We start from the raw sequence: 57,671 nt of genomic DNA on the forward strand, positions 1-57,671 counted from the left end.
TTGGTGCTTCCGGAGTCTCGACGCGCGGACGCTCGCGCGCCGCGGCTTCGCTCTGCCACGGCGGCGGACCTGCTGCAGGAGGCGGCGGCGCCGGTTCGATCTTGGCAGGCGCCGGCTCGGGCGCACCGGGCATCGCAAGACCCGGCAGCACAGGCCTGACACGAACCTCAGACGGCGAACCGGCAGCCAGCCGGCGCGCGATGCCCTTCAGCTCGAGCAACAGGACATGCAGGCCGACCAGTAACAGTCCGGTGCAGACGCCGAGGGTTCCAGAGATTATGAGGGTGCTGCCGAGACTGAATTCCCTGACGGTGTAGCCAAACAGGATCGCAAGGAGGCCCGCCAAAACGGCGAAAATCCCCGCGATCAACAATGCCAAGGTCATCGAACTCACCCCCGGCCGCGCACCCACACGCGACACTCGTCACGCCACGATACCGTCATACGGTGTTCCACGCCAACGACCAATTGGGGGCGCTGTTCCTAAAGAGAAGGAAATCAGGGACTTATTCACATTCCCTTCAGCTACAGCTCACTACAGCTACAACTCTCCAAGTTTCTGAATTTGCTGCGTTGCATCAGGAATTTAGCCATAATGCCCAATTACTTGGTAATGGAACTGCGCTATAGGGAATCCGGGGAGCAGGCCCGCGCGCACCAGTCGGGCCAAGAGGGGATTCCGGGGCGCCAATAGCCATGACATCCATCACGACTTCGGCGATCGACACGCCTCTGCGGCGCTCGGTCGAGCGGACTTGCGACGATCTCGCCATGGTGGTGCTCGCCGCGGTCGCGGTCATCGCAGGCCTGACCTTCCGCGACTATGGCCTCGGCTGGGATGATTACACCCACGCCGAATATGCCGATCTGTTGCTGCGTATGTTCGGTTCCGGCTTCAAGGACACCGCGGCGCTCTCCTTTGCGAACCTCTACATGTATGGCGGCGGCTTCGACATGGTCGCCGCGCTCCTGCACAAGGTCATTCCGCTCGAGCTGTTCGAGACGCGACGACTGGTCGGCGCGATCGTCGGCGTGATCGGGCTCGCGGTGACGTGGCGGCTCGGCCGCCGCGTTGGCGGCCCCCTTGCCGGTCTTGCCTCGCTCCTGCTGCTCGCGCTGTGCCCGATCTTCTACGGCCACATGTTCATGAACCCGAAGGATGCGCCCTTCGCGGTGGCGATGATCGTCCTGATGCTCGGCCTCGTCCGGCTCGCCGAGGAATATCCGCAGCCCTCGCCGCGCACGATCCTGATCGTCGGCTTGGGCGCAGGCCTGTCGCTCGGCTGCCGCGTTCTCGGCGGGCTCGCGCTGGTCTACGCCATGGTCGGCTTCATCCCGCTGTTCCTGGAGGAGCTGCGCAACGAGGGCGCGCGCGAGTCGGTCCGCCGCTTCGCCCATGTCGTCTACGTGCTGCTGCCCGGCCTCGTGGTCGGCTATCTCGTGATGGGGCTGATCTGGCCGTGGTCGATCATGGAGCCCGGCAATCCCTTCGAGGCGCTGACCTACTTCTCGCATTTCTTCGAGAAGCCCTGGAAGGAGATGTTCGACGGCGCGATCGTGTCCGTGCCTGATATGCCCTGGTCCTATCTGCCGACGCTGTTCGCGCTCCAGCTGCCCGAGGTGATGCTGGTGCTGATGGCCGGCGCCATTGTCGGCACCTTCGCACTGCTGCCGCGCCGCGAGGTTCCCGCGCGCCGCAAGACCATCCTGCTGATGCTGACGCTTGCCGCGACCCTGCCGCTCGCAATCGCGATGGTGAAGCGGCCGGCGCTGTACAACGGCATCCGCCATTTCGTCTTCGTGATCCCGCCGATGGCGGTGCTCGGCGGCGTCGCCTTTGCCTGGACCATGGAGCGCCTGCGCGCCAATCACCGCACCTGGCAGCCGGTCGTGCTCGCGACCTTCTGCTTCGGCCTCGCGCTCTCGCTGGCCGAGATGATCCGGCTGCACCCCTATCAGTACACCCACTTCAACCACATCGCTGGCACCGTGCGCGGCGCCGACGACCGCTTCATGCTGGACTATTGGGGCCTGGCGCTGAAGCAGGCCTCCGACGAATTGCGCGAGCAGCTCGTCGAGCGCCAGGAGGTGCCGCCTGCGAACCGCAAATGGAAGGTCGCGGTGTGCGGTCCGCAGCGCCCGGCGCAGGTCGCGCTCGGCCCCGACTTCACCATCGGCTGGGATTCCAACGCGGCCGATTTCGCGATGACGCTCGGCGAGTTCTACTGCAAGGGCCTCACCGCGCCCGTGATGGTCGAGATCAAGCGCGACGACGTGGTGTTCGCCCGCGTCTACGACATCCGCGGCCGCGGCATTTCCAGCCTGCTGTCGATCCCGGCGCCGTAATATCCTTCTCCCGTAGCCTGGATGGAGCGAAGCGCAATCCGCGACCGCTGCTGAGGCGCCCCGCATTGCGCGTTGCTCCATGCGAGCTACGCCGAACTGCCGCGCGCTTTGCCCGCCTTGCCGCCGCACCAGACCGGGACTAGGCTCCCTCCCCGCAACAACGATGTTCGGAGAGATCAGCCATGTCGCCAGCGGAAGCTCGCCTGAAGGAAGTGCCGTCGAACATGACGGAGGCGGAGTGGCAGCAACGGGTCAATCTCGCCGCCTGCTATCGCCTCGTCGCGCTGTACGGCTGGGACGATTTGGTCGACACCCATATCTCCGCACGTGTCCCCGGCCCCGACCATCACTTCCTCATCAATCCCTATGGGCTGATGTTCGACGAGATCACGGCCTCCAGCCTCGTCAAGGTCGATTTGCACGGCAACCAGCTCACTGAGAGCGAATACAGCATCAACCCGGCCGGCTTCACCATCCATTCGGCGATCCACGAGGTGCGCGAGGACGCGATCTGCGTGCTGCATCTCCACACCCTCGACGGCACCGCGGTATCAAGCAGCGCGGAAGGGCTGCTCCCGCTCAACCAGACCGCCCAGCTCGTCACCCACGATCTCGCCTATCACGACTATGAGGGCATCGCGCTGGACCACGACGAACGGCCGCGGCTCCAGAAGGACCTCGGCGACCATAACCACATGCTCCTGCGCAACCACGGCACCCTGACCGTCGGCCGCTCAGTCGCCTCCGCCTTCGAGCGCATGTATCACCTGGAGCGCGCCTGCTCGATGCAGGTGCGCACGCGCGCGCTGGGCACGCCGGTCTATCCGGTCGAGGAGATCGCGATCGAGAAGAACACCGAGCTGCTCGCCAATCGCGACCGCGCCGAGCTGCGCGCCACCACGCTGGTGTGGCCGCCGCTGCTGCGCAAGCTCGACCGCGAGCTACCGGGCTACAGGACTTGAGATTTTCGGGATTTGGTGTAGGGTAACGCCCAACGAACCTCTACGCCTTTTGGAATGAAACGCCGCCCAATCCCGGGCGGCGTTTTTGTTGCGCGGGCTCATCCGTCATTGCGAGGAGCTCTTGCGACGAAGCAATCCAGCTGGTTCCGCGGATGGATTCTGATTGCTTCGCTGCGCGCGCAATGACGGGGATGGAATCTTCGTAAGCCCAAGGTCTCGTAGGGTGGGCGAAGGCGCTCAGCGCCGTGCCCACCATCTTGCGGCTTGCGCGGGAAATGGTGGGCACGCTGCGCTTTGCCCACGCTACGGCACCGTGCCTACTTCACCTCCGCCAACGCGGCGAGGATTCTCGCCCAGGAGCGAATGCCCTTCTGGAAGCTGCGTAGGTCGTATTTCTCGTTCGGCGAGTGGATGTTGTCGTCGTCCAGTCCAAAACCGACCAGCAGCGAGTCGAGGCCGAGCGTGCGCTTGAAATCGGAGACGATCGGGATCGAAGCGCCCGAGCCCATCAGCACGGTCTCCTTGCCCCATTCCTCCGTCAGCGCCTTGCTGGCGGCGGCAAGCGGCTTCATGTTCCAGTCGAGCGCGATCGCGGACCCGGCCGAGTGGTCGCCGAACTCGACCTTGCAATCTGCCGGAATGCGCGCGGACACATAGTCGCGGAAGGCCTTGCGGATCTTTTGGGGATCCTGGCCCTGCACGAGGCGGAAGGAGACCTTCGCCGAGGCATGCGACGGGATCACGGTCTTGGAGCCTTCGCCGATATAGCCGCCCCAGATGCCGTTGACGTCGCAGGTCGGACGCGTCGAGGCCTGCTCGACCAGCAGCCTGCCCTTCTCGCCAGCCGGGAGCGACAGCCCGACCGGCTTGAGGAACGTCTCGGGCGTGAAGGCGAGCTTCTTCCACTGCTCCAGGACGTCGGGCGGCGTATCCTTCACGCCGTCATAGAAGCCGGGAATGGTGATCCGGTTGTCGTCGTCGAACAGGCCGCCCAGAATCTTCGTCAGCAGGCGGATCGGATTCATCGCCGTGCCGCCGAACACGCCGGAATGCAGATCGCGATTGGCGGCGGTGATCTTCAGCTCCTCATAGAGCAGGCCGCGCAGCGAGGTGGTGATCGCCGGCGTGTCGCGATCCCACATGCCGGTGTCGCAGACCAGCACGTAGTCCGCCTTGAACTCGTCCTTGTTGGCCTCGATGAACGGCACGAAATTCTTCGAGCCGACCTCCTCCTCGCCTTCGATCAGGAAGGTGACGTCGATCGGCAGCGAGCCCGTCACCTTCTTCCAGGCGCGGCAGGCCTCGACGAAGGTCATGACCTGGCCCTTGTCGTCCTCGGCGCCGCGCGCGACGATGATCTTGCGGCCATCGGCATGATCCGTGACGACAGGCTCGAACGGCGGACGGTGCCAGAGATCGAGCGGATCGACCGGCTGCACGTCGTAATGGCCGTAGAACAGCACATGCGGCCGTCCGCCTGCAGCGGTCTTGCCGACCACGGCGGGGTGGCCGGCGGTCGGCCTCACCTCGGCGGCGACACCGAGGCTTGCAATGTCCCTGGCGAGATGCTCGGCCGCCGCCTTGCAATCGGCGGCGAAGGCCGGATCGGCCGAGATCGACTTGATCCGCAGCAACGAGAACAGGCGCTCGAGGCTATTGTCGAAATCCTTGTCGATGTGGTCGAGCACGGATTGAAGCTGCGCATTGGCCATGGTCGAATTCCCGATTGTGAGGTCTCAAGACGTCTGCGCTTTTAGCGCCGCCGCCGGCTCGGAGCTAGCCGCAACCGGCGGATGCCGGATGTGCCATGCGAGGCTGGCTGCGAGGATGGCAGTGGCCATGAGGTTATTGCCCCAGGCCTGGATGACATTGGGAAACCACGGCAGCGACAACAGCATGAGGATGCCGGCCGCGGCCAAAGCGAGCCAGGTTCCCAGCCGCACATGCGCCCGCGCGTCGAAGGCTGCCCGGTGCGTCAGCACCGCGATCGGAAAGAACAGCCAAATGAAATAGTATTGCCGCGCCAGAGGCGAGGCGATCGTCATCAGGCAGAACAGGATGCCGAGTTCCTCGGCATCGGAACGCGCCGTTCGTCGCGATTGCCGCGGCATAATCGCGACGAAGCCGAGCCCGATCATCGCCGACAGAGCCAGCACGATCCAGTTCGCCGTCCTGTAGTCGACATCGATGACGTTCATCGTACGCGGCGGCTTGTTGGGATCTTCCTGATTGTAATTGATCGGCCGGACCAGGCGATGCGTGACGGCAATGAGAGACTGGTTGACCCACGACCAATTCTGCTCGTCACGCTGGCCGAAGCCTTTTTCCGAGCTCGAGCCGACCATGGCCTGGTACCAGGTCGCAAGCTCGGCCGCGTTGCGCTCGAAGCCGCGGATCGGCGCCGGCACGACGTAGAGCAGGATGCCGGTGAAGGCGACCGTCGCGAGGGCGGCCGCCCATTTCCGCCGCCAGACCAGATAAGGCAGCACCGCGATCGGAAACACCTTGATGGCCGTGGCGAGCGCGAACATGAAGCCAGCGAGCCACGGCCGCTGCTGCCGCAAGCTCCAGAAGCCGAAGAGCATCATCGCCAGCAGAACGAGGTTCGGCTGGCCGAGGTCGAACATGTCGAACACGAAGGTCACGGTGACGAAGGCAGGCAGCGCCTCCAGCCAGGGACCGGGCTTGTGGTCCGATCCGGCCAGGACCTGGGAGAACGTCCCGGTGTACCACCACGCCACGGCATTCAGGATCGACAGGACGACATAGAGCGGGATCTTGCCGAACCAGCTCGGGATCGCCAGCAGGATCGCGGACAGCGGCGGATAGATGAAGTCGAAATGCGCCTCGGCGCTGCCCGGATAAAGCGGCTGCCCCTGCAAGACCTGTTGCCCGGCCCAGTACCACAGCCCGTAATCCTTGGTCTTGCCGTGGCCGAAGATCTCGGGGACGAGCACGTCGGCGGTGAGGAGGACGCAGCAGAACAGGAAGAGCAGGTCCAGCGGCGCGCGCAGCGACAGGCGTCTCGGCGCATCGGGCTTGGCAAACGGGGCGGTGGAGGTCACGGGTGCGGTCCAGTCGGCGACGGACTAGCACGTAGCAGACGGAGGGGCGCTTGGAGAGCCCCTCACCGGAATTTGTGGGCGCTCCCCCTCCCGCGTCATGGCCGGCTGGATTGCCTATCGCCGCAGCAACCCGCCGAGCGCGCCGCGCACCAGGGTGCGGCCGATCGAGCCGCCGAGCTGGCCGCCGAGCGACTTGCCGATATTGGCGGCCATCCCCCCGATCACCTGGTTGGTCACCGATCGCGTCACGTCGCGCGCAATGACCTGGCCGGTCGACAGACGTCCCCGCTTGACATTGGTGCCGAAGATCGTGCCGACGACCGAGCCGATCTGGCCGAGAATGCCGCCACCGTTTCCATCCGCCGGACCGTCGGCCGTCACCGCCGTGCCGGCGATGCGCTTCTGAAGCATCTCGTAGGCGGACTCGGAATCGACGGCGGTGTCGTATTTGCCCTTGACCGGGCTCGCGGCCATGATCGCCTTGCGCTCCTCCGGCGTGATCGATCCGATCCGTGCCGATGGCGGCCGGATCATCACGCGCTCGACCATCGACGGCGTGCCGTTGCCTTCGAGGAAAGAGACCAGCGCCTCGCCCTTGCCGAGCTCCGTGATCACCTTGGTGGTGTCGAGCTTCGGATTGGGCCGGAAAGTCTGGGCCGCGGCAGCCACGGCCTTCTGGTCGCGCGGCGTGAAGGCGCGCAGCGCATGCTGTACGCGGTTGCCCAACTGCCCGAGCACGCGATCGGGCACGTCGATCGGGTTCTGCGTCACGAAGTAGACGCCGACGCCCTTGGAGCGGATCAGGCGGACCACTTGCTCGATCTTGTCCATCAGCGCCTTGGGCGCGTCGTTGAACAACAGGTGCGCCTCGTCGAAGAAGAACACGAGCTTGGGCTTGGGCAGGTCGCCCGCCTCGGGTAATTCCTCGAACAGCTCCGACAGCATCCACAACAGGAATGTCGCGTAAAGCCGCGGGCTCTGAAGCAGCTTGTCGGCGACGAGGATGTTGACCATGCCGCGGCCGTCGCGGTCGGTCTTCATGAAATCCTGCAACGTCAGCGCCGGTTCGCCGAAGAAGCTGGTACCGCCCTGGTTTTCCAGCACCAGAAGCTGGCGCTGGATGGTGCCGACGGTCGCCTTGGTGACGTTGCCGAAGCCCTGGGCGGCCTTGCGGATGGCGGCGAACTGATCTTCCTCCGCGTCCGCTCCCTTCTTCGCAGTGTTGGGCACGATGGCATCGAGCAGCGCGCGCAGGTCCTTCATGTCGATCAAGGTGAGACCGTTGTCGTCGGCGACACGGAAGGCGACGTTGAGCACGCCTTCCTGCACCTCGTTCAGATCGAGCATGCGCGCGAGCAGAAGCGGCCCCATCTCGGTGACGGTCGCCCGCACCGGGTGGCCCTGCTCGCCGAACACGTCCCAGAACACCGTCGAGAACTGGTCCGGCTGGAAATTCAGGCCCATCTCGGTGGCGCGCTTGACGATGAAATCCTTGGGCTCGCCGACCTCGGAGATGCCGGAGAGGTCGCCCTTGATGTCGGCTGCGAAGACCGGAACGCCCGCGCGTGCAAATCCTTCCGCCATCACCTGCAGCGTCACCGTCTTGCCGGTTCCGGTTGCACCCGTGACGAGGCCATGGCGATTGGCGAGCGCCAGCGTCAGCCAGGCCTGCTCGTCTCCCTTGCCGACGAAGATCTTGTCGTCGGTGTCACCGAGCTTGCTGTCCTGTGCGGTCATTGTTCTCTCTGATCTCTCTGTGGTATTTCGCGTATCGAGACTCGAACGCACCAGTTCCGTAGTTTAACGCATGTCGCGCGCCGATTAAAACCATTCAACGTGTCTGCCGCGTGCGACATTGTCGGAAACTTCAGCCGAAAGTCGGAACGACGTGCTCGCAACGCGGCAATTTATCGCCGTTTCCATCTCTGCTCTTGCGCCGCTGCAACACTTTCTAGGCGTTCGAGGATGAATCGCGACCACCCATGCGTTCATCGCTTGTATTTCACATCGCACCGGCTCAAGATCATTTTCGAAAACAATATTCCGGCATGTGAACCGGCTGAGGGGCAGGCCATATGGACGAGCTGATCGGAAGGCTGGCGGCGAACGCCAGCATAGATAGTGCTGTCGCGGAAAAGACTGTCGGCATTATCCTGGGCTTCCTCCGCAGCGAGGGTCCTCCCGACAGCGTGCAGGCTCTGATCGACCATATCCCAGGTGCGGAAGCCGCGATCGAGGCGTCCAGGAGCGGCGGCGGACTGTCGCGGCTGATGGGCGGCGGCCTGATGGCCGTCGGCACGCGCCTGATGGGCCTTGGGCTCGGCATGTCGGAGATTCAAAACATCGCCCGTGAACTTTTCCGCTTCGGCCGAGACAAAATCGGAGCGGATCAGATGGGCAAGATCATTGCGGGGACGCCGGGCCTCAGCCAATTCGCCTGAAGCCACGCATTTCATATCGAGTATCATGACATATCCGATCTCCGAGATTGAGGGCCTGTCGACCTTTGCCGCCAACAAATTGAAGGCGCAGGGAATCCGCACCACCGACGCGTTGCTCGAGGCGGCTTCGACCGTGAAGGGCCGCAAGGCGCTGTCCGCCAAGACCGGCATCAGCGAGCAGCAGCTCCTGGAATGGGCCAACGTCTCCGACTACATGCGCATCCCCGGCATGGGCCGGGCCAAGGTCAACCTCGTTCGCGCTGCCGGCGTCACCACCGTGCGCGAGCTCGCCTATCGGAATCCGGCAAGGCTCGCCCAGAGCATGCGGGACGCCAACGAGAAGAAGAAGCTCCTCCGCATCCTGCCTTCCGAGAAGTCGGTCAGCGACATCATCGCCAAGGCGAAGAAGCTTCAGCCGAAGATCACGTATTGATACGAGCTCCGTCATCCTGAGGTGCGAGGCATGGGACGCAAAGCGTCCCATGGGAAGCCTCGAAGGATGCACGGCCACGCTGCATCCGCATGGAGAGGGCCGGGCCGTCGCCCTTCGAGGCTCGCCGAAGAGGCGAGCGCCTCAGGGTGACGGCGATAGAGCAGCGCGTGTTGCCGCCAATCCCTCCTTGACTCCCCCTCCCCGACCGCGCAAAGCCACGCGCATGAATGCCTCGCCCTCCCCATCCGTCCCACCGGCCGGCTCGGCCGGGGCTGACGTGCTGCGGACGCTGTTGGAACGGCCTGTTCCGGCGGTGATGGGCGTCCTCAATGTCACTCCGGACTCTTTCTCCGACGGAGGCCGGTTCATCGCGCCCGAGCGGGCGCTCGCGCGGGCCCGGGCGATGGTCGCTGATGGCGTCGACATCATCGATATCGGCGCCGAGTCCACCCGCCCCTACACGGGCGCCCAGCCGGTCACAGCGGCTGACGAACTCGCCCGGCTGAAGCCGGTGCTGGCAGGCGTCGTGGCCCTCAGCGTGCCCGTCTCGATCGACAGCATGAAGGCGGAAGTGGCAGCGTTCGCGCTCGACCAGGGCGTGGCTGTCGTCAACGACGTCTGGGGCCTGCAACGCGACGCCGCCATGGCGCCGCTGGTGGCGGCACGAGGTGTTCCGGTCATCGTCATGCACAACCGCGACACTGCCGATCCCAGCATCGACATCGTCACTGACATGAAGACTTTCTTCCTGCGCTCGCTGGATATCGCCGCCAAGGCCGGCATCGCGCGCGAGAAGATCGTGCTCGATCCCGGCATCGGCTTCGGCAAGACGGCGGAGCAGAGCATGATCGCGCTGGCGCGGCTGCGCGAGCTCGACATGTTCGGCCTGCCGATCCTGGTCGGCGCCTCGCGCAAGCGCTTCATCGCCTCGGTGTCGCCGTCGGAGCCGAAAGAGCGGCTCGCCGGCTCGCTCGCGGCGCATCTGATCGCCGCGCAGCGCGGCGCCAGGATCATCCGGACCCATGACGTCGCCGAGACCTTGCAGGCCCTGCGGGTCGCGCATGCAATCGAGAGCAAGCAATGACTGATACGATCTTCGTGACCGGCCTGTCGATCCATGCCCGCCACGGCGTGATGGATCACGAAACCGAGGTCGGCCAGCGTTTCGTCATCGACCTCGAACTCTATACCGACCTGTCCGAGCCGTCGCGCAGCGACCGGCTCGCCGACACTGTGTCCTACGCCGAGGTGGTGGCGACCACGACGGCAGCATTCAAGAACACCAATTACAAGCTGCTGGAGCGCGCCGCCGGCGCGGTCGCCGACGCCATCCTGTCGCACTTCCCGCGCATCCGTGCCGTGAAGATCACCGTGCACAAACCGCATGCGCCGATCGCCGCGATCTTCGACGATGTCGGCATCATGCTGACACGCTCGCGGCATCCCTGATGGCGAGCGTCCTGATCGCTCTCGGCGGCAATGTCGGCGATGTCCGCGCGACATTCAGAAAAGCGATCGCGCATATCTGCGGCAGGGCGCAAGCCGCGCTGATCGCGCGCTCGTCGGACTACACGACGCCGCCCTGGGGCGACGAGGACCAGGCGCCCTTCATCAATGCCTGCATCGAAATCGAGACCGACCTCGATCCGCACGCGCTGCTGTTCGTGCTTCAGAAGGTCGAGCAGAAGTTCGGCCGCACGCGGGAGAAGGCGCGACGCTGGGGTCCGCGCACCCTCGATCTCGACATGATCGCCTATGACGATGTGTCCTTGCAGAAGCCCGATCTGACGCTGCCGCATCCGCGCCTGTTCGAACGCGCCTTCGTGCTGGTACCGCTGGCCGAAATCGCGGCCGAGCGCGTGATAGCAGGCATTCGTGTGCGTGACGGGCTCGCCAGCGTCTCGACGCAAGGCATTGAGCGGCTTCCGGATACCGGTTAACCAAAAACAACCGTTTGCAGGGACGGTCCGCCGTGGCAATTTCGCCTGCGAATAACGATACGCTTGGGAGCCCCTCGCCGCATGACCTCCGTGACTGACGACCTGCCGCTGGCGGCGGATTTCCCCAAAGCGACCGTCGAAGAGTGGCGCAAGCTGGTCGACGGCGTGCTAAAGGGCGCGCCGTTCGAGAAGCTGGTCGGCAAGACCTATGACGGATTGAAGATCGAACCGCTCTATCCGCGCGCCAAGGGCGTTGCGCCGGTGGTAGGGCGGCCACAAGCCGCACCGTGGCAGATCATCCAGCGGGTCGACCATCCCGATGCGGCCGCCGCGAATGCGCAGGCGCTGACCGATCTCGAGAACGGCGCGACTGGGCTGGCACTGGTGTTCGCCGGCGGCAGCGGCGCGCATGGCTTCGGCCTGGAACCTTCCGCCGACGCGGTCGCAAAGGTCTTAAAGGACATCCATCTCGATGCTGGCATCGGTCTCGAGCTCGAGATCGGTCCGCAATCGCGGATGGCCGCGATCCATGTCGCGGAATATGTGAAGAGCGCGGGCCTTGATCCCGCCGCCTGCGACATCCGCTTCGGCCTCGATCCGCTGGCGGCTCTCGCGGCATGGGGTCACAGCCCCTACAGCTGGGAGGAAATCGTTCCCGCCGTGAGCGGCGCCATCAAGGGTCTCGCCGGGCTCGGCTTCAGGGGCCCGTTCGTGTCCGCCGACGGCCGCGTGATTCACGATGCCGGCGGCTCCGAGGTGCAGGAGCTCGCGTTCGTGCTCGCCTGCGGCGTCGCTTACTTGCGCGCGATCGAAGACGCCGGCATTCCGCTGGAAGCGGCGCAAGGCATGGTCTATGCGCGGCTTTCCGCCGATGCCGACCAGTTCCTGACCATGGCGAAATTCCGCGCGTTGCGGCTATTGTGGGCGCGCATCGAGACGGCCTGCGGCCTGACGCCGAAACCGCTGTTCATCGCCGCTGACACCGCCTGGCGTATGCTGACGCAGCGCGATCCTTACGTGAACATGCTGCGTGCGACGGTTGCGACCTTCGCGGCGGGGCTGGCCGGCGCCAACGCCATCACGGTGCTGCCGCACACGCTCGCGCTCGGATTGCCTGATCCCTTCGCGCGCCGCGTTGCGCGCAACACACAGCTTCTGCTGCTGGAGGAAAGCAACCTCGCCAAGGTCAGCGATCCCGCGGCCGGCGCCGGCGGCATCGAGACGCTGACGGCGCAGCTTTGCGACGGCGCCTGGGCCCTCTTCCAGGAGAGCGAGAAAGCCGGCGGCGCCTTTGCCACGCTTCAGCGGGGCGTGTTCCAGAGCAAGGTGGCGGCGGCGCGAAAGGCGCGCGAGGCCAACATCGCCAAACGCCGCGACGTGCTGACCGGCGCCAGCGAGTTTCCGAACCTGCAAGAGAACGAAGCCACCGTGCTGAGGGCAACGCCGGTCGCGCTCCCGCCCTACGGCGAGCAGAAATACAAGTTCGATCCGCTGCCGCCGATCCGGCTGGCGGAACCGTTCGAGGCGCTGCGCGACAAGTCGGAAACCGCGTTGAAGACACGCGGCGCGCGGCCGAAGGTGTTCCTGGCCAATCTCGGCACGCCTGCCGATTTCACCGCGCGTGCGACCTTTGCAAAAAGCTTCTTCGAGGCCGGCGGTATCGAGGCCGTCGACAGCGAGGGCTTTGCCGATCTGGCCAAGCTCGCCGCGGCCTTCAAGGCCTCCGGCGCCGAGCTCGCCTGCCTTTGTTCCAGCGACAAGGTCTATGCGGAACACGCTGAAGCCGCGGCCAAGGCCCTGCAACCGGCCGGCGGCCGGCATATCTATCTGGCAGGCCGCCCGGCCGAGGCTGAGGCGGCACTCCGTGCGGCCGGCGTCACGGGCTTCATCTTCGCCGGAGGCGATGCTCTTGCAACATTGCAGGACGCCTACCATCGGATGGAGCAGCCATGACCGACACCAACAAACCCGTCCTCACCGGCGGCTGCCAATGCGGCGCCGTGCGCTTTGGCGTCAAGACGGCACCGACCAGGGTCTCGATCTGCCATTGCCGGATGTGCCAGAAGGCGTCCGGCGCACCGTTCGCCTCTTTTGCCGATATCACCAAGACGGACCTCACCTGGACCAAGGGACGACCGTCGTTCTTCCGCTCCTCCTCGATCGCCGAGCGCGGCTTTTGCGCCGCCTGCGGCACGCCGCTGAGCTTCGGCCGCATCGACGGCGACCGGATCGAGATCATGACCGGCACCTTCGACCGGCCCGACCACATCGTGCCGACGCGGCAGTTCGGCACGGAGTCTCGCCTCGGCTGGGTGGTCGGCATCTCCAATCTGCCGAGCCAGACCACGCAGCAGAACTACGGACCGGAGAAGATGGCGACCATCGTCAGCCATCAGCATCCGGATCATGATTGAGGCGATATGCAGGTAAACTTGCGAACGTTATGACCGTTCAATTTAGGGACACCATGCGCGCGACAGAGACTTACGGAATGATGGGCTTAGGCGCGACGGCGACTATAGTCGCCGCGCTGACTGGAACGATTTTCGGCGTGATCGTGAGCTTTCCATTTTCGCTGATCGCTATCATCATCTTTCCGATCCTGCTGATCGGCTTCGTGCTGGCGGCGGTGCTGGCCACACCTGTCACGCTGGGGCTTTTCCTCTTGATTTATCCGGTCCTGCGGGGCCGGCCAATGCTGGCTACGGTGGCATTTCCGTTGGTTGGCTTGATCGGCGGTGGCCTCATCATATGCGCCTGGATTGCGCTGGGCGTATTGCCCAATACCCAGCATTCCCTGCAGCTTTATTCTGCTATCGGCATGATATCTGGACTGGTCGCCGGAGCGTTCTTCGGTCGAGGATTGCACGCATGAGCCGTATACCGAATTTTGCAGACGTCGCCTTCGGGAGAGCAACCACCGCAGCGCCGGCCGGCACCGCCGAGCCGTGGCTGACGCCCGAGGGTATTCTGGTGAAGCCCGGTTATGGCGAGGCGGATCTGGCCGGGCTCGATTTCCTCGAGACCTATCCGGGCATCGCGCCTTACCTGCGCGGCCCCTATCCGACCATGTATGTCAACCAGCCCTGGACCGTCAGGCAATATGCCGGCTTCTCCACGGCGGAGGATTCCAACGCGTTTTATCGCCGCAATCTGGCGGCGGGACAAAAGGGCCTGTCGGTCGCCTTCGATCTTGCCACCCACCGCGGCTATGACTCAGATCATCCGCGTGTCGGCGGCGATGTCGGCATGGCCGGAGTCGCCATCGATTCCATCTACGACATGCGCACGCTGTTCGCAGGGATTCCGCTCGACCAGATGAGCGTCTCCATGACCATGAACGGCGCGGTGCTGCCGATCCTCGCGCTGTATGTCGCCGCCGCGGGCGAACAAGGCGTGCCGCCGGAAAAACTCTCGGGCACCATTCAGAACGACATTCTGAAAGAGTTCATGGTGCGCAACACCTATATCTATCCGCCGGCGCCCTCGATGCGGATCATCTCGGATATCTTTGCCTACACCTCGCAAAAGATGCCGAAATACAATTCGATCTCGATCTCCGGCTACCACATGCAGGAAGCCGGCGCGACGCAGGACCTCGAGCTCGCCTATACGCTTGCCGACGGCGTCGAATACTTACGCGCCGGCCTTGCCGCCGGCCTCGACGTCGATCGCTTCGCGCCGCGCCTGTCGTTCTTCTGGGCGATCGGGATGAACTTCTTCATGGAAGTCGCCAAGCTGCGCGCCGCGCGCCTGCTCTGGGCCAAACTGCTCAAGCCATTCAATCCCAAAGACCCGCGCTCGCTGTCGCTGCGCACGCATAGCCAGACCTCGGGCTGGTCGCTGACCGCGCAGGACGTCTTCAACAACGTGATGCGTACCACAGTGGAGGCGATGGCGGCGACGCAAGGCCACACCCAGTCGCTGCACACCAACGCGCTCGACGAAGCCTTAGCGCTGCCGACGGACTTCTCGGCCCGCATCGCCCGCAACACCCAGCTGTTCCTGCAGCAGGAGAGCGGTACCACCCGCATCATCGATCCCTGGGGCGGCTCCTATTACGTCGAGCGTCTCACGCGCGATCTCGCCGCAAAGGCATGGGGCCACATCCAGGAGGTCGAGGAGCTCGGCGGCATGGCCAAAGCCATCGAGGCCGGCGTGCCGAAGCTGCGCATCGAGGAAGCCTCGGCCAAGACCCAAGCGCGCATCGATGCCGGCAAGCAGGCAGTGATCGGCGTCAACAAGTACAAGCCAACCGACGAGGACAGGATCGAGATCCTGAAGGTCGACAACAGCAATGTCCGGCGCCTGCAGATCGACAAGCTGACGCGGCTGAAATCCGAGCGCAACCAGAAGGACGTCGAGGCCGCGCTCGCCGCGATCACGCGCTCGGCCGGCGAAGGCAACGGCAATCTGCTCGCGCTCGCCATCGACGCCGCGCGTGCCAAGGCGACCGTCGGCGAGATCTCGGAGGCGATGGAGAAGGTGTTCGGCCGGCACCGCGCCGAGATCAAATCCATCACCGGCGTCTACAAGCGGGAGGCGTCCAGCATGGGCAACCAGGTCGAGAAGGTTCAGGCGCTGATCGACGCCTTCGAGGAGGCGGAAGGTCGCCGCCCCCGCATTCTGGTCGCCAAGATCGGCCAGGACGGCCACGACCGCGGCCAGAAGGTGATTGCCTCGGCGTTTGCCGATATCGGCTTCGACGTCGACATCGGGCCGCTGTTCGCGACCGCCGACGAGGCGGCGCGGCAGGCGGTCGAGAACGACGTCCACATCCTCGGCGTCTCCTCGCTCGCGGCCGCCCATCTCACCGCCGTGCCGGAGCTGAAGGCCGCGCTGAAGAAGCAGGGCCGCGACGACATCATGATCATCGTCGGCGGCGTGGTGCCGCCGCAGGATTACGACGCGCTCTATGCCGCCGGCGCGGAGGCTATCTTCCCGCCGGGCACGGTGATCGCGGACGCCGCTGAGGAGCTAATCCGCAAGCTGAATGCGCGGCTCGGGCATAGCGAGGCGGCGGAGTAGCTTCGCCGTCGGCATCCCGACAAGAAGGATTATTGCGTGATGTTGTTCGCGCCAACGTTCATCCGCGCCCTGGCTGCGGCCGCAATTTTCTGCACGCTGTCCGCCCCCGTACTCGGCGCCGACCCCAAGCCCGACGCTGTCGTCAAGTCGAAGAGCATCGAGGCGCGCGTCTTTCTCGACGACAAGATCAAAGCCGACACGCGCCTCGCAGCGGATTGCCTCGCCGAAGGCAAAGAGTGGCTCGACAAGAATGCGACGGAAGCTGCCGCGTCGCGCAAAGCCGACCCGCAATTCTTCAGGGACGGCGGTTGGGATTTCGAGCGCAAATACGAGATCCGCTCCATTGTTGCCGACCGCTACGTCAGCATCCTCTGCAACGATTACATGAACACCCGTGGCGCCCACCCCAATTCGGACGTGAACACGATCCTGTGGGACAAGGCTAACAATAAGCGCATCTCGATCCGCCCGTTCTTCACTGAGACGGCCGACAACGCCCCGACCATGAATGCGATGCTGAAGGCCGTGATTGCCTCGCTCAGGATCGAAAAGACGAAGCGCGGCGCCGGCGAGACTGCGACCGACGAATGGTTCAAGGAGCTGAGGCCGAGCCTGCTCAAGATCGGCGCAGTGACGCTCGCGCCCTCGACCGAAGCCGGCAAGAGCTCCGGCCTCACCTTCCACTATCCGCCCTATGCGGTCGGCCCCTACGCAGAGGGCGAATATGTCGCCTTCGTGCCGTGGGCGACGCTGAAGCCCTACCTGACTGCGGAGGGCACGCGCATCTTCGGTGGCGCGCGGCCGAAGGGTGACGCCGAGAAGCCGTGAACGATCGCTACCGGGTCCGATCCAGCGTCCGCGCCAGTGAATCCGCCCAGTCGGGAATCCATGAGTCAAACAGCGCTCGCCAGCGATCGGCATCCGCGGGTTCGGTCTCGAGGTCGACGAACCATTCGATGAGGGTGCGGTCTCCTTCCGTGATCGGCCGCAGGTGCATGGTGCCTTGGTAGCGCGTCGGCGCCGGCGCCTGGCTTTCGCCTGGGCTCCCATCTGCTTGCGGATATGGCAGCGGTTCGAGACCGGCATAGGTCAAGATGTGCTGCCGGTCGGAGTGATCGACCAGGCGCTGGCGGATCCAGTTTCCGAGATAGCAGAAGCGCCTGATGGCGCCGACTTCGTCGCCGCGCTTGTCGTCTTCGATCAGGCTCTCACTCACCCCATCGATATAGGCGGGGTAGTTGTTGAAATCGCGGATCAGCGACCAGACGTCGTCCAGCGGGTGGTTCAGCACGGCGCTGTAGTAGGCTTGGGTCATCGGAGGTGTGCCTTTGGCTTTCTTTGCGCGCTAAGGTTGGCGATTGGCGCGGGCAAAACCCACCCGATTTCCGACTGCCTCTTCGATGGGCTTCCAGCTTTCGCACAAGTTGGCGCACTGGTTGGTAGCGCTACCTTGCAGCGGCACCGCAAAGCCGACTACAATGCCGCCATTGACAAGAGCGCCCGACGTCACGGGCGCCGCTGGGAGGCCATTCAATGTCCAAGATTTCGCGCCGCACCTTTGCGGCCTCATCCGCCGCCGTCGCGGCATCCGCCGCATTCGGCTTCAAGCCCGCACACGCACAAGCCTATCCGGCGCGGCCGGTCACGGTGATCGTACCCTGGGGCGCGGGCGGCGGTACCGACGCGACCGCGCGCATCGTCGCGGCGCTGCTGGAAAAGGATCTCGGCCAGCCCTTCAACGTCGTCAACCGGACCGGCGGCTCCGGCGTCGTCGGCCACAGTGCGATCGCGACCGCGCAGCCCGACGGCTACACCATCGGCATGCTCACGGTCGAAATCTCGATGATGCATTGGCAGGGTCTGACCGATCTGACGCCGAAGAGCTACACGCCGCTGGCGCTGATGAACGAGGATCCGCCCGGCATCCAGGTCTCCTCCTCATCGCCCTACAAGACGGTCAAGGAGCTCGCCGAGGCGATCAAGGCCGCGCCTCCCGGCAAGTTCAAGGCCTCCGGCACAGGCCAGGGCGGCATCTGGCATCTGGCGCTGGTCGGCTGGATGCAGGCGATGGGCCTGCCCGCCAACCAGGTCGCCTGGGTGCCCTCGAACGGCGCAGCACCGGCGATGCAGGATCTCGCCGCGGGCGGCCTCGACCTCACCACCTGCTCGGTGCCGGAGGCGCGCGCTATCATCGAGGCGGGCAAGGCCAGGAGCCTCGCCATCATGGCGCCCGCGCGCAACCCGATCTTCAAGGACGTTCCGACGCTGAAGGAGGCCATGGGCATCGACTACGCGACGGGCGCCTGGCGCGGCATTGCCGGACCGAAGAACCTGCCGCCGGAGATCGCCACGAAACTCACCGCGGCCCTGAAGAAGGTCTACGATTCCGCCGAGTTCAAGGACTTCATGAGCAATCGCGGCTTCGGCACCGTCTGGGGCGATGCCGCCCATTTCGCCGGCTTCATGGACAAGGGCGACGCCCAGATGGGCGAGGCGATGAAGGCGGCGGGCCTGAGCAAGGCGTGATCTGCGCCTGCGATGCTCTGATTGCCTCTCCCCGCCTGCGGGGAGAGGGAGTGCACTTCTGACAGGACTTCCCCGATGCGTCTTCCCGACTCCGTCACGGGATCGTTTCTCGTTGTGCTCGGCGCGGCCGCCGCCTATGGCGGCTGGATCTTGCCGCCGGTGCCGGGGCAGCCGGTCGGCCCCAACGTGTTTCCGCTGGTGATCGGCTGCGGCCTTGCGCTATGCGGCCTCGCGATCGTGTTCGGCGTCGGGCGTTCGTTCGAGGAGGAGGAAGAGCTGGTCCCGTTCGAGAACGGCCAGGCCGCCGCGCCGCCCCCGCAAAGCAAGCTCTACGGCCTGCGCGCGCTGCTGCCGCCGGCACTGCTGCTGTTCTACGTTTTTGCGGCGGACCGGCTCGGCTTCATCATCACCGCGGCGATCATGGTCTACGTCACTTCCACCGCGCTGGGGGCGAAGTGGAAGCTGGCGCTGCCGCTCGCGGCGCTCTCGCCCTTCGCCATCCACCTCATCTTCGGCAAGCTGCTGCGCGTGCCGCTGCCGGTCGGCCTGCTGCCGACGCCCTGGTGATTCATGCTCAAAACCCTGATTGATGCGTTCGCGCTGATCTCCACCTGGGAGGTCATCATCTCGATGTTCGCGGCTTCCGTGTACGGGCTGGTGATCGGCTCGCTGCCAGGCCTGTCAGCGACGATGGCAACCGCCCTGCTCGTCCCTGTCACCTTCTACCTGTCCCCGATCGCGGCGATCGCGACCATCGTCGCGGCGTCGTCGATGGCGATCTTCTCCGGCGACATTCCCGGCGCGCTGCTGCGCATTCCCGGCACGCCCGCGTCCGCCGCCTATGCCGACGAAGCCTATGCCATGACGCGTAAGGGCCAGGCCGAGCTGGCGCTCGGCGCCGGCGTGTGGTTCTCGGCGGTCGGCGGCATCGCCGGCGTATTGTCGCTGATGATCCTGGCGCCCCCGCTCGCCGAGATCGCGCTGTCGTTTTCGACCTTCGAATATTTCTGGCTGGCGCTGCTCGGCCTGATGTGCGCCACGCTGGTGGCGCGCTCCTCGCCGGTGAAGGCGATCGCGGGCATGTTCATCGGCCTGCTGGTCGCCTGCATCGGCATCGAGAATCCCGGCGGCGTCCCGCGCTTCACCTTCGGGATCACCGATCTGTTCGGCGGCATCGAGCCGATCCCGGCGCTGGTCGGCGTGTTCGCGGTGGCGCAAGTGATGCGCGCGATGCTGACGCCCGAACCCCCGCCGCTGCCGCGGCGCAAATTCGGAAGCATCATGGCCGGCCAGTGGAGGCTGACCAAGCTGTATCACTGGCAAATGACGCGCGGGAACATCGTCGGCATCATCATCGGCGTGCTGCCGGGCGCCGGCGCCGACATGGCGGCGTGGGTCTCCTATGCGATGTCGAAGCGCTTCTCCAAGGAGCCGGAGAAGTTCGGCACCGGCCATGTCGAGGGCCTCGTCGAGGCCGGCGCCAGCAACAATGCGAGCATCGCCTCCGGCTGGGTGCCTTCGCTGCTGTTCGGCATCCCCGGCGACACCATCGCCGCGATCGCGATCGGCGTGCTCTACATGAAGGGGCTCAATCCCGGCCCGACGCTGTTCACCGAGAAGGCGTCGAGCATGTACGCCATCTATCTGATGTTCATCATCGCGAACATCATGATGATCCCGCTCGGCATCGCCATGATCCGGGTCGCCGCCTACATCCTCCTGGCGCCGCGCTCGGCCATCATGCCGATCATCATGCTGTGCTGCGCGGTCGGCTCGTTCGCAATCGGCAACAACATGTTCGGCGTCGTCACCGTCGCCGCCTTTGGCGTGATCGGCTATGTCATGGAGGCGAACGGCTATCCCGTGGCGGCCATGGTGCTCGGCATCGTCATGGGCACGATGGTCGAGCAGGCTTTCGTCACGTCACTGATCAAGTCGGACGGAAGCATCCTGCCGTTCTTCGAGCGCCCTGTCGCGGCCATCCTCGCCGCGATGGCGATCGGCGCCCTGCTGTGGCCGGTGATGGTGTGGGTGTGGCGCAAGGTGAAGCCGCCTCAGACGGCGGGGGCCACGAGCCGGTGACATCGGGCGGGCCGGCCTCGCCTGCCCGGCCGCAGCGTTGTAAAGCAGGGCATGATTGAGAAAAAGGCCTCGCTGGACATCAAATCCCTCGCCCGCGACCTCCGCACCGGCAGCCGCGCGGCGCTGGCGCGGGCCATCACGCTGGTGGAGAGCCGGCGCGGCGACCACCAGGCGCTGGCGCGCGAGCTGGTGCAGATGCTGCTGCCGGACGCCGGCAAGGCGTTCCGCGTCGGCATCACCGGCTCGCCCGGCGTCGGCAAGTCCACCACGATCGATGCGCTTGGCACGTACCTGATCGAGCAGCGCCACAAGGTCGCCGTGCTCGCGGTGGACCCGTCCTCGGCACGCAGCGGCGGATCGATCCTCGGCGACAAGACGCGGATGGCGCGCCTCGCGGCCTCGGACCATGCCTTCATCCGCCCCTCGCCGTCATCGGGCACGCTCGGCGGTGTCGCGGCCAAGACCCGCGAGGCGATGCTGCTCTGCGAAGCCGCCGGCTTCGACGTCGTGCTGGTCGAGACCGTCGGTATCGGCCAGTCCGAGACCGCGGTCTGCGACATGACCGACTTCTTTCTCGCCCTGATGCTGCCGGGCGGCGGCGACGAGCTGCAGGGCATCAAGAAGGGCCTGGTCGAGCTCGCCGACATGATCGCGATCAACAAGGCCGACGGCGACAATCTCAAGCGGGCCAAGATCACCGCGGCCGACTATCGCGGCGCGCTGCATATTCTCAGCCCCCGATCCGAGCATTGGCATCCGCCGGTCGAGACCTATTCGGCACTCGCCGGCGATGGCATCGCAAAAATCTGGCAGAAGGTCCTGGATCACCGCAAGGCCATGAATGCGTCCGGCGATTTCGCCGCGCGGCGACGCGATCAGCAGGTGAAGTGGATGTGGTCGATGCTGGAACAGCGCATGCTGGCGCGGCTGCGCAGCGAGGCGTCGGTGCGGACGAAAGTCCGGAAGATTGAGGCTGAAGTTGCCGACGGCCATCTCACGCCGGCCCTCGCCGCCGAGCAGATCCTGGAGTTGCTGCAATGAGCGGAAAGCTCCGCATTCTCCTCACCGGCTTCGGACCGTTCCCCGGCGCGCCCTATAACCCGACCCAGCCGCTGGTGGCACGGCTGACGCAGTTGCGCCGTCCGGCGCTCGACGATGTCGAGCTGTCGAGCCACATCTTCCCCGTGACCTATGCCGCGGTCGACCGGCAATTGCCCGAGGTGCTCGCGAAGGTGAAGCCGCATGCGCTGCTGATGTTCGGCCTCGCCGCGCGCACGCCCTACCTGCGGATCGAAACCCGCGCGCGCAACGCCGTCACCATGCTCTGGCCCGATGCCGCCAACACCCGCTCGAGCAAGCGCGGCATCGCCGGCCAGGCGGACGCGATGATGTTCGGCCCGCACACGGCAAGACTGCTGCGCGCCGCGCGACTGACCGGCATCGATGCCCGCGCCTCGCGCGATGCTGGCGCCTATCTCTGTAACTATCTGAGCTGGCGGGCGATCGAGAATGTGAGAGCCGACGGGCCGCAGCTTGCGGCGTTCATCCACATTCCCCTGCTTGCCCGAAGCGGCGCCGTGCGACGCAAGGGCGCACCGCGCATGACGCTGGAGGAGCTGGTGGATGCGGGCGAGGCGATGTTGATGGAGATGGTGCAGTTGGCACGGAAGCAGCCGAACAAGCCGGCATCGAAAATGGTGGGCACGCTTCGCTTTGCCCACCCTACGGCACCGTCTGTGCGGTAAACATTTAACCCTACCGCGAACAATCCCCACGGCCCTCAGCCGGCTGCGCTACCTAATCCCCCGCGGACCCTCGCGTCCGCCGGAGGACGCGTCATGGACCTCAATCGTCGCCATCTCATCGGGGCTTCGACCGCCGGCATCGCCGGCGCACTCGCCATGCCGGCCGACGCGGCGCGCGCGGCGCCGCTGACCTCCCTGCTCGGCCGCGATGCCACGCAATATGGCGTGCGGCCCGGCAGCAGCGAGGATCAGACGCGCGCGCTGCAGCGCGCGATCGACGAGGCGGCGCGGGTGCAAATGCCACTCGCCTTGCCTCCCGGCATCTATCGGACCGGTCTGTTGCGATTGCCGAGCGGCGCGCAACTGATCGGCGTGCGCGGCGCGACCAAGCTCATGTTCACCGGCGGGCAGTCGGCGATCCAGAGCGACGGATCCGATGCGATCGGCCTCACCGGCATCACCTTCGACGGCGGCAAGTTTCCGCTGCCGACGCGGCGCGGCCTGATCCACATCCTGGGCGGCCGCGACGTCCGTATCACCGATTGCGAGATCACCGCTTCCGGCGGCAGCGGCATCTGGGTCGAGCAGGTGTCGGGCGACATCTCCGGTAATATCTTCACGAATATCGCGCTGACGGCGGTCGTCTCGTTCGATGCCAGGAGCCTCAGCGTGTCCCGCAACACCATCATCGGCACCAACGACAACGGCATCGAGGTCCTGCGCACGGCGATCGGCGATGACGGCACGCTGGTCGCCGATAACCGCATCGAGGACATCAAGGCCGGTCCCGGCGGCTCGGGCCAGTACGGCAACGCCATCAACGCCTTCCGTGCCGGCAATGTGATCGTGCGCGGCAACCGCATCAGGAATTGCGACTATTCGGCCGTGCGCGGCAACTCCGCCTCCAACATCCACATCACCGGAAACAGCGTCAGCGACGTGCGCGAGGTCGCGCTCTATTCCGAGTTCGCGTTCGAAGCCGCTGTCATCGCCAACAACACGGTGGATGGCGCCGCCGTCGGCGTCTCCGTCTGCAATTTCAACGAAGGCGGCCGTATCGCGGTGGTCCAGGGCAACATCATCCGCAACCTGATCCCGAAACGGCCGATCGGCACCGCGCCGGATGATGACGCCGGCGTTGGCATCTACATCGAGGCGGATACCTCGGTGACCGGCAACGTGATCGAGAACGCGCCGTCCTACGGCATCGTCGCCGGCTGGGGAAAATATCTGCGCGATGTTGCGATCACCGGCAACGTGATCCGCAAGGCGCTAGCCGGTGTCGGCGTCTCCGTGGTGCCGGGCGCAGGCACTGCACTGGTCAACAACAACATGATCTCCGAGACCCCGCGCGGCGCCGTTGTCGGGCTCGACCATGCGCGCGCGGTGACATCCGACCTTTCGGCAGATGGTGCGCAGCGATTTGCTCAGGTCGTGATCGGCGGAAACGCGGTGCGGCGCTAGGCGCGCGGATGGCAGCGGGGCCGTGCATCCTTCGAGGCTCCGCATGGGACGCGGTGCGTCCCATGCCTAGGATGACGGATTGAAGAAGGGGCCAAGCCGGACGAATACAATCCGAAACGCAACACTCAAAAAGCTGCTCCACGAAACATTGACAACAACCACGCTGCCGTCATCCTGAGGTGCGAGCCGCGTGGCGCAACGCGCCACGTGGGGAGCCTCGAAGGATGATGTTGTGGGCATCTACGTCTACATGCTGCGCTGCGCGGATGGTTCCTTCTACATCGGAAGCGCCACCGGCGAGGACGTCTCCAGGCGCGTCGATGAGCATAACGCCGGCACACATCAGGGATACACCTTCTCACGTCGCCCCGTGGTCCTGGTCTGGGCCGAGCATTTCGATCGGATCACCGATGGCATTGCCGCTGAACGGCAGCTCAAGGGATGGAGCCGCGCCAAGAAGGAAGCGCTTATCCGGTCGGATTGGAAGGCCGTGAGCCAGTTTGCGCGCCGGCGCGCGGGAGCGCCGAGATCTAAGACATGAGCTGGTGGCGGCAGCGGGGCCGTTCATCCTTCGAGGCTCCGCATGGGACGCGGTGCGTCCCATGCTTCACACCTCAGGATGACGGGCGAGAGAAGTGCGCTAGGCCTTGTTGGGCATTCCCTTAGAACGCGTTCCTGAGCAGCGGGTATTTCGCTTCCAGTCCGTCGAGGCTGAAGGTGAATTCGACGACGCGTTCGGGGGCCGCGACGATCTCCTCGGGCGGCGGGGCGAACTGCGGCAGGAGCGCAGCCATCGCAGCAGGCGCGCTCTTCGGTGGCTTCGCGGCTGGCACCGCAAGCGGCGGCCTCACTTCAGGCGCGCTGGACGGCGCGGTCGCGGCAGGCGCGAGCGGTGACCTCACGGCGGGTGCGGCGAACGGTGCCCGCGCAGCGGGAGCCTTGAGCGGCGGCATCTCGGCGGGAGCGGTGAACGATGCCATCGTGGGCGGCGCCATCATGGCAGGCAGCGTGACCGGCGCCGGCATGGGCAGCTCGTTGAGCGGTGCGATCGGGGCCTCGATGACCTCGGCGAGAAGGTCTGGCCTGGGATCGAGCCTGACCGGTACGGCGGTCTCGGGCGCGATGTGGACGGCCTTCGGCTGCACGGTCTGCGCCTGTTGCTCGCGCGGAAACACGCGCGGCATCGTCGCCGGCGACCAGCCGAAGGCCGGCGTGACGCTCGCGGCGGCTTCGGCGACGTCCGCGCCGGTCGCAAGCGCGCGCCAGGTCTGGACCGCGCGCTTGGCTTCCTGGATGTTTTCGAGAAATGCGAGCTCGGAGTGATAGCGGCGCCAGCGGCCGGTCTCGAACATTTCGGAGAGATGTTGCAGCCGCTGCTCGGCGAGAGCGCACCAGCGTGCCGCAATGTCGCGGCTAACAGCGTCGCGAACGACTTCTTGGCGATGTGTCATGAACCAGCCCGTCAGGGGAAAACACGGACGCGGAGGACGCAACGCACACGAATCAATTTAGACGCGACATGAATATTTTGTGGAAAAGTTGTGTCTTGTCCAGCAACGACACTGCGTTGGTCGTCAAACACCGTAGTCGTGCGGTCATTTGCTGTGTTTTCGAGTCAAGCTTCGCACAAGCATGACGGGCTTGCAGCGTGTCGAGCGGAGGTTCGCCACGAATCCAGGCGGGTTCGTTCAACCGCAAGCTGAATGCACGCGCGGCTTCAAAAGACAGGATGCAAAAGAAAAGACCCGTCCGGGGGGACAACCGGACGGGTCAAAGCCATATGGGCGCTTGGGGTGGATGGGCGCTCGCGCCTGATATGACCGATGGGGAGGGATGACCGCTCCCACATAATTTGGTCGTGGCAGCTGGCTGAACGTTCAACGCGGCGTTTGCTTTTTTGGCCTTGGCCTAGCGCGCAGCTTTGTCGCAGGCCTTATCGCGTCGCCGGCCTATCCGCCTGAGAAACCGTGGATTTCTCGTCCGAGCTCGACAACGAGGGTTGTTCGATTGCACGCATACCCGGCTCGTCGCGACGCTTGCCGGCATCTTCACGTTTTGTTGTACCGGATGCCGCCGCGACCGGCGTCGCATTGTCCGCGGGAACGGCCATGACCGCAGCAAACGCGTCGGCCTGGCCATCGCCGAACTGATCGTCGCGCCCGGGTGAACCGAGATCGCGCGCGGTCTTCGTCAGCGTCATGCGCAGCGCTTCCGGCTTCAAGGCGTGGTTGCGCTCGAGCAGCAGCGCCGCGACGCCGGAGACATAGGCGGCCGAGAACGAGGTTCCCGACGTGATCTGATATTTGCCGCCGGGCGCCGGGAGGAAGATGTCGACCCCGGGAGCTGCGACCGCGATGTGATTGCCGCGGTTGGAGGCGGTGAACAGCCTGTCCTGCTGATCGGTGGCGCTGACAGCGATCACGTTGGGATTGGCGGCGGGATAAAGCGGCGGCGATTTCGCACCGGCATTGCCGGCGGCCGCGATCAGCACCAGCCCGCGCGCGGCGGTCGCGGCGATGGCGCGCTCGATCACCGCGTCCTTCGGACCGGCGAAGCTCATGTTGACGATCTGCGCGCCGTGCTCGGCGGCATGATTCAGCGAGCGCAGGATGACGTAGGACGAGCTCTCGGCGCCGCCGGCAGTGCCCCCGAAGGCGCGGATCGCGATGATGCGCGCCTCGGGCGCGCTGCCCATCAGCCGGGCATGCGCCACGATGGCGCCCGCGATGCCGGTGCCGTGAACATGCGGCCCCTCGGCGCTGCCGAGCGCATCGAAACTGTCGGCGACGGAATTGGCGAGCTCGGGATGGCTGGCGTCGATGCCGGAATCGATCACGGCCACCGTGACGTTGGCGCCATGCGCCAGCGTATGGGCCTGCGGCAGGCGGAGCTTCGTCAGCGCGTATTGCGCAGGATCGCCCTCGGTCGTCCGCGACGACCTTTGATCCTGGAGCACATAGCGGAAGTTCGGCTGGAGCGAGCGCACGCTGCCGTCGGCCGCGAATTCGCGCCGCACTGTCTCGTATGGGCGGCCGTCGCTGATGCGGAACAGGCCGAAAGTGGCGCCGATCAACGGAAAATTTTCGGAGGCAACGCGCGTCAGACCGTGGCGACGGGCGAGCTCATCGGCCTCGGTCGGCGACAGCGCAGCGTCGATCTCGGCGACGAATTCGTTGGCGAAGCTGCGCGAGGCGACCGCGAGCGGCGTGTTGTTGCCGCGCCCCTTGCCGGCGGTTTTCTTGCCCGCTTTTCCACCGCCCTGCCCGCCTGTGTTGGGTTGGCCTGCGCACTCGCCGTCGGCATCGCGGTAAGCTGCAGTGCACGCTGGATAGAGGTTGGGGGAATAGCGCGCATAGGGCACTACCGGCTTCATCGGCCGTACGCGCGACGTCGTGGTATGGGGAATGGTCGCCATCGTCCGCGGACCGCGGTCGACGCTGACCGTACGCCCGGCGAGACTGGAAGTGACGCGCGGGGCCATGCTCGGAGAGATGGTCGGCGTGCGCGAGGGAACGCTGATCGCGGGTGCGCGCATGATCGCCTGCGCCTGCGCAGCCTCCACGCCCAAACAGGCGGTGAGCAACAGCGCGGCGCCGACCGACGAAGCGTAGGCCCCGGCGCGTCCCCTGTTCTCGGACTTGCGCGTCATGGGTTCAGCGGCGCGTTCAGGGCGCCGCGACGGCCAGATTGACGAACTTCTCGCGCTGCATCTTGCCGAGCAGCGAGGCGAGCTCGTCCTGGCTCATCGCCTTGTTGAACTGGAGGCGGAACATGCCGCCCTTGGCGCCGTCGATGATCGAGGCCTGGTAGCTGTCGAGCAGCGCGGTGATGTCGGCAATGCGCGCCTCGGGCGTGAAGCGCACCAGCGCGCGGGCCGGCGTGGACGCGCTGCCGAGTTCGCGCGTGATCGGCGCGCTGGTCGACAGCGAAGCCGTCTGGTAGGTCGCCGGCTGGTTCTTCATCAGCACGGCGCCGATGATTCCTGCCTGCAGCACCAGCGCGACGGCGCCGAGGCCCGCCGACCAGGCCAGCGTGCGCGGCGACAGGCCCGCGAAGAAGGTCGAGATGCGCGCTGACAGCGGCAGCGAGCCGGTCGCCCGGGCGGGCTCGGCGTCGATCGCGGCAAACAGCTTCTGCATCGCGCGCGCCGACGGAGCGCCCAGGCTCTCGTTCAGATGAATGGTCTCTTCGTACTCGCCGCGGATCGCGGCATATTGCTTCGCCAGCTCCGGATCGCGCGCCAGCGCTTCCTCGACGCGGCGGGCATCGCGCGCGTTCAGCGTGCCGGCGGCGTGCCAGGGCAGCAGCAGTTCAATCTCACTGGGCTCTTGCTCCAGCATCTTCTTGCTCAAAGCCATCATGGCCAGCCTCGCTCAACGCCGGCTGCCTTCAGCAGTTCGGCCAGTTTCTTGCGCGCGTAGAACAGGCGCGTCTTCACAGTGTTCTCCGGTATCCCGACGATTTCGGCCACTTCCTCCACGGACTTCTCGTGGTAGTAGACGAGATCGACGATCTCCCGATGGTCAGGTGAGAGGCCCGTCAGACACTCCCGCAACGCCTCACTGGTATCCTTCTTCTGGACCACCGTTTCCGGATCGTCGGACGTATCCTCGATCGCGTTGGCGGCCTCTTCGTCCAGCTCGAAATCCTTCCTGCGCCGGAGCGCAGAGAGGGCCTTGAATCGGGTGATTGCCAGCAGCCAGGTGGAAACGGCGGATCGGCCCTCGAACTTGCCGGCTTGACGCCAGACGTCGAGAAACACCTCGCTGATGAGGTCTTCCGCCGCCTGCTCGTCCCGAACGAGCCTGAGACCGAACCTGTAAACCCTGACATGGTGCCGCCCGTACAGCACCTGCATGGCGAGCCGGTCGCCTTGAGCGATCCTGGCGATCAGGACCTCGTCCGTAGCCGCCTGTGTCACGCTCAAATGCCGTCTCGCAAGGTTGGTCGGGTCGGTGCGGCGGACGGTTCGACTGGAGGGGCGAAATTCTTCAACCTACCGCACTCATACGGAAGCTTGTGTGATCTACCCCACATACGCGCATTTTCTGTGTTCCGCCCCTGGCGGTCGGCCGTTTCGGTCCAGATTGGTAGCATAATACTGAACATTTCCCTGCAGTGGCCGTCCGGCACAGGCGGCGCGGCCAAGTCTGGTTCCCCATAGCAGCCCTGCACGACGTATGTCTCGCGAACCCCCGTTTTGGCTCGACCGCATCGCACCCGATGCCTAATCGTCGGCAAACGATCTTGCCCGTCGATGTTCCATGGCCCGAAGACCACGGACGGATTCGATTTCAAAAGGATACCAAACCTAAAGGCTTGCCACGTAGATTTTTGAGCTGACATCCACCATTGGCGGGACAATGAGCACGGCTGCGACGTCCTTTCCGGAGAGGAATGCCGCTGAAGTCGCGGATCTCGTCCTCACACCCGAGGCCGCCGCACCCGAAGTCCGCATGCGCCGGACCCGGCAGCGCCGCCAGATGTATATCGGCCAGGTCGCAAGCTACTCGCTCGGCGCCTCGGTCCTGTTGCTATACGCCTTTGACGGCGCGATCTCCCTCGACGTTGCCTCGTTGTTCTGGTTCGGCGGGCTCCTGACCATCGGCACGTTCGCCGTGCTCTCCGAAGCCGGTGTCGGCGACAGGTTCAGCGACCACTATCTCACCGTATTCCAGATTTCGGCGCACACGGCGCTACAGTTCGTGTTCCTGCTGTCGGTACCGACCATCGGCGTCACCTTCATCAGCGTGCTGTTCCTGATCTTCGCCTTCGGCTCGCTGCGCATGACCTCGGCGCAGGCGATGCTGACCTGGGCGATCGCGACCTGCGGCCTTGCCGCGGTCTTCCTTGCCTCCGACCTGCCGATCGGCCTGCCCGTCGCAACGCGGCTGCAGCGGACCGCCTCCATGCTATGCTTCGTGCTGGTGATCGGCCAGTGCGCCTTCCTCGGCCTGTTCGGCGCGACGCTGCGCAAGGTCCTGTATCGGCGCAGCATCGAGCTAAAGGCCGCCTATCAGCGCATCGAGGAGTTGGCCGAGCTCGACGAGCTCACCGGCTCCTACAACCGCCGCTGCATCATGCGGCTTCTCGATGCCGCGATCGAAACATCCCGGCAGGCATCGGCGCCTTGCGCGATCGCGCTGATCGATCTCGACTGGTTCAAGCGCATCAACGACGCTCACGGACATCCCGTCGGCGACGAGGTGCTTCGCACCTTCGCGATCACAGTTTTCGCCAACATCCGTCCGGTCGACAGCTTCGGCCGCTATGGCGGCGAGGAGTTCCTGCTGCTGCTGCCGGGAACCGACGGCGAGGCGGCGGCAAGCATGCTCGAGCGCTTGCGCAGCATCGTTGCCGATCTCGAATGGAGCGCATTCTCTCCCGGCATGCGCGTAACCATTTCCGCGGGCGTCGTGACGCTGCGCGAATCTGATACTGCCGACACGTTCCTCGCCCGCGCCGATAGCGCGCTCTATTCCGCCAAGGCACAAGGGCGCAACCGCATTTCAACGAACTGACCAATTCATTTTTCCCGGCGCGTGAGAAGACGTCGCCGGAGCAAACGCTCCAGGACAGGGCAATGAGATCGAGATCCATGGAACCATCCGAGAACCTGCTCGAGGAATTGCAGGCTGCGCTCTCGCACGGCACCGTCGCGCGCCGGGTCGAGACGCTGCGCCGCGTCACCGACCTCTTCGTCGGCAACGCAATGGATTATTCCGACGACCACGTCCGCGTGTTCGACGACGTGTTCCAGTGCCTCGTCGAGCAGATCGAGACCTCGGCCAGGACGCTGCTCGCCGACCGCCTCGCCCCGATTGCAGCCGCGCCGCCCGGGATCATCCGCACACTGGCGCTCGACGAGGTGATCGAGGTGTCCGGGCCTGTGCTGTCGAAATCGGAACGGCTAGACGAGGCGACCCTGATCGAGATCGCGCGCACCAGAGGCCAGGCGCATCTCAAGGCGATCTCGCTCCGGCGGGTGCTGTCCGAGGCCTTGACCGATGTGCTGGTGACCCGCGGCAACGAGGACGTGGTGCAGTCGACCGTCAGCAATCCGGGCGCGCGCCTCTCTGAGGGAAGTCTCACCGATCTCGTCACCCGCGCCGAACGCGACGACGAGCTTGCCACCTGCATCGGGCAGCGGCCAGATTTGCCGCGTCATCACTATTTGAAGTTGGTCGCGAAGGCCTCCTCGAGCGTGCGTAGGAAGTTGGCGGCTGCGCACCCCGAACTTGCGGACGAAGTGTCGAGTGTGGTCCAGGAAGCGGCCCAGCGGGTCCGCACCGCTGCCATGACGAAGCAGACCGAGATGGCGCGCGCACTGGTGAAGTCGCTGTACGACGACGGCCGCCTCAACGAGTTACAGGTGACTGCTTTCGCCGAGCAAGGCAAGTTCGACGAGACCAATGCGGGGCTCGCCGCGCTTGCGGGCGTCGCGGTCGAGACCGCCGAGAACATGATGATCGAGAGCCGCACCGAGGGCGTGATGATCCTCGCCAAGATCGCGGGTATGTCGTGGCCGAGCGTGCGCGCGATCATCGCCATGCGCGAGAAGCTCGCGGGCGGCTCGCAGACCGACATGCTGACGCTGCGCGACACCTACGAAGCCCTGCGCTCATCGACTGCGCAACAGGTGCTGCGCTTCCACCGCATGCAGCAGAACACGACGCCGGCGTGAGTGGCGGCCGGTCAATACCGCAACACCCTCGATCCGACCGCCGCGCCGATCGCGGTCACCACCGCGGTCGCGAGCGTGTACCAGGTCGCAACGAACAACGGAGAATCGTCGGTGCAGTGCGAGGCGTAGAGCGTCGCGGCGAGCCCGGCCGACACCAGGCCCGCGAGCGCACCGGCGAGCGCGGGGCGTGACGGCGCGCCGTGGCGCAGGCCGAACAGCGCCCCTGCCAGAAGCGGCAGCGACATTGCGGGGATCGCGACCAGGCATACCCTGGAGTTCTTGCCCATCATGCGCATCGTCATCGGCATGGCCGGCGCCATCATCATCTCGCCACCGATCGCGACCGCGAGCAGTCCGACGGGGAGCAGCAAGAGCCAGCCCCAGCCGCGCAGCAGCGCCTCGGGCCGCGACAGATGCAGGCTGACGATGATGGCGGGAATCGCGAGCGAGAGCGTCACCGCGAATTTCATGTCGAAGAACGGATTGCCCATCGCGTTCATCAGATCCGACCGTACGCCGAGGAAGGTCGCGAAGATCAGGATCGACAGCGGCGCGGCCACCAGCAGCGCCATGGTCAGGACGGCGCCGACGCGCGGCGCGCGATGGTCGTTGTCGGCCGCGAGTGAACGAATGAGTTGATCGGTATCCATGGCTACTGGTCCCGCAGTTTGGCAGTCAGCGCAGCAAGCCCGCGATGCAGTGCGACCCGCACCGCACCTTCGCTCATCGCAAACTTCGCCGCCGTATCCTTGATCGAGGCGGCCTCGACCGCGATCGACTGCAGCACGTCGCGCTGGCGCTGCGGCAGGGTGCTGAGCTGCGCGGCGACCTCGCCTGCCGAGGCCGTCTCCTGCGGCGCCTCGCCCGGCAGCGTCTCGGCGAAATCGTCGATATTGACGAAGACACGTTTGCCGCGCCGCCGCAGCGCATCGATCAACTTGTTGCGGGCGATCGCGAACAGCCAGGGCGCGAACGGGGCTTCGCTGTCCCAGGTGTGCCGCTTCAGATGCACCGCCAACAAAATCTCCTGCACGATATCCTCGGCTTGATGGGGAGGCTGGCCGGCCCGCGCCAGCCCACGCCTCGCAGCGGCGCGCAACACCGGCGTGACCGCCTTCAACAGACGATGATAGGCCGCATCATCGCCTGCCATGGCCGACCGCATCAGGCCGGTCCATTCATCTTCACGTCCGCGCACGCGCGCCCCTCACCATGCAATTCGGCCGCTCTTTCAACTTGTTACGCAGGCAGCCAAGTGCTCACGAACTCGTGATCAACCCGATGCCACCCTCCGATACGGCCGTAGGAATCCGTGACGGCTCATAACACCGATCGGTCCTCTCCGCACCGGCCGGGCGCGCAAGCGGCCGCCTGCCCCGTTTTTGCCCGGCGTGGCCCGAAGATTCCCATTTTCTGCCCCGCTGTCGTCACGCCCCAGGGTCTCTGTTCGTTCCTGGGACGGGCGGAATTGGGGAGATCGTCAACATGATCAAAGCGAGCGGACGCGCGGCCCTCATCCTTGCGGCCGGCCTTTTCTTGCTGCTTGGCGGCGTTGCACAGGCGGAGCCGAGCTCGACCGGCAAATCGGACAGCGCGAGCAAGCAGGCCGACACGGCCAAGCCTAGCAAGCAGCGGCGCCATGAGTCTGGCCGTACCGGCCATGGCGAGACGGCGCAGAAATCCGGTGACAAGGCCGACAAGCAGGACGCCACGGCAAAGGCCGACGAAGCCAAGCTCGGGAATAAAACCAACAACGATGTGCCGGCCGCGAGCCAGATACCGCCGGAAGTCGCCAACGCCAATGCGCAGATCGCGGCCGCCGACACCCCGACCGCGGCTGCGGCCTCCGCGATGACGGGCCGTGCCAACGACAATGTCCAGGCGGCGGCCGACGATACCGCCAACGATGCCGCCCCAAATGCCGAGCCTCAGGTGGTGGCTCCCGATCAGCTCAACGACGTCGACCGTGCCCTGCAACAGGACAACCCGCCGGCGCAGAAGGCCGTGATCGCCGCAACCGAAGCGCAGCCGCGCCCCGCACCGGTGATGGCAAGCAGCCAGCAGAGCTCGGCCTGGGACCAGAGCTCCCTGATCGGCAAGATCTTCATCGGCGTCGGCACGGTGCTGACGCTGGCCTCGGCGGCGCGCATGTTCATGGCCTGATTGCCAGTTCCACCAGGGGGCGCGGCTCGCGCGTTCTGGTCCGGCCCCCTTGAAGCCCACCGCACCAGCGGGCACATTGCCCGCCCAATCAAAAGCGTGGGTGGAGCATGAGCACGTTCGAACACATCATCGTCGAAAGCATCGGTGCGGTCGGCATCATCAAGCTGAATCGGCCGAAGATGCTCAACGCGCTCTCGTTCGGCGTCTTCCGCGAGATAGCGGCCGCCGTCGACGACCTCGAGGCCGATGAGGCCATCGGCTGCATCGTCGTGACCGGCAGCGAGAAGGCCTTTGCCGCCGGCGCCGACATCAAGGAGATGCAGCCGAAAGGCTTCATCGACATGTTCTCCGAAGATTTTGCCGCGATCGGCGGCGACCGCATCGCGCGCTGCCGCAAGCCGACCATTGCGGCGGTCGCGGGTTATGCGCTCGGCGGCGGCTGCGAGCTCGCCATGATGTGCGACGTCATCATCGCCGCCGACACCGCGAAGTTCGGCCAGCCCGAAATCACGCTCGGCACCATTCCGGGCATCGGCGGCACCCAGCGCCTGACCCGCGCAATCGGCAAGTCGAAGGCGATGGACCTCTGCCTTACCGGGCGCATGATGGATGCGGCCGAGGCCGAGCGTAGTGGCCTCGTCAGCCGCATCGTGCCGGCCGACAAGCTGATGGACGAGGTGATGGCGGCGGCCGAGAAGATCGCCTCGATGTCGCGCCCTGCCGCCGCGATGGCCAAGGAAGCGGTGAACCGCGCCTTCGAGACCACGCTGGCGGAGGGCATGAGCGTCGAGCGCAACCTGTTCCACTCGACCTTCGCGCTGGAGGACCGCTCCGAGGGCATGGCGGCGTTCATCGAGAAGCGCAAGCCGGTGAACAAGAACCGGTAGAGGCCCGCCCGCGGTAAGGCTGGTGTAAGGCCGTCTCGCTGCCCGCGGAACTTCTGTGACGAAGCTGCAACAAGCACGGATTTCATGGGGGTTTCCCCCGCGGCAGTTTGCCTGCGAGACCTGCGCTGGTTAAACAGTTAAGAGGGCCGCCGTCGGCGGGGGCGGACAGGCAGGGTTGCGGGTTTACATGATTGGGCGTGCCGCCAGAGCTGGTCGCGTGATGATGCGGCATCGATCGGGCGTGGCTCCCGTGTTTGCGACATGGGCCACACTGGCGCTTTCTTGCGCCCTGTCCTCGGCCGCATCGGCAGAAGCCCTGCCCGAGGCCCTCGCCAAGGCCTACCAGACCAATCCGCAGCTCAACGCCGAGCGCGCGCGGCAGCGCGCGACCGACGAGAACGTGCCGCAGGCCCTCGCCGGCTACCGCCCGCAGATCGTGGCCAGCCTCAGCGCCGGCCTGCAATCCGTGCGCAATCTGCTGCCCGACAACACCGTTCAGACCGCCAATCTGAAGCCCTGGATCATCGGCGTCACCGTGACGCAGACATTGTTCAACGGCTTCCGCACCGCCAACAGCGTGCGCGCCGCCGAACTCCAGGTGCAGTCGGGTCGCGAGGCGCTCCGCAATGTCGGCCAAGGCGTCCTGCTCGATGCGGTCACCGCCTACACCAACGTGCTTGCGAACCAGTCGCTCGTCGAAGCGCAGCGCTCCAACGTCGCTTTCCTGCGCGAAACACTCTCCGTCACCCAACGCCGCCTCAACGCCGGCGACGTCACGCCGACCGACACCGCCCAGGCCGAAGCGCGCCTCAACCGCGGCCTTGCCGATCTCAACGGAGCCGAAGTCGCGCTCGCCGTCAGCCAGGCCACCTATGCGCAAGTGATCGGCAACGCGCCGTCGCAGCTTCGGCCCGCCGAAGCCGTCGACCGCTATCTGCCGAAGAGCCGCGAAGACGCAATGACGATGTCGATCCGCCAACATCCGGCGGTGATGGCCGCAAGCTTCGACGTGGACGTCGCCTCCACCAACATTCGCATCGCCGAAGGCACGCTGCTGCCGAGCGCCAGCATCCAGGGCAGCGCCAGCAAGAGCCGCAACAACGACCCGACGCTCGGCACGTTCGCCGAAGACCAGGCCTCGATCGTCGCCAACGTAACCGCGCCGATCTATGACGGCGGCCAGGCCGCGGCGCAGACCCGGCAGGCCAAGGAAATCACTGCGCAGAGCCGGCTCGTGCTGGATCAAGTGCGCAACCAGGCGCGCACGGCGGCCGTCAGCGCCTGGGTTGCCAATGAAGGCGCCAAGGTCACGGTCTCGGCCTCGGAGTCCGAGGTGAAGGCCGCGACCGTCGCGCTGCAGGGCGTGCAGCGTGAGGCCGCCGGCGGTCAGCGCACGACCGTGGATGTGCTGAACTCGCAAGCGGATCTGATCCAGGCCAAGGCCCGCCTGATCGGCGCGCAGCGTGACCGCGTCATCGCCTCCTACACGCTGCTCAGCGCCATCGGCCATCTCGACGTCAAGACCTTGAACCTGAACACGCCGGACTACCTGCCCGAGGTGCATTACCACCAGGTCCGCGACGCCTGGCACGGCCTGCGGACGCCGTCGGGGCAGTAGAGGTCGAAGCCACCCCTGGGATCTCACTGCACCTCCGCCGTTTCGGCGCATCGCTCCTCTTTGACATTTTGTAGCCTATGGACTACAGTTTCGTCTCGTGATCGAGGTCAGGTAAACCGAGCATTTTGCGGAGTGGCTGAACCGCCTCGAGGACGCCAGCGCCGTTGCGCGGATCACTGTCCGCATTCGCCGCATGGAGATGGGCAATTCCGGCGACAGCAAAAGCGTTGGCGGCAATGTCCGAGAAATGCGCATCGACTACGGCCCGGGTTACCGAGTCTACTATTTGCCGCGCGGAACTCGGGTCGTGATCTTGCTGTGTGGCGGGGACAAGCGCACGCAGCGGCAAGACGTCAAGCTAGCGCAACAACTAGCGGAGACATTGTGATGCCGAAGGCAGCGAGAACGACGGTCAAATCGGCATCCAGGACGACGCGCTTCGACGCCGCCGACTATCTCGACACGGAGGAACGTCAGGCGGCCTATATCGGCGCCGCGCTGGAGACCGGCGATGCAGATTTCGTGCGTGATGCGCTTCGCCTTGTCGCACGTGCGCGCGGCATGAGCGCGATCGCGAAGAAAGCGGGCTTGAACCGCGAGAGCTTGTATAAGGCTCTCGGAGAGACCGGAAATCCCGAGTTCGGTACGGTCATGCGAATTGTCGGAGCGCTGGGCCTGACATTGTCGGCCCAACCCGCGACAAGCGGACGAGTGACAAAGCGCCGCCCGGCCGCCTAAGGAGAGCGCGTGCGGCGCCTCGGAACGCCACGATCGCCGTCACGTCACCAATTGGTACAGCCGCCTCAGGATGTGAACACGAAAAGCCGCCGCACCACGACAGCGACTATTTCTGGCTCCGACCGTGTCGCCCTACCAGCCCGAAGTCTCGCCGAGCACGAAGCCTCGCACGCCAGCTTGCCCTGCCTGATCGTGCGGGTCGACGGCTCAAGCCCGGTTGCGGATCTTGTTGAGCAGCTATGCGGCGAAGCCACTCGATTGCCAGGCAGACGTGATATTGTCTTGGCGCCATAAAAAATAATCAGGGGAGAGAAACTATGCTCAGCCGACGCGGCGTCCTCTTTGCCTCCCTTGCCGCCGGAGTAGCCATGACCAGCAAAGCTCATGCCCGCGCGGCACAGCCCGCCACGCCCATCAATTTCGAGGTCCCGGCGCATGCCTGCGACTGCCACACCCACATCCATGGCGACGTCGAACAATTTCCGTTCTTCGCCGGGCGCGTCTACACGCCGGAGCTGGCGAGCCCTGAGGAAATGGCCGCGCTGCACAAGGCTCTGCATATCGAGCGCGTGGTGATCGTCACGCCCAGCGTCTACGGCACCGACAACGCCTCGACCCTGTTCGGCATGAAGGCCCGCGGCGCGAATGCGCGTGGGGTCGCCGTGATCGACGACAAGACGACGGAGGCCCAGCTCGATGCAATGCATCAGGACGGTTTCCGCGGCATCCGCCTCAATCTCGCGACGGGAGGCGTCAATGATCCCAACATCGGCCGACCGCGCTTCACCACCGCCGTCGAACGCATGAAGGCGCGCGGCTGGCACGTGCAACTCTACACCACGCTCGCTATGATCTCGGCGATCAAGGACCTCGTCGAGACGGCGCCGGTGCCCGTCGTGTTCGACCATTTCGGCGGCCTCGAGGCTTCGCTCGGGCTGGAGCAGCCGGGCTTCTCCGATCTCGTCGCGCTCGTCAAATCGGGCAAGGCCTATGTGAAAATCTCGGGCGCCTATCGCTCATCCAAGCTCGCGCCCGACTATCAGGATATGGTGCCCTATGCCCGCGCATTGATCGCGGCGAATGCGGATCGCATCGTCTGGGGCACCGACTGGCCGCATCCGGACTCCAGCCGTGTCGAGGGACGCAAGCCCACCGACATCGCGCCACTCTATCAGATCGATGACGGCCGCCTGCTCAATCAACTTGCGGTGTGGGCGCCGGACGCGGATGTGCGCAAGAAGATCCTGGTCGACAATCCGGCGCGGCTCTACGGGTTCTGACGATCAGCGCGCGCGGCGCGAGAAGAAAAAGATCAGCACCGGCAGCGTCACCAGGATAACCAGCGGCGCCAGCATCATGCCGGTGACGACCACGACCGCGAGTGGCTTCTGCACCTGCGAGCCGATGCCCTCCGACAGCGCTGCCGGCAACAGGCCGATGCCCGCGACGACGCAGGTCATCAGCACCGGCCGAAGCTGCAGCTCGCCGGTACGGATCACCGCGCTCATGCGGTCCATGCCTTCTTCGATGAGCTGGTTGAACTGGGACAGGATGATGATGCCGTCCATCACGGCGATGCCGAACAGCGCGATGAAGCCGATCGCCGCCGAGACGCTGAACGCCGTGCCTGATATCAACAGGCCCAGCACGCCGCCGAAGATTGCCATCGGGATCACGCTCATCGCCAGCAGCGTATCGGTCATCGAGCCGAAATTGAACCAGAGCAGGACGCCGATCAGCGCAAGCGAGATCGGCACCACGATCGACAGCCGGCGGATCGCGTCCTGGAGATTGCCGAACTCGCCGACCCAATCCATGTGCGAGCCGGGCGGCAGCTGCACCTGCTCGGCGATCTTCTGCTGTGCCTCGCGGATCGCGCTGCCGAGATCGCGCTCGCGCACCGAGAACTTGATCGGCAGATAACGCTCCTGCTGCTCGCGATAGATGTAGGCGGCGCCGGAGACCAGATTGATGTTGGCGACCTCGCTCAAGGGAATCTGCGTGACGGTGCCGTTCGGCCCGGGCGCGCCGATGCGCAAATTGTGGATCGCCTCCGCGCTTCGGCGATATTCCGGCGCGAGGCGGACGATGATCGGGAAGTGGCGATCGCTGCCCGGCTCATAGAGATCGCCGGCAGTATCACCGCCGACCGCGACCTTGATGGTGGCGTTGATGTCGCCGGGCGAAAGGCCATAGCGGGCGGCCTTGGCGCGGTCGATGTCGATCTGGATGGTCGGCTGCCCGAGCGAGGTGAACACCGCGAGGTCGGTGACGCCCTGCACGGTCGCAAGCACCGACTTGATCTTGTTTGCGGTGTCGGTCAGCGCCTGGAGATCGCTGCCGAACAGCTTGATCGAGTTCTCGCCCTTCACGCCCGAGACGGCCTCGGAGACGTTGTCCTGGAGATATTGCGAGAAGTTGAACTCGACGCCGGGAAAGCGGTCGTCGAGCTGCTTGAGCAGCTCCGCGGTCAGCTCTTCCTTGTCGCGCGTGCCGGGCCACTGGCTCACGGGCTTGAGCGGCGCGAAGAACTCGGCATTGAAGAAGCCGGCTGCATCCGTGCCGTCGTCGGGACGACCGTGCTGCGACACGACGGACTCGACCTCGGGCCGGGCGCGGATGATCTTGCGCATCTCGTTGACATAGGTGTTGCCTTCCTGAAGCGAGATGGTCGGCGGCAGCGTGGCGCGGATCCAGAGATTGCCCTCCTCCAGCTTCGGCAGGAATTCGAGGCCGAGCAGCCGGCTGAGCGCCACCGTCAGCAGCACGAGGCCGACGGTGCCGCCGAGCACGATCTTGCGATTGGCAACCGCCCAATGCAGCAACGGAGAATAGATCCGGTGCAGGAATTGCATGACCCGGGTCTCGGTCTCCTCGACATGTGCCGGCAGGATGATCGCGGAGAGCGCCGGCGTGACGGTGAACGTCGCAAGCAGCCCGCCGGCCAACGCATAGGCGTAGGTGCGGGCCATCGGCCCGAAGATGTTGCCCTCGACGCCGGAGAGCGTGAACAGCGGCAGGAAGGCCGCGATGATGATCGCCGCAGCGAAGAAGATCGATCGCGAGACGTCGGCGGCCGCGCTGAGGATGGCGTGGCTCTTCATGCCGAACAGCGTCTCTGACGACATCTGCTCGGCATCCGACATCGGCGTCGTCTGCGTCAGGCGGCGGAAGATCGCCTCCACCATGATGACCGTGCCGTCCACGATCAGGCCGAAATCGATCGCGCCGACCGACAGCAGATTGGCCGATTCCCCGCGCAGCACCAGGATGATCACCGCGAAGAACAGCGCGAACGGAATGGTGGCGCCGACGATCAATGCGCTGCGGAGATCGCCGAGGAAGATCCATTGCAGCAGCACGATCAGCAGAATGCCGACGACCATGTTGTGCAGCACGGTGTGGGTGGTGAGGTCGATCAGGTCCTTGCGGTCGTAGATGCGCTCGATGCGTACGCCGGGCGGCAGGATGGACGAATTGTTGATCTGCTGGACGAGTTGCTCGACCCGTTTGATGGTGGGCGTGCTCTGCTCGCCGCGGCGCATCAGGACGATGCCCTGCACGATGTCGTCGGCATCATCGAGACCGGCGATGCCGAGACGCGGCTTCTGACCGACCGTGACCGTTGCGACGTCCTTCACCAATACCGGATTGCCGCCGGTCTGCGCCACCATGGTGTTGGCGAGATCGTCGATCGAGCGGATCAGGCCAACGCCGCGCACCACGGCCGATTGCTGGCCGATGTCGACGGTGTTGCCGCCGACATTGACGTTGGAATTGCCGACGGCCTGGAGCAGTTGCGGCAGCGTCAAGCCGTTGGCAACGAGCTTGTTGAAGTCGACCTGGATCTCGTAGGTCTTGCTCCTGCCGCCCCACCCGGTGACGTCGATGACGCCGGGCACGGCGCGAAAGCGGCGCTGCAGGATCCAGTCCTGGATGGTCTTCAGGTCGAGCACGCTGTAATTCGGCGGTCCCACCAGGCGATAGCGGAAGATTTCGCCGATCGGACTGAGTGGCGAGATCTGCGGCTGCACGTTGCCCGGCAACGGCGCGAGCTGCGCCAGCCGGTTCAACACCTGCTGCTGCGCCTCGTCATAGGTGTAGGCGAAGGAGAACTGGATTTTGACGTCGGAGAGGCCGTACAGAGAGATGGTGCGGATCGTCGTGATGTTCTTCAGACCCGCGACCTGGGTCTCGATCGGGATCGTGATGTAGCGTTCGATCTCTTCCGCCGACAGGCCGGGACTTTGCGTCACGATGTCGACCATCGGCGGGGTCGGGTCCGGATAGGCCTCGATGTTGAGCTGGTTAAACGCGATCAGGCCGCCGACAAAGACGGCGACGAACATGCCGACCATCAGAAAGCGCCGGTTGACGGCGAGAGCGACGAGACGATCCATTTAGGTCTTCAATTTTCTTGGGTCGTCGATCAGCTGCCGGATGCCGCGCGGTCGATGAACAGGCTGCCTTTGGTGACGATCTGCTCGCCGGGATTCAGATTGCTGGTGACCTCGACGAGGTTGCCGTTGATGAGGCCGGTCTTGATCTGACGCAGCTCGACAGATTTGTCGTCCCGCGCGACCCAGATGCGGACCTTGTCGGCTTCATAGATCAAAGCCTGTTTCGGCACCGCCGGCGCGGCACGGTCGCCGGCCGAATAGATCGTGACGTTGGCGAACATCTCCGGCTTGAGCAGGCCTTCCTTGTTGTCGATGGTGGCCCGGACCAGCAGGCGGCGGGTGCTGGGATCGATCGCAGCGGCGACATAGTTGATCCTGGCGGTCAGCGGCCGGCCGGGCAGCGCCATCACGTTGACGCTGATGTCCTGGCCAATGCAGATCGCTGCCGCATCGCTCTCGCGCACGAACGCGGTGAGCCAGACCGTGGAGAGGTCGCCGATCACGAAGACCGGATCGCTGGCGCCGGAGCTGACATACTGGCCGGGGCCAATCTTGCGCTGCACGACGGTGCCCGAGATCGGCGAGTAGATCGTGATCTCCGGATTGATGACGCCCTTCTCCTGAAACGCAGAGATGGTCTCGTCGGTGAAGCCGAGGATGCGCAGCTTGTTGCGCGCGGCTTCAAGGGCCGTTCCCGAGGAGCGCATGTCGTTTCGCGCCTGGACCTGGGTCGCCTCCGCCTGCTGATAATCCTTCAGCGGAATGGCATGGCCCTCATAGAGGTCCTTGGCGCGCTTGAACTGGATGTCGGAAAGCTCGAGCGCCGACCTCGCCTTGTTCTGCGACGTCATCGCCGCGATGAAATCGTTCTGGGCCTGCACCGTGTCGGCGGCTTCGATGGTGAACAGCGGTTGGCCTTGCTTCAACATCTCGCCCGGCTTGGCGAGCAGCTTGGTGACCCGCCCCGCATAGGGCGAGAACACCGGCGTCGAGCGGTCTTCGTCGACCGCGACCTTGCCTTCGGTGACATATTCGGCCCGGAAGCTCTTGGCCTTGACCGGCTCGATCGTCAGCGTCGCCCATTCCGACGGCGTCGGCGTGAAGGTCTGCGCATTCTTCCGCGACTGGCTCGAAATCTCGGAATGCTTCTTCGGCTTCGCTCCCGAATATGGGAAGCCGTAGGCAGCGGCACCGGCAACAGCCAGTAAAACTACGGAAGCGATCATCCGTCGTTTTGTAAACACCTGCAATCGCTTGGTATTTTCAACCACCATTGAGCCCGGTCGTTTCTGCGACGATCTCGGCAAATGACTGCCTCATCGGTCGCGCTAATAGTGCCGAATTCTGATTTCAAACAACCTAAAAAACGCAGGACACCTCGCCGTTCGCGCTAAAAGTTTTCGACTTGTCAGCTTCATGTCAGCTTCGCGACGGCCACTGTGGCGGATGACTGCCGAGCGGCATCGCCGGACGGCTCCATTGCGCCGGCGTCGTCGACAGCAGCGCCGAATGGCGCACCGCCTTCAACATACCGAAGCCAGATGACATGCGTTCGATGAACGCAGCATGTACGGCCTCGCTCGTAAGATCCGGGGTGTTCAGCCCGCCGTCGAACCGACCGAGATTCCACAACCACCGCCCCGTCTGCGCCAGCGATACGCGCACGTGCCAGCTGCCGCCTTCGCGGGCCTGACGCGCCTTGGCCATCATGGCGCCGAACGCCATCAGATAGCCCGTGGCGTGATCGAGCATCTGCGCCGGCAATTCCTTGGGACCGTCGATGCCGGCAGCCTGTCCTTCGGCATGGTTGAAGCCCGTGGTGGTCTGCACCAGCGAGTCGAAGCCGCGCCGCTCCGCCCAGGGGCCGGCATGGCCATAAGCCGACAGGGTGACATAGACGATGCCTGGATTGATTTTCGCGGCGTCCTCGGGCGCGAAGCCGAGAGCCGCAAGTGCGCGCGGGCGATAGCCTTGCGAGAAGATGTCGGCGTCCTGCAATAACGCACGTAGCTGCGCCCTGCCCGCCTCGCTCTTCAGCTCGATGAAGGTCGTACGCTTGCCGCGGCCAGTGTCGATGGTGAGCCAGTCAATCGCGGGCAGCTCGGGGCCTGATACCAGCAGCACGTCTGCGCCGTGCGCGGCGAGCGTTCGGCCCGCGACGGGACCAGCGATGACGCGTGAGAGATCGAGCACGCGAAGGCCTGCGAGCGGGCGGTCGTTGTTCGATGATCTTCGCCGCCACGGTTTTGGCGCGGCCTCGCCGATCTTCTCGATCGAGATCAGCGGCAATTGCGCGAGCGCATGCTCTTGCGGCAACGCGCACCATTCGTCGTAGTTGCGCATCAAGGCAACGACGCCGCCCGTGGCGTAAGCCGCAGTCTCGAAATCCTCGCCCTTCCATCGCGTCAGCGCCGCCTGCACCTTCTCGCGCTCCGGCTCGCAGCCGAGCACCTTGCAGACGGCGTCGCGATGATGCGCAAAGTTGGTGTGGCAGCGCACGAAGCGGCCATCGCCCGTCCTGTAGACGCCGGCGATGGCATCCCAGGCCGGCGGCGGCGGCTTGTCGTCGAGGCGGAGGTATCGCTCCGAACGGCATTCGGCGACAGCGTGGCGGATGTCGACGGAGACGTCCTGCACCTCGCCGCTGCGCACTCGCCAGATTTCGGCGGCAGCGAGGCCTGCGGCCGCGATCGTGGTCTGCCCGGCGACCGCGACGCGAAACGAGGACGGGATCTGCGGCTCCTCGCCCGTCAGCCGCACGCGGTCGAGTGCAGCCGGATCCCCGGCGACGGAGGTCCAGATGTCCTTGAGAATGTCCGCCGGGCTTTGCATGACCGCTTCTCTCCCGCTCGGATGCGCATGGTACTCCGAAAACCACTGCAGACTCTTCCGGATCATGCTCTAATTTTCACCTTCCCACGATCACAGAAAGGATTGCAATGGCCGCCATCGATCCCCTCACCGCGGGCGCCGTTTTCATCGCAACAGCGGCCACCGACGCGGTCTATGTCATGTTCACCTCGGCCGTGATTGCGCGCAAGCGCATCCCGGCGGCGAACTGGAGCGCGGTCTGGTACATGCTGTCCTCCTATGCGGTGATCAGCTACACCGACAATCCCTTCTATGTCGCTTTCGCGGCGATCGGCTCCTGGGCCGGCGCCTACGTCTCACTGACCTACCTGCACCGCCCGCCCGGCGGCCCGCCGGTAGGGGCGGCACCGGAGTGAGGATTGCGTGCCTCTCTCTCGACGTCATTGCGAGGAGCCCTTGCGACGAAGCAATCCAGACTGCTTCCGCGGATGCATCTCTGGATTGCTTCGCGGAGCCTGTCATCGGGCCGCGCTTCGCGCGGACCCGTTGGCTCGCAATGACGACGCGGAGGCTTCTGCGCGTCGCCTGAAACAGCTAAACTTCCTGCGCTCAACAACAAGGAAAACCAGACAATGGATCTCGGTCTCAGAGGAAAGAATTCCATCGTGCTCGGCGGCACGCGCGGCATCGGGCGGGCGATCGCGGCGACGCTGGCCGGCGAAGGCGCCAATGTCGCGGTGTGCGCGCGCAACGCCGATCAGGTTGCGGCGACCGTGGCTGAATTGAAGGCGAGCGGTGTCAACGCCACCGGCGGCACGGTCGACGTCACCGATGGCGCGGCGCTTAAAAGCTGGATCGAAGGCGCGGCAAAGGAGCTCGGCGGCCTCGACCTGTTGTTCTCCAATGCCGGCGCGATGGCGCAGGGCGGCGACCCTGCATCGTGGGAGCAGAATTTTCGGCTCGACGTGCTCGGCGCGGTGCATGCGTTCGAGGCTGCCCGGCCGTTCCTCGAAGCAAGCGGCGCCAGAAGCGGCGACGCCGCCTTCGTGATCATCTCGTCGATCTCGGCAGCGCAGGCGGACACCGCCAGCTCCTACGGTCCGATCAAGGCTGCGCTGATTCACATGGCCAAGGGGCTTGCGCGGCAATATGCGAAGAAGAAAATCCGCGTCAACGTGGTCTCGCCCGGTACCGTCTATTTCAAGGGCGGCGTCTGGGAGATGATCGAGAAGAACATGCCGGATCGTTACAAGGACGCGATGAGCCGCAACCCGACCGGCCGCATGGCGACGCCGCAGGAAATCGCAAGCGCGGCCGTGTTCCTGGCGAGCCCGGTGTCGGGATTCACGACCGGGTCCAATCTCGTCGTGGATGGCGCGATCTCGAACCGGGTGAATTTTTGAGGGAACTGGCTTGCCGAGCTCTCTCCTCCGTCATGGCGGGCTTGTCCCGGCCATCCACGCGCTGCTGAGCTCGCTGAAGGACGTGGATGCCCGGGTCAAGCCCGGGCATGACGACCGAGAATGAGGCGCGCCGTCGTTGCAAACAAATTCACTGCGGCGCTCCGCTACTCACTCAATGAAAATCCCGCGACGGCGGCAGGATGCGGACGTTGCGGGGATGACGGACTTTCTGCGCCGGCATGTCCGCGAGGGCGCGGGGGTCTTCGTTGAGCGGCTCGACCACCGTGGCGCCGGCGGGCACCGGATGCTTGCGGCTTAAGGCATCGCCCGCGAGGCCGACCAAATCATGCGAGCGGTCGATCATGCGCTGGGCGATCAGATGCGTCACTTTTTCGGGGCTGCTCTGGATGTAGCCTTCGACCAGGATGAGGCGCGCGCCCATCACTTCTTTCCGGTACTGCTCCATGATCTTGGGCCAGACCACGACATTGGCGATGCCGGTCTCGTCCTCCAGCGTCATGAACACCACGCCGCTGGCGCTGCCGGGTCGCTGCCGCACCAGGACCACACCGGCGCAGCGGACGCGGCGCCGCTCGTTCTCATGGCTGATATCCTTGCAGGCGACGACGCGCTCGCGCGAGAACATCTCGCGCAAGAACTCCATCGGATGTCCCTTCAGCGACAGGCGGATAGTCTGGTAGTCGGCGACGACCTGCTCGGCGCGCGGCATCACCGGCAATGGTTTGGCGCCTTCGTCCGGCTGCTCGCGCGCGGTCGCCGCCTCGAACAGCGGCAGCGGCACGTCGTCGGGCAGCCGACGCACTTGCCACAGTGCCTCGCGGCGGTCGAGCCCGAGCGAGCGGAACGCGTCGGCATCCGCCAGCAGGATCAGTGCGCGTTTGGGCAGGCCGGTGTCGCGGGCGAAATCTTCAAGCGAAGTGAAGGGACGGCGGTTGCGGGCGGCGACGATGCGGTCGGCCCAGTCCTGAACTTTCTCTACATCGTCATTCCGGGGCGCGCGAAGCGCGAACCCGGAATCCATCGAGCCACATACGCCTGACGGAATGGATTCCGGGCTCGCGCCAAGTGGCGCGCCTACATTGCGCAATTGCGCAATGGAGAATGACGATTGAGAGCGCTTCAGCCTCTCCTCATCTTCATCGAGCCAGTGAAAACCGTCGATCTGTCGAAAACCAAGTCGCACGGCACAGTATTCCTTGTCCGTATTTTCCAGCGTGTTTTGCGCAAAGCTATGGGACACGTCGATATCGCGCACCTCAACGCCGTTCTTGCGGGCATCGCCGACGATCTGCGCGGGTGCGTAAAAGCCCATCGGTTGCGAGTTCAGCAGACCGCAGCAGAAGGCGTCGGGGTGATAATGCTTCAACCATGAGGAGATGTAGACGAGCTGCGCAAAGCTCGCGGCATGGCTCTCCGGAAAACCGTAGGAGCCAAAGCCCTTGATCTGGTCAAAGCAGCTTCTGGCGAAATTGGCATCGTAGCCGCGCGCGACCATGTTGCCGATCAGCTTCTCCTCGTACTGACCGATGGTGCCGACATTGCGGAAAGTCGCCATCGAGCGGCGCAGGCCGTTGGCCTCCTCGGAAGTGAAGTGCGCGGCTTCAATCGCGATCCGCATCGCCTGCTCCTGGAACAGAGGCACGCCCAACGTCTTGTGCAGCACATTGTAAAGCTCGTCCTTGTCGCCGTGGTCCGGCGACGGCGAGGGATAGCTCACTTTTTCCAGCCCGTTCCGCCGCCGCAAATACGGATGCACCATGTCGCCCTGGATCGGACCCGGGCGTACGATCGCGACTTCGATGACGAGATCATAGAACGTCCTCGGCTTCAGGCGCGGCAGCATGTTCATCTGGGCGCGGCTCTCGACCTGAAACACCCCGAGGGATTCTCCCTGACACAGCATGTCGTAAACTCTGGGATCGTCTTGCGGGACGCTCGCAAGCACCAAACGCTCACCTTTGTGCTGATCGATCAGATCGAAACACTTCCTGATGCAGGTCAGCATGCCCAGCGCGAGCACGTCGACCTTCATCATATTCAGCGCATCGACGTCATCCTTGTCCCATTCGATGAAGGTGCGGTCGTCCATCGCGGCGTTGCCGATCGGCACATAGGTGTCGAGCCGGTCCTGCGTCAGCACATAGCCGCCGACATGCTGGGAGAGATGGCGCGGGAATTCGATCAGCTCGGTTGCAAGCTCGACCGCGAGATTGATCATGGGATTTTTGGGATCGAGCCCGGCCTGCCTGACCTGCATATCGTTGAGGCCCTTGCCCCAGCTGCCCCAGACGGTGTCGGCGAGCGCGGCGGTGACGTCCTCGGTCAGGCCCAGCGCCTTGCCGACGTCGCGGATGGCGCTGCGCGGACGGTAATGGATGACGGTGGCGATGATCGCGGCGCGATGGCGGCCATAGCGGCGATAGACATATTGCATCACCTCCTCGCGCCGCGAATGCTCGAAATCGACATCGATGTCGGGCGGCTCCAGCCGCTCCTTGGAGATGAAGCGCTCGAACAGCAGATCGACCTTGGTCGGATCGACCGAGGTGACGCCGAGCACGTAGCACACGGCCGAGTTCGCCGCCGATCCCCGCCCCTGGCACAGGATGTTCTGGCTGCGCGCGTATTGAACGATGTCGTGTACGGTGAGGAAGTAATGCGCGTATTTCAGCTCGGCGATCAGCGCGAGCTCCTTCTTCAGCGTCGCGCGCAGCTTGGCGTCGATGTTGCCGATGCCGCCGAAATATTTGTCGACACCTGCCCAGGTCAGATCCTCCAGATGCCCTTGCGCGGTCTTGCCCGGCGGCACCGGCTCGTCCGGATATTGGTATTTGAGCTGATCGAGCGAGAAATCGATCTTGTCCGCAAAGCGCATGGTCTCCGCGACTGCCTCGGGGAAATCGCGGAACAGCCGGGTCATTTCCTGCGGCGTCTTCAGAAAGCGCTCCGCATTGGCTTCGAGCTTCCGCCCGATGGCCTCGATCGTGGTCTTTTCCCGGATGCAGGTCAGCACGTCCTGGAGAGGACGGCGCGCGGGATGGTGATAGAGCACCTCGTTGGTCGCAAGCAGCGGGACCTTTGCCTGCATCGCGAGATCATCGAGTCGCGCCAGACGGCGCCGGTCGTCGCCGCGATAGACCAGGCTCGCCGCCAGCCACACGCCCGCCGCGCGGCTGCCCCTGAGCTTTGCGAGAACATCCAGCGCTTGGGCGGGGTCGAAGCGATGCGGCAGCGTCAGGACCAGGAGCTGTCCTTCCGCAAATTCCAGCAGATCGGCAAAGGTGAGACGGCACTCGCCTTTCTCGATCCGCGTGATGTCGTCCTCTCGCTTGCCCTTGGTGAGGAGCTGACACAGCCGGCCATAGGCCGCACGGTCGCGCGGATAGACCAGGATATCGGGCGTGCCGTCGATGAAGACGATACGCGCGCCGATCAGGAGTTTCGGCTTGTGCAGCACCTTGTCATTGTCGAGCTCCTTGTAGGCGCGCACCACGCCGGCGAGCGTGTTGTGATCGGCGATACCGATCACGGGAATGCCGAGGATGCTGGCCTGATGAACATAAGCGCGCGGATCCGAACCGCCGCGCAGGAAGGAGAAATTGGTGGTGATGCCGATCTCGGCATAGGCGGGCGTGGTCATGCGAAGAGTCCGTGCACGTACCAGTTCGGCGGAGCAGGCTTGCCGTCGGCGTCGAACACCTCGCCCTCGTAGAGACCGTCCCGAAATATCCAGAAGCGCAGGCCCTCGGCATCCTCGATGCGGAAATAATCCCGCGTCAGCTGCTTGCCGTCCTGCCGCCACCATTCCATGGCGATGCGCTCCGGTCCTTCCACCCGCACCACCGCATGTTTTGCACGGCGCCAGGTGAATTGATGAGGCGGACCGTCGGGCACGGTCGCAAACGGCACCGTGACCGGTTCCGGCTTGTCGAACAGCCGCAACGGGCGCAGCGGCGGCTCGCTTTCGGCCCGCGCCGGCCATTCTGCCTGCATGGCAGCGGCGAGATGATGCTGCGCCGGCGCGGCCAGCACCGCGCATTCGGGAATATGGGTATCCTCAGGCAGGTGCACGACGACGCGTTTTCCCCCGATGCGCGCGGCGATGCGGTCGATCAACGCGGCAAGCTCGTCATTGTCGTGGACATGAGCGTCGAGATCGCGTTGCTCCTGCACCACGATCTCGGTGCGGCTCGCCGACAGCCGCACCATGTCGAAGCCGAAACCGGGATCGAGGGGATCGGCGAGCGCATCCAACCGTTCGCGGAACAGGCGGTCGATCACCGCGCTTTTCGTCACCGGCCGCCCGGTCTCGACCATGATCGTACGCACCACACCGTCGGTGCGGAAGAACGCGGCCTCCAGGCGCCGCGCGCCCTTGCCCTGCCTCTCCATCGACGTAACAAGCGTGTCGGCCAGCCGCGACAGCGTCATCGCGATCATGGTGTCGGTCGCAATCGGCTCGGCGAAGCGCTTCTCGACGATATAATCGGGCAGCGGTTTACGCGGATTGATCGGCGCATCGCCCTGCCCCAGCGCATGCGCGAGCAACGTGGCGAAGCGCGCGCCGAACCGCGCCGTGATCTCGTGGGCGCTACGCGAGGCGACATCGCCGATGGTCTTCAGGCCGGCGCGGCGCAGGCCGGTGGTGACGGCCTCGCCTGCGCCGAGCGCGGAGATCGGAAGTCGGCTGATCGCCTCCGCCTCCTCGCCATCGGCCACGATGGTGCCCGTGGCCTGCCGCGTCAGCGTGCGCGCACAGACCGAGGTGCCGGCGATCGCCGCGCTGACGACAAAACCCTGCCGGGCCAAGGCACGGACCAGCGTTCGCAACAACGCGGCCTCGCCGCCGAACAGATGCGCGCAGCCTGTGATGTCCAGAAACAGCCCATGTGGCGGATCGAGCGCCACCAGCGGCGTGAAGCGGTCGCACCAATCGGCGATGTCGCTGAGCGTCTTCGCGTCGGCGACGGTGTCGGCGTCGAACACACGCAGATCCGGGCACATCGCCCGCGCATTGGCCAGCGGCTGGCCGATGTAGAGGCCGAGGCGTTCGGCGGCCTCGTCCAGCGCATGGATCACCAGTGCATTGTTGTCCTTGATGACGACGATGCTGGGCGCATGATTGGTTTTACCCAGCCCGGCGCTGCCAAGGAACCGCTGTATCCGGTCGATGGGCAGGCGCGGCAGCCACAGGCTGAGAATACGTCGACGGTTCACTGAACTGGCACTCATCACAATTCCATTCCATGATCCACCGGCCGCAGGGGCCATGACGATTGCGCAAAAGTTCGGCATCGAAGCGCGGTGCACCCCAGGCACTCCAAGCCGCAGGCATTGAGGCCGCCCCCGGCGGCGAATGCGCCGCGCGCAGCATCCATCGGGTCTCCGCGGTTGACGGCAGCGGCTGCGCGGCCATGCGCAGCAAGAGCCCGGTGACGCCGGAAGATTGCGCGGTGAGCGTCAGCTTGCGGCTCGCCACCAGATCGAACTGCCTGGTCTCGCCCCAGAGCTCGAGCACGACGGCGCCGAGCGCATCGCAGGCGAGCGCGTCGGCCGAGGTGCGCAGCGCACTCTCGACATCGGCGGCACGCACCATCACCACGCGGCGCGGATCGAGGCCAAGCTCGGCCAGCCCGCTCATCGACAGCGCGCCGGTTTCGATTTCAGAAAAATCCTGCCGCACCCACAGCAGCGGTTTGCGGGCCGTCACGCGGCCTGCAAGCCCGCTGACGAACCCCGTTGCAGCGGCGCCCTGACGCCCCTCGCAAAACACCTCATGGACCGCCGCACGCGCGAGCCCGCCCTTCAGCACGCGGTCGGCCTCACCATGGCCGAGCGCGACGCGATCATACTGATGCACGACCTCCGCCGTCTCGATGCGCTCGATCTGGCCGCGCAAGGTCGCAAGCGCGCTCATACGTGCGCCGCTCATGCTCGCCGCTCCTCAGGAATTTGATGCCGTGATCTCCAAAAGAAGAACCTACGGCTGGCTCATTTGTTCATGATATGTTCTAATATAAAGCTAACGGCGCGCAGAGAGTCAATCGAATTGCCGCGCTTTTGGATTCGTGAGTTGAATCAAAGGGATTCCGATATGGACGTACAACGCAAGCTGGAAATCCTGGCAGACGCCGCCAAGTACGACGCGTCCTGTGCCTCCAGCGGCACCGAGAAGCGGGATTCCAGCGACGGCAAGGGCATGGGCTCGACCGCGCCCGGCATGGGCATCTGCCATTCCTACGCGCCGGACGGACGCTGCATCTCGCTGCTCAAGGTGCTGCTGACCAATGCCTGCAACTACGACTGCCTCTATTGCGTCAACCGCGCCTCCTCCAACGTTCCGCGCGCCCGCTTCACCGTCGATGAATTGGTCAAGCTCACGCTCGACTTCTACCGGCGCAACTACATCGAGGGCCTGTTCCTCTCCTCCGGCATCATCCGCAGCCCTGATTACACGATGGAGCAAGTGGTCAGCGTCGCGCGAAAGCTGCGCGAGGAGCATCACTTCCGCGGCTACATTCATTTGAAGACCATTCCGGAGGCCGACGATGCGCTGATCGCGGAGGCCGGCAAATATGCCGACCGTCTCTCCATCAACATCGAGATGCCCGAGGAGACGAGCCTGCAGCAATTCGCGCCGGAGAAGGACGTGCGCGCGATCCGCCGCACCATGGGCCGGCTGCGGCTGAAGCTCGACGAGGCCGAGGAAGACCGCAACGCGAAAACGAAAGCAAAGCCGCAGCGCTTCGCGCCCGCCGGACAAAGCACGCAGATGATCGTCGGTGCCGACGCAGCCTCCGATCAGACCATTCTCCACACCAGCGCCAATCTCTACGGCGCCTACCGGCTGCGGCGTGTCTATTACTCCGCGTTCAGCCCGATCCCCGATGCGAGCCGCGCTTTGCCTCTGGTCCAACCGCCCTTGCTGCGCGAGCATCGGCTCTACCAGGCCGACTGGCTGATGCGGTTCTACGGCTTCGACGTTGCGGAGATCGTCGACGACAGCGCGATGCTGCCGCTCGACATCGATCCGAAGCTCGCCTGGGCCTTGCGCCACCGCGACCGCTTCCCGCTCGACGTCAACCGCGCCAGCCGCGAGGAATTGCTGCGCGTGCCGGGCTTCGGCACCAAGACCGTCGAACGCATCATCGCAACGCGGCGCACGACCACGATCCGTCTCGCCGATCTCGCGCGGCTGCATGTCCCCCGGAACAAGGCGATGCCGTTCATCGTCCTCAGCGATCATCGGCCGACGCCGCATCGGCTCGATGCTGTCGGGCTGATCGAACGGTTCAAGCCGAAGGCAACACAATTGGGGTTTGGCTTCTGATGCAGTACATCACCCTGGACACCGAAACCGATTTCGACGGCTGGCGCAAAGCTGCGCGCACGCTCGTGCTGCATCATGTCGAGCCGCGCGACGTCACCTGGGCCGTGCAGGGCGGCGAAGCGGATTTGTTCGCACCGCCCTCGTCCTCTCCGATACTCGAAGTGAATGATGGCACCTTCAGCGTCCCGGCAAAATTCGTCGAGCTCGCCAAGGCCGCGATCCTGCATCGCGACGGCGAGCGCTTTGCGATCCTCTATCGCCTGCTGTTCCGGTTGAAGGACAATCACGATCTCATCGATGTCGCGATCGACCCCGACGTCGCGCAGGTCACGGCCATGGCGAAGGCGGTTCATCGCGACGAGCACAAGATGCATGCCTTCGTGCGCTTTCGCGAAATCGGCAGGGAACGCCAGGCGCATTACGTCGCCTGGTTCGAGCCGGAGCATCATATCGTCGAACTCGCCGCGCCGTTCTTCGCCAAGCGCTTCGCCGACATGCCCTGGTCGATCCTGACGCCGGACCTCTGCGCGCATTGGGACGGCCACGGGCTCTCGTTCACGCCGGGCGTCAGCAAGAGCGAGGCGCCCAGCGAAGACCGGCTGGAGGAAACCTGGCGGCGCTATTACGCCAGCATCTTCAATCCGGCCCGGCTCAAGGTGAAGGCGATGCAGGCCGAGATGCCGAAGAAATACTGGAGGAACCTGCCCGAGGCCTCGATCATTAAGCCTCTGATCGAGGACGCCGAGCGCATGACCGGCGCCATGATCGCCAATGCCGCAACCGATCCGCACAAGCCTCAAAAGCGGCCGGAGGCTCCGATGATACGCAAGACTGCCAGCAACGACCTCGAAGCCCTCCGCGAGGAAGCCGCGCATTGCCGCGCTTGTCACCTCTACAAGGACGCGACCCAGACCGTGTTCGGCGAGGGCCCGAGATCCGCCAACATCATGCTGGTCGGCGAGCAGCCCGGCGACAAGGAGGACCTCGCCGGCCATCCCTTCGTCGGCCCTGCCGGCCAGATGCTGGACCGCGCATTGGAGGAAGCCGGCGTCGACCGCAAGAAGGTCTATGTCACCAACGCCGTCAAACACTTCAAATTCGTGCCGCGCGGAAAGATCCGCCTGCACCAGAAGCCGAACACGCCGGAGATCCGGGCGTGCCGCCAATGGTATGAACGGGAAGTTTCGGCAATCCAGCCCGATCTCATCGTCGCGATGGGGGCCACTGCCGCGCAAAGCGTGTTCGGAAAGATCACGCCCATCGGCAAGACCCGCGGCCGGCTCATCGACCTACCCGACGGACGCAAGGCTTTGGTGACGGTGCACCCGTCCTATCTACTGCGGCTACCCGATCCGGAGGCCAAGGTACTGGAATATCGGCGTTTCGTCGAAGACTTGAAGATCGCGGCCAGCTTGCAAAAGAAGGCTGCACGGGCGGCCTGAACACCGGCAGGAACACCCCTTCACGCCCTGGTTGTCATCCGGCCTTCAAATCCATCACGGACAATACCCTTAATTGAAAGTTAAGGGGCGTCCTGACATGACAGATGTTGCATTCGACCGTGCGGTAGGCGATCCGACGCCGGTTCAGCCGGCTTCCCGGCCCAATCTCGACAAGGGCTTCAATCCGCTGACGATGATCCTGTTCTTCGGCATCCTCGCCGCGGGCCTGCTGTTCGTCGCCTACAGCATCTATGCCGATATCAATGCGACCGGCGTGCGGGTGACGACCTACCTGCCCTACATCCTGCTGTTCGTTGCGCTGCTGATTGCGCTCGGCTTCGAGTTCGTCAACGGCTTCCACGACACCGCAAACGCGGTGGCGACCGTGATCTACACCCATTCGCTGCCGGCCGAATTCGCGGTGATGTGGTCTGGCTTCTTCAATTTCCTCGGCGTGCTCTTGTCCTCCGGCGCGGTCGCCTTCGGCATCGTCTCGCTGTTGCCGGTCGAGCTGATCCTCCAGGTCGGCTCCAGCGCCGGTTTCGCCATGGTGTTCGCGCTGCTGATCGCCGCGATCCTGTGGAATCTCGGCACCTGGTTCTTCGGCCTGCCCGCCTCCTCCTCGCACACGCTGATCGGCTCGATCATCGGCGTCGGCGTCGCCAACGCCGTCATGCGCGGCCGCGACGGCACCTCGGGCGTGGACTGGACCAAGGCGACCGAGATCGGCTACGCGCTGCTGCTGTCGCCGCTGTTCGGCTTCCTGTGCCGCCACGCTGTTGCTGCTGCTCAAGTTCATCGTGCGCAACCCGGCGCTCTATGCAGCGCCCGAAGGCAACACGCCGCCGCCGCTCTGGATCCGCGGCCTGCTGATCGCGACCTGCACCGGCGTCAGCTTCGCGCACGGCTCCAATGACGGCCAGAAGGGCATGGGCCTGATCATGCTGATCCTGATCGGCACCGTGCCGACGGCCTACGCGCTCAACCGCGCGCTGCCGGAATCCCAAGTGGCACAATTCCAGAAGACCTCGGAGGCCGCCTCCAAGGTGATCTCGGCCAAGGGCGCCGGCCACAGCATCATCGGCGATCCCCGTCCCGCCGTGACGCAATACATCACGGTGCGTCACATCAGCGAGGGCACCTATCCCTCGCTCGCGGTGCTGGTGAAGGACGTCGGCGATCAGGTCGCCAGATATGGCACGTTGAACAAGGTGCCGGCGGAAGCCGTCGGCAACACCCGCAACGACATGTACATGACGTCGGAAGCGATCCGTTTCCTGATGAAGGACAAGGAGAACGATCTCAACAAGGAGGAGATCGCGACCCTGAACGCCTACAAGGGCTCGCTCGACGCCGCCACGAAGTTCATCCCGACCTGGGTGAAGATCGCGGTCGCCATCGCGCTCGGCCTCGGCACCATGGTTGGCTGGAAGCGCATCGTCATCACCGTCGGCGAGAAGATCGGCAAGAGCCACCTCACTTACGCGCAAGGCGCCTCGGCCGAGCTCGTCGCCGCCGGCACGATCGGCGCCGCCGACGTGTTCGGCCTGCCGGTCTCGACCACCCACGTGCTGTCGTCCGGCGTCGCCGGCACCATGGCTGCGAACGGCTCAGGCCTGCAATGGGCGACGATCCGCAACCTGCTGATGGCCTGGGTGCTGACGCTGCCCTGCGCAATCATGCTGTCGGCCACGCTCTACGTGATCTTCTCGCGGATCTTCTAAAGCGTCTGCCCCAGAGACGAAGGGCCCGTGCGATGCACGGGCCCTTTTCTTTTGTGCTTCGGCTTCGGTCCTACGACGCCGCGAGCTGCTCCTCGACCAGCTTGACCCAGTACGACGTGCCAAACACGATCGCCTCGTCATCGAAATTATAGGCGGGGTGATGCAGGCCGGCGCTGTCGCCATTGCCGCAGAAGATGAAGGCGCCGGGGCGCGCTTCCAGCATGTAGGCGAAATCTTCGCCGCCCATCAGCGGCGACATCTCGTGCACATTGCTCTCGCCCGCGACTTGCATCGCAATGCGCCGCGCCACCTCGGTCTCGGCGGCGTGGTTGTTCACCACGGGATAATTGCGCTTGTAGCGCAGATCGATCTTGGCGCCCGTGATCTGCGCCACACCTGCGACCACCTCATGCACGCGCTTCTCGACCAGCTTGCGCACCTCCGGCGACAGCGTGCGGATGGTGCCCCTCAGCGTTGCCGTCTGCGGAATGACGTTGCGGGCGTTGCCGGCGTGGAATTCGCAGATCGAGATCACCGCCGATTCCAGCGGATCGACGCTGCGCGCGACGATCGATTGCAAGGCGGTGATCACCTGTGCGCCGACCAGCACGGAATCGATGCATTTGTGCGGACGCGCGGCATGGCCGCCGAGGCCCTCGATTATGATGTCGACCTCGTCGGTCGCCGCCATGATCGGACCCGGCCGGATCGCGAACGAGCCGACCGGGATGCCCGGGCCATTGTGCATGCCGTAGACCTGCTCGATGCCGAAGCGCTCCATCAGGCCGTCGTTGACCATCGCCGCGCCGCCGGCGCCGCCCTCTTCAGCGGGCTGGAAGATCACCACGGCATCGCCGGCGAAGTTGCGGGTCTCGGCGAGATAGCGCGCCGCCCCCAGCAGCATCGCGGTATGGCCGTCATGTCCGCAGGCATGCATCTTGCCGGGATTTTTGGACGCGTAAGGCAGGTTGGTCTGCTCCTCGACCGGCAGCGCGTCCATGTCGGCGCGCATGCCGATCACCTTGAGTCCTTCGCCGGCCGGCTTGCTGCCCTTGATCACACCGACCACGCCGGTCTGGCCCAGACCGGTGACGACCTCATCGCATCCGAACTCGCGCAGCCGGTCCGCAACGAATGCTGCGGTGCGATGAACATCGTACAGCAACTCCGGATGCTGATGGATGTCCCGGCGCCAGGCCTGAATATCGGGTTGGAGGTCGGCGACGCGGTTCACGATGGGCATGGAAGATCTCGAGCTTCGTTGGAATGCAGGACTGTCTACCATGCAAGCGCCGGTCCACCCAACGGCTGGGGATCGGGACCTAGCCCTGACGCGCAGGCATGGCCGGGCTTGTCCCGATCAGCTGCGTCTGCCTAATAGGATGGAACGTTGAGTGACCATCCGGGTGGAAGCAGAA

At 65.0% G+C, this 57,671-nt stretch carries 48 protein-coding genes and 3 pseudogenes (1 of these 51 cut by a window edge); 33 read left to right on the top strand and 18 right to left on the bottom strand.

Features of this window, described 5'->3' with window-relative positions; translation table 11 throughout:
- A pseudogene (locus tag SE91_RS20520) lies at positions 1–385 on the bottom strand (DUF308 domain-containing protein); the annotation flags it as partial.
- Between the two features lie 311 nt (positions 386–696).
- On the opposite strand from SE91_RS20520, the gene SE91_RS20525 reads away from it, so the two are divergent.
- Positions 697–2,346 carry a glycosyltransferase family 39 protein gene (locus SE91_RS20525; RefSeq protein WP_061848875.1) on the top strand — a complete coding sequence of 550 codons (1,650 nt, stop codon included), beginning with the start codon at positions 697–699 and terminating at the stop codon, positions 2,344–2,346.
- 182 nt (positions 2,347–2,528) lie between these two features.
- Positions 2,529–3,308 carry a class II aldolase/adducin family protein gene (locus SE91_RS20530; RefSeq protein ID WP_061848876.1) on the top strand — a complete coding sequence of 260 codons (780 nt, stop codon included), beginning with the start codon at positions 2,529–2,531 and terminating at the stop codon, positions 3,306–3,308.
- Between the two features lie 317 nt (positions 3,309–3,625).
- Here SE91_RS20530 and SE91_RS20540 read toward each other — a convergent pair whose 3' ends face one another.
- From SE91_RS20540 to SE91_RS20550, 3 genes are all read right to left on the bottom strand, one after another.
- Positions 3,626–5,020 (bottom strand): M20/M25/M40 family metallo-hydrolase, encoded by a 1,395-nt coding sequence (locus tag SE91_RS20540; protein WP_061848878.1) that lies wholly within the window; start codon positions 5,018–5,020, stop codon positions 3,626–3,628.
- 24 nt (positions 5,021–5,044) lie between these two features.
- Positions 5,045–6,373: a glycosyltransferase family 87 protein gene (locus tag SE91_RS20545; RefSeq protein ID WP_060735552.1), complete on the bottom strand. Its 1,329-nt coding sequence runs from the start codon at positions 6,371–6,373 to the stop codon at positions 5,045–5,047.
- Positions 6,374–6,487: 114 nt separating this feature from the next.
- On the bottom strand, positions 6,488–8,110 hold the full coding sequence (locus SE91_RS20550) for a helicase HerA-like domain-containing protein (RefSeq protein WP_060735551.1): 1,623 nt from the start codon (positions 8,108–8,110) through the stop codon (positions 6,488–6,490).
- A gap of 338 nt (positions 8,111–8,448) precedes the next feature.
- On the opposite strand from SE91_RS20550, the gene SE91_RS20555 reads away from it, so the two are divergent.
- The 10 genes from SE91_RS20555 (at position 8,449) to SE91_RS20600 (ending at position 17,043) form a co-directional block, all read left to right on the top strand.
- Positions 8,449–8,814 carry a hypothetical protein gene (locus SE91_RS20555; RefSeq protein WP_008553501.1) on the top strand — a complete coding sequence of 122 codons (366 nt, stop codon included), beginning with the start codon at positions 8,449–8,451 and terminating at the stop codon, positions 8,812–8,814.
- 25 nt (positions 8,815–8,839) lie between these two features.
- Positions 8,840–9,247: a DUF4332 domain-containing protein gene (locus SE91_RS20560; protein ID WP_008553500.1), complete on the top strand. Its 408-nt coding sequence runs from the start codon at positions 8,840–8,842 to the stop codon at positions 9,245–9,247.
- A gap of 223 nt (positions 9,248–9,470) precedes the next feature.
- Entirely contained in the window at positions 9,471–10,331 is an 861-nt protein-coding gene (folP, locus tag SE91_RS20565) for a dihydropteroate synthase (protein WP_061848879.1), read from the top strand.
- Complete coding sequence (gene folB, locus SE91_RS20570; protein WP_008553485.1) at positions 10,328–10,696, top strand: dihydroneopterin aldolase; 369 nt, start codon at positions 10,328–10,330, stop codon at positions 10,694–10,696. The genes folP and folB overlap by 4 nt, the downstream gene beginning before the upstream one ends.
- Positions 10,696–11,187 (top strand): 2-amino-4-hydroxy-6-hydroxymethyldihydropteridine diphosphokinase, encoded by a 492-nt coding sequence (gene folK, locus SE91_RS20575; RefSeq protein ID WP_061848880.1) that lies wholly within the window; start codon positions 10,696–10,698, stop codon positions 11,185–11,187. The genes folB and folK overlap by 1 nt, the downstream gene beginning before the upstream one ends.
- A gap of 81 nt (positions 11,188–11,268) precedes the next feature.
- Complete coding sequence (locus tag SE91_RS20580; protein ID WP_061848881.1) at positions 11,269–13,140, top strand: methylmalonyl-CoA mutase family protein; 1,872 nt, start codon at positions 11,269–11,271, stop codon at positions 13,138–13,140.
- A complete protein-coding gene (locus SE91_RS20585; protein WP_008553479.1) occupies positions 13,137–13,601 on the top strand; it encodes a GFA family protein in 465 nt (154 codons plus the stop codon). The genes SE91_RS20580 and SE91_RS20585 overlap by 4 nt, the downstream gene beginning before the upstream one ends.
- 29 nt (positions 13,602–13,630) lie before the next feature.
- Entirely contained in the window at positions 13,631–14,062 is a 432-nt protein-coding gene (locus SE91_RS20590) for a hypothetical protein (protein ID WP_061848882.1), read from the top strand.
- On the top strand, positions 14,059–16,215 hold the full coding sequence (gene scpA / locus SE91_RS20595) for a methylmalonyl-CoA mutase (RefSeq protein ID WP_061848883.1): 2,157 nt from the start codon (positions 14,059–14,061) through the stop codon (positions 16,213–16,215). The genes SE91_RS20590 and scpA overlap by 4 nt, the downstream gene beginning before the upstream one ends.
- A 39-nt stretch (positions 16,216–16,254) precedes the next feature.
- Positions 16,255–17,043, top strand: a complete 789-nt coding sequence (locus SE91_RS20600) for a DUF3298 and DUF4163 domain-containing protein (protein WP_061848884.1) — start codon at positions 16,255–16,257, stop codon at positions 17,041–17,043.
- 7 nt (positions 17,044–17,050) lie between these two features.
- Here the strand turns inward: SE91_RS20600 and SE91_RS20605 are convergent, their stop codons facing one another.
- Positions 17,051–17,530, bottom strand: a complete 480-nt coding sequence (locus SE91_RS20605) for an SRPBCC family protein (RefSeq protein ID WP_061848885.1) — start codon at positions 17,528–17,530, stop codon at positions 17,051–17,053.
- Positions 17,531–17,748: 218 nt separating this feature from the next.
- On the opposite strand from SE91_RS20605, the gene SE91_RS20610 reads away from it, so the two are divergent.
- From SE91_RS20610 to SE91_RS20640, 7 genes are all read left to right on the top strand, one after another.
- Positions 17,749–18,741 carry a tripartite tricarboxylate transporter substrate binding protein gene (locus tag SE91_RS20610; protein WP_061848886.1) on the top strand — a complete coding sequence of 331 codons (993 nt, stop codon included), beginning with the start codon at positions 17,749–17,751 and terminating at the stop codon, positions 18,739–18,741.
- A gap of 75 nt (positions 18,742–18,816) precedes the next feature.
- The gene (locus tag SE91_RS20615; protein ID WP_060735547.1) at positions 18,817–19,308 is read left to right on the top strand and encodes a tripartite tricarboxylate transporter TctB family protein; all 492 of its coding nucleotides are present in this window, start codon (positions 18,817–18,819) and stop codon (positions 19,306–19,308) included.
- Between the two features lie 3 nt (positions 19,309–19,311).
- Positions 19,312–20,823 carry a tripartite tricarboxylate transporter permease gene (locus tag SE91_RS20620; protein ID WP_061848887.1) on the top strand — a complete coding sequence of 504 codons (1,512 nt, stop codon included), beginning with the start codon at positions 19,312–19,314 and terminating at the stop codon, positions 20,821–20,823.
- Between the two features lie 51 nt (positions 20,824–20,874).
- A complete protein-coding gene (gene meaB / locus SE91_RS20625; protein WP_061848888.1) occupies positions 20,875–21,864 on the top strand; it encodes a methylmalonyl Co-A mutase-associated GTPase MeaB in 990 nt (329 codons plus the stop codon).
- A complete protein-coding gene (locus tag SE91_RS20630) occupies positions 21,861–22,568 on the top strand; it encodes a pyroglutamyl-peptidase I (RefSeq protein ID WP_061848889.1) in 708 nt (235 codons plus the stop codon). The genes meaB and SE91_RS20630 overlap by 4 nt, the downstream gene beginning before the upstream one ends.
- Before the next feature lie 93 nt (positions 22,569–22,661).
- A complete protein-coding gene (locus tag SE91_RS20635) occupies positions 22,662–24,032 on the top strand; it encodes a TIGR03808 family TAT-translocated repetitive protein (RefSeq protein WP_061848890.1) in 1,371 nt (456 codons plus the stop codon).
- A gap of 232 nt (positions 24,033–24,264) precedes the next feature.
- Complete coding sequence (locus SE91_RS20640) at positions 24,265–24,573, top strand: GIY-YIG nuclease family protein (protein ID WP_061848891.1); 309 nt, start codon at positions 24,265–24,267, stop codon at positions 24,571–24,573.
- A gap of 121 nt (positions 24,574–24,694) precedes the next feature.
- Here the strand turns inward: SE91_RS20640 and SE91_RS20645 are convergent, their stop codons facing one another.
- From SE91_RS20645 to SE91_RS20660, 4 genes are all read right to left on the bottom strand, one after another.
- A complete protein-coding gene (locus SE91_RS20645; protein ID WP_060735543.1) occupies positions 24,695–25,483 on the bottom strand; it encodes a TIGR03809 family protein in 789 nt (262 codons plus the stop codon).
- A 482-nt stretch (positions 25,484–25,965) separates the two neighbouring features.
- The gene (locus tag SE91_RS20650; RefSeq protein WP_061848892.1) at positions 25,966–27,681 is read right to left on the bottom strand and encodes a S8 family serine peptidase; all 1,716 of its coding nucleotides are present in this window, start codon (positions 27,679–27,681) and stop codon (positions 25,966–25,968) included.
- Between the two features lie 16 nt (positions 27,682–27,697).
- Positions 27,698–28,393, bottom strand: coding sequence for a hypothetical protein (locus SE91_RS20655; RefSeq protein WP_060735541.1), 696 nt, complete (start codon positions 28,391–28,393; stop codon positions 27,698–27,700).
- The gene (locus SE91_RS20660; protein WP_060735540.1) at positions 28,390–28,959 is read right to left on the bottom strand and encodes a sigma-70 family RNA polymerase sigma factor; all 570 of its coding nucleotides are present in this window, start codon (positions 28,957–28,959) and stop codon (positions 28,390–28,392) included. The genes SE91_RS20655 and SE91_RS20660 overlap by 4 nt, the downstream gene beginning before the upstream one ends.
- Positions 28,960–29,395: 436 nt before the next feature.
- Here SE91_RS20660 and SE91_RS20665 point away from each other — a divergent pair, with 436 nt between their 5' ends.
- Together SE91_RS20665 and SE91_RS20670 are read left to right on the top strand one after the other, a co-directional pair.
- Positions 29,396–30,553, top strand: coding sequence for a GGDEF domain-containing protein (locus SE91_RS20665; protein ID WP_061848893.1), 1,158 nt, complete (start codon positions 29,396–29,398; stop codon positions 30,551–30,553).
- 62 nt (positions 30,554–30,615) lie between these two features.
- The gene (locus SE91_RS20670) at positions 30,616–31,716 is read left to right on the top strand and encodes a DUF2336 domain-containing protein (protein WP_061848894.1); all 1,101 of its coding nucleotides are present in this window, start codon (positions 30,616–30,618) and stop codon (positions 31,714–31,716) included.
- 11 nt (positions 31,717–31,727) lie between these two features.
- Here SE91_RS20670 and SE91_RS20675 read toward each other — a convergent pair whose 3' ends face one another.
- Positions 31,728–32,366, bottom strand: a complete 639-nt coding sequence (locus SE91_RS20675) for an NrsF family protein (protein WP_060735538.1) — start codon at positions 32,364–32,366, stop codon at positions 31,728–31,730.
- 2 nt (positions 32,367–32,368) lie between these two features.
- Positions 32,369–32,914, bottom strand: coding sequence for a sigma-70 family RNA polymerase sigma factor (locus SE91_RS20680; RefSeq protein WP_061848895.1), 546 nt, complete (start codon positions 32,912–32,914; stop codon positions 32,369–32,371).
- 287 nt (positions 32,915–33,201) lie between these two features.
- On the opposite strand from SE91_RS20680, the gene SE91_RS20685 reads away from it, so the two are divergent.
- From SE91_RS20685 to SE91_RS20710, 6 genes and pseudogenes are all read left to right on the top strand, one after another.
- Complete coding sequence (locus SE91_RS20685; protein ID WP_061848896.1) at positions 33,202–33,879, top strand: hypothetical protein; 678 nt, start codon at positions 33,202–33,204, stop codon at positions 33,877–33,879.
- Between the two features lie 107 nt (positions 33,880–33,986).
- Complete coding sequence (locus SE91_RS20690) at positions 33,987–34,766, top strand: enoyl-CoA hydratase (protein WP_061848897.1); 780 nt, start codon at positions 33,987–33,989, stop codon at positions 34,764–34,766.
- 220 nt (positions 34,767–34,986) lie between these two features.
- Complete coding sequence (locus tag SE91_RS20695; RefSeq protein WP_061848898.1) at positions 34,987–36,384, top strand: TolC family outer membrane protein; 1,398 nt, start codon at positions 34,987–34,989, stop codon at positions 36,382–36,384.
- A 127-nt stretch (positions 36,385–36,511) separates the two neighbouring features.
- Positions 36,512–36,772 (top strand): annotated as a pseudogene (locus tag SE91_RS20700) (type II toxin-antitoxin system RelE/ParE family toxin); the annotation flags it as partial.
- A complete protein-coding gene (locus SE91_RS20705; RefSeq protein WP_061848899.1) occupies positions 36,772–37,122 on the top strand; it encodes an addiction module antidote protein in 351 nt (116 codons plus the stop codon). The pseudogene SE91_RS20700 and the gene SE91_RS20705, both read left to right, overlap by 1 nt.
- 317 nt (positions 37,123–37,439) lie before the next feature.
- Positions 37,440–38,402: an amidohydrolase family protein gene (locus SE91_RS20710; protein WP_061848900.1), complete on the top strand. Its 963-nt coding sequence runs from the start codon at positions 37,440–37,442 to the stop codon at positions 38,400–38,402.
- A gap of 3 nt (positions 38,403–38,405) precedes the next feature.
- Here the strand turns inward: SE91_RS20710 and SE91_RS20715 are convergent, their stop codons facing one another.
- From SE91_RS20715 to SE91_RS20725, 3 genes are all read right to left on the bottom strand, one after another.
- Positions 38,406–41,522: an efflux RND transporter permease subunit gene (locus SE91_RS20715; protein ID WP_061848901.1), complete on the bottom strand. Its 3,117-nt coding sequence runs from the start codon at positions 41,520–41,522 to the stop codon at positions 38,406–38,408.
- 29 nt (positions 41,523–41,551) lie between these two features.
- Entirely contained in the window at positions 41,552–42,796 is a 1,245-nt protein-coding gene (locus tag SE91_RS20720; protein WP_061848902.1) for an efflux RND transporter periplasmic adaptor subunit, read from the bottom strand.
- Positions 42,797–42,941: 145 nt separating this feature from the next.
- On the bottom strand, positions 42,942–44,354 hold the full coding sequence (locus tag SE91_RS20725; protein ID WP_061848903.1) for a CoA transferase: 1,413 nt from the start codon (positions 44,352–44,354) through the stop codon (positions 42,942–42,944).
- Positions 44,355–44,461: 107 nt separating this feature from the next.
- Here SE91_RS20725 and SE91_RS20730 point away from each other — a divergent pair, with 107 nt between their 5' ends.
- Together SE91_RS20730 and SE91_RS20735 are read left to right on the top strand one after the other, a co-directional pair.
- On the top strand, positions 44,462–44,749 hold the full coding sequence (locus SE91_RS20730; protein ID WP_008553352.1) for a hypothetical protein: 288 nt from the start codon (positions 44,462–44,464) through the stop codon (positions 44,747–44,749).
- Between the two features lie 216 nt (positions 44,750–44,965).
- Entirely contained in the window at positions 44,966–45,736 is a 771-nt protein-coding gene (locus tag SE91_RS20735; protein WP_061848904.1) for an SDR family NAD(P)-dependent oxidoreductase, read from the top strand.
- 172 nt (positions 45,737–45,908) lie between these two features.
- Here SE91_RS20735 and SE91_RS20740 read toward each other — a convergent pair whose 3' ends face one another.
- The 3 genes from SE91_RS20740 to SE91_RS20750 are packed head-to-tail and all read right to left on the bottom strand — an operon-like array spanning position 45,909 to position 51,689.
- Positions 45,909–49,397: an error-prone DNA polymerase gene (locus SE91_RS20740; RefSeq protein ID WP_061848905.1), complete on the bottom strand. Its 3,489-nt coding sequence runs from the start codon at positions 49,395–49,397 to the stop codon at positions 45,909–45,911.
- Positions 49,394–50,989, bottom strand: a complete 1,596-nt coding sequence (locus tag SE91_RS20745; RefSeq protein ID WP_061848906.1) for a Y-family DNA polymerase — start codon at positions 50,987–50,989, stop codon at positions 49,394–49,396. Before SE91_RS20745 ends, SE91_RS20740 begins: the two co-directional genes overlap by 4 nt.
- A complete protein-coding gene (locus tag SE91_RS20750) occupies positions 50,886–51,689 on the bottom strand; it encodes an ImuA family protein (RefSeq protein WP_061848907.1) in 804 nt (267 codons plus the stop codon). Before SE91_RS20750 ends, SE91_RS20745 begins: the two co-directional genes overlap by 104 nt.
- A gap of 162 nt (positions 51,690–51,851) precedes the next feature.
- On the opposite strand from SE91_RS20750, the gene SE91_RS20755 reads away from it, so the two are divergent.
- From SE91_RS20755 to SE91_RS20765, 3 genes and pseudogenes are all read left to right on the top strand, one after another.
- Positions 51,852–53,087 carry a putative DNA modification/repair radical SAM protein gene (locus SE91_RS20755; RefSeq protein ID WP_061848908.1) on the top strand — a complete coding sequence of 412 codons (1,236 nt, stop codon included), beginning with the start codon at positions 51,852–51,854 and terminating at the stop codon, positions 53,085–53,087.
- Positions 53,087–54,529 carry a UdgX family uracil-DNA binding protein gene (locus SE91_RS20760; RefSeq protein ID WP_061848909.1) on the top strand — a complete coding sequence of 481 codons (1,443 nt, stop codon included), beginning with the start codon at positions 53,087–53,089 and terminating at the stop codon, positions 54,527–54,529. Before SE91_RS20755 ends, SE91_RS20760 begins: the two co-directional genes overlap by 1 nt.
- 97 nt (positions 54,530–54,626) lie before the next feature.
- A pseudogene (locus tag SE91_RS20765) lies at positions 54,627–56,253 on the top strand (inorganic phosphate transporter).
- A gap of 70 nt (positions 56,254–56,323) precedes the next feature.
- Here SE91_RS20765 and SE91_RS20770 read toward each other — a convergent pair.
- On the bottom strand, positions 56,324–57,496 hold the full coding sequence (locus SE91_RS20770) for a M20 aminoacylase family protein (RefSeq protein WP_061848910.1): 1,173 nt from the start codon (positions 57,494–57,496) through the stop codon (positions 56,324–56,326).
- Positions 57,497–57,670: 174 nt separating this feature from the next.
- On the opposite strand from SE91_RS20770, the gene SE91_RS20775 reads away from it, so the two are divergent.
- Position 57,671: a 1-nt sliver of a GMC family oxidoreductase gene (locus tag SE91_RS20775; protein ID WP_061848911.1), read on the top strand. Its footprint extends 1,619 nt past the window's final position; just 1 of its 1,620 coding nucleotides falls inside the window; the start codon is cut by the window's right edge — 1 of its three bases falls inside, at position 57,671; its stop codon lies beyond the right edge, outside the window.

This window comes from Bradyrhizobium sp. DOA1, from assembly GCF_001593325.1.
In the GTDB taxonomy this organism is placed as follows: domain Bacteria; phylum Pseudomonadota; class Alphaproteobacteria; order Rhizobiales; family Xanthobacteraceae; genus Bradyrhizobium.

What these genes read in the sequence shown, in the direction of transcription:
- SE91_RS20525 (WP_061848875.1), top strand. Translation starts at nt 697, where the DNA reads ATGACATCCATCACGACTTCGGCGATCGACACGCCTCTGCGGCGCTCG.
- SE91_RS20530 (WP_061848876.1), top strand. Translation starts at nt 2,529, where the DNA reads ATGTCGCCAGCGGAAGCTCGCCTGAAGGAAGTGCCGTCGAACATGACG.
- SE91_RS20540 (WP_061848878.1), bottom strand. Translation starts at nt 5,020, where the DNA reads ATGGCCAATGCGCAGCTTCAATCCGTGCTCGACCACATCGACAAGGAT.
- SE91_RS20550 (WP_060735551.1), bottom strand. Translation starts at nt 8,110, where the DNA reads ATGACCGCACAGGACAGCAAGCTCGGTGACACCGACGACAAGATCTTC.
- SE91_RS20555 (WP_008553501.1), top strand. Translation starts at nt 8,449, where the DNA reads ATGGACGAGCTGATCGGAAGGCTGGCGGCGAACGCCAGCATAGATAGT.
- SE91_RS20560 (WP_008553500.1), top strand. Translation starts at nt 8,840, where the DNA reads ATGACATATCCGATCTCCGAGATTGAGGGCCTGTCGACCTTTGCCGCC.
- folP (WP_061848879.1), top strand. Translation starts at nt 9,471, where the DNA reads ATGAATGCCTCGCCCTCCCCATCCGTCCCACCGGCCGGCTCGGCCGGG.
- folB (WP_008553485.1), top strand. Translation starts at nt 10,328, where the DNA reads ATGACTGATACGATCTTCGTGACCGGCCTGTCGATCCATGCCCGCCAC.
- folK (WP_061848880.1), top strand. Translation starts at nt 10,696, where the DNA reads ATGGCGAGCGTCCTGATCGCTCTCGGCGGCAATGTCGGCGATGTCCGC.
- SE91_RS20580 (WP_061848881.1), top strand. Translation starts at nt 11,269, where the DNA reads ATGACCTCCGTGACTGACGACCTGCCGCTGGCGGCGGATTTCCCCAAA.
- SE91_RS20585 (WP_008553479.1), top strand. Translation starts at nt 13,137, where the DNA reads ATGACCGACACCAACAAACCCGTCCTCACCGGCGGCTGCCAATGCGGC.
- SE91_RS20590 (WP_061848882.1), top strand. Translation starts at nt 13,631, where the DNA reads ATGACCGTTCAATTTAGGGACACCATGCGCGCGACAGAGACTTACGGA.
- scpA (WP_061848883.1), top strand. Translation starts at nt 14,059, where the DNA reads ATGAGCCGTATACCGAATTTTGCAGACGTCGCCTTCGGGAGAGCAACC.
- SE91_RS20600 (WP_061848884.1), top strand. Translation starts at nt 16,255, where the DNA reads ATGTTGTTCGCGCCAACGTTCATCCGCGCCCTGGCTGCGGCCGCAATT.
- SE91_RS20605 (WP_061848885.1), bottom strand. Translation starts at nt 17,530, where the DNA reads ATGACCCAAGCCTACTACAGCGCCGTGCTGAACCACCCGCTGGACGAC.
- SE91_RS20610 (WP_061848886.1), top strand. Translation starts at nt 17,749, where the DNA reads ATGTCCAAGATTTCGCGCCGCACCTTTGCGGCCTCATCCGCCGCCGTC.
- SE91_RS20615 (WP_060735547.1), top strand. Translation starts at nt 18,817, where the DNA reads ATGCGTCTTCCCGACTCCGTCACGGGATCGTTTCTCGTTGTGCTCGGC.
- SE91_RS20620 (WP_061848887.1), top strand. Translation starts at nt 19,312, where the DNA reads ATGCTCAAAACCCTGATTGATGCGTTCGCGCTGATCTCCACCTGGGAG.
- meaB (WP_061848888.1), top strand. Translation starts at nt 20,875, where the DNA reads ATGATTGAGAAAAAGGCCTCGCTGGACATCAAATCCCTCGCCCGCGAC.
- SE91_RS20630 (WP_061848889.1), top strand. Translation starts at nt 21,861, where the DNA reads ATGAGCGGAAAGCTCCGCATTCTCCTCACCGGCTTCGGACCGTTCCCC.
- SE91_RS20635 (WP_061848890.1), top strand. Translation starts at nt 22,662, where the DNA reads ATGGACCTCAATCGTCGCCATCTCATCGGGGCTTCGACCGCCGGCATC.
- SE91_RS20645 (WP_060735543.1), bottom strand. Translation starts at nt 25,483, where the DNA reads ATGACACATCGCCAAGAAGTCGTTCGCGACGCTGTTAGCCGCGACATT.
- SE91_RS20650 (WP_061848892.1), bottom strand. Translation starts at nt 27,681, where the DNA reads ATGACGCGCAAGTCCGAGAACAGGGGACGCGCCGGGGCCTACGCTTCG.
- SE91_RS20655 (WP_060735541.1), bottom strand. Translation starts at nt 28,393, where the DNA reads ATGATGGCTTTGAGCAAGAAGATGCTGGAGCAAGAGCCCAGTGAGATT.
- SE91_RS20665 (WP_061848893.1), top strand. Translation starts at nt 29,396, where the DNA reads ATGAGCACGGCTGCGACGTCCTTTCCGGAGAGGAATGCCGCTGAAGTC.
- SE91_RS20670 (WP_061848894.1), top strand. Translation starts at nt 30,616, where the DNA reads ATGAGATCGAGATCCATGGAACCATCCGAGAACCTGCTCGAGGAATTG.
- SE91_RS20675 (WP_060735538.1), bottom strand. Translation starts at nt 32,366, where the DNA reads ATGGATACCGATCAACTCATTCGTTCACTCGCGGCCGACAACGACCAT.
- SE91_RS20685 (WP_061848896.1), top strand. Translation starts at nt 33,202, where the DNA reads ATGATCAAAGCGAGCGGACGCGCGGCCCTCATCCTTGCGGCCGGCCTT.
- SE91_RS20690 (WP_061848897.1), top strand. Translation starts at nt 33,987, where the DNA reads ATGAGCACGTTCGAACACATCATCGTCGAAAGCATCGGTGCGGTCGGC.
- SE91_RS20695 (WP_061848898.1), top strand. Translation starts at nt 34,987, where the DNA reads ATGATGCGGCATCGATCGGGCGTGGCTCCCGTGTTTGCGACATGGGCC.
- SE91_RS20705 (WP_061848899.1), top strand. Translation starts at nt 36,772, where the DNA reads ATGCCGAAGGCAGCGAGAACGACGGTCAAATCGGCATCCAGGACGACG.
- SE91_RS20710 (WP_061848900.1), top strand. Translation starts at nt 37,440, where the DNA reads ATGCTCAGCCGACGCGGCGTCCTCTTTGCCTCCCTTGCCGCCGGAGTA.
- SE91_RS20715 (WP_061848901.1), bottom strand. Translation starts at nt 41,522, where the DNA reads ATGGATCGTCTCGTCGCTCTCGCCGTCAACCGGCGCTTTCTGATGGTC.
- SE91_RS20720 (WP_061848902.1), bottom strand. Translation starts at nt 42,796, where the DNA reads ATGGTGGTTGAAAATACCAAGCGATTGCAGGTGTTTACAAAACGACGG.
- SE91_RS20725 (WP_061848903.1), bottom strand. Translation starts at nt 44,354, where the DNA reads ATGCAAAGCCCGGCGGACATTCTCAAGGACATCTGGACCTCCGTCGCC.
- SE91_RS20730 (WP_008553352.1), top strand. Translation starts at nt 44,462, where the DNA reads ATGGCCGCCATCGATCCCCTCACCGCGGGCGCCGTTTTCATCGCAACA.
- SE91_RS20735 (WP_061848904.1), top strand. Translation starts at nt 44,966, where the DNA reads ATGGATCTCGGTCTCAGAGGAAAGAATTCCATCGTGCTCGGCGGCACG.
- SE91_RS20740 (WP_061848905.1), bottom strand. Translation starts at nt 49,397, where the DNA reads ATGACCACGCCCGCCTATGCCGAGATCGGCATCACCACCAATTTCTCC.
- SE91_RS20745 (WP_061848906.1), bottom strand. Translation starts at nt 50,989, where the DNA reads ATGAGTGCCAGTTCAGTGAACCGTCGACGTATTCTCAGCCTGTGGCTG.
- SE91_RS20750 (WP_061848907.1), bottom strand. Translation starts at nt 51,689, where the DNA reads ATGAGCGGCGCACGTATGAGCGCGCTTGCGACCTTGCGCGGCCAGATC.
- SE91_RS20755 (WP_061848908.1), top strand. Translation starts at nt 51,852, where the DNA reads ATGGACGTACAACGCAAGCTGGAAATCCTGGCAGACGCCGCCAAGTAC.
- SE91_RS20760 (WP_061848909.1), top strand. Translation starts at nt 53,087, where the DNA reads ATGCAGTACATCACCCTGGACACCGAAACCGATTTCGACGGCTGGCGC.
- SE91_RS20770 (WP_061848910.1), bottom strand. Translation starts at nt 57,496, where the DNA reads ATGCCCATCGTGAACCGCGTCGCCGACCTCCAACCCGATATTCAGGCC.